General features: G+C 33.6%; 56 protein-coding genes and 1 tRNA gene (2 of these 57 only partly in view). 14 read left to right on the forward strand and 43 right to left on the reverse strand.

What is annotated here, in order from left to right; translation table 11 throughout:
• The 6 genes from OLM51_RS06500 to murB form a co-directional block, all read right to left on the reverse strand.
• A protein-coding gene (locus OLM51_RS06500; RefSeq protein ID WP_264553536.1) for a PH domain-containing protein crosses the window boundary here: on the reverse strand, nt 1–151 show its 5' portion. It extends 230 nt beyond the left edge of the window; 151 of the gene's 381 nt are visible here — the first part of the coding sequence; it begins with the start codon at nt 149–151; its stop codon lies off the left edge, out of view.
• Nucleotides 152–261: 110 nt separating this feature from the next.
• Complete coding sequence (locus OLM51_RS06505; RefSeq protein ID WP_264553537.1) at nt 262–1,089, reverse strand: energy transducer TonB; 828 nt, start codon at nt 1,087–1,089, stop codon at nt 262–264.
• A 156-nt stretch (nt 1,090–1,245) separates the two neighbouring features.
• Nucleotides 1,246–1,797, reverse strand: a complete 552-nt coding sequence (locus OLM51_RS06510) for an RNA polymerase sigma factor (protein ID WP_264553538.1) — start codon at nt 1,795–1,797, stop codon at nt 1,246–1,248.
• Nucleotides 1,788–2,894, reverse strand: a complete 1,107-nt coding sequence (locus OLM51_RS06515; RefSeq protein ID WP_264553539.1) for a glycosyltransferase — start codon at nt 2,892–2,894, stop codon at nt 1,788–1,790. The genes OLM51_RS06510 and OLM51_RS06515 overlap by 10 nt, the downstream gene beginning before the upstream one ends.
• Nucleotides 2,895–2,981: 87 nt before the next feature.
• Entirely contained in the window at nt 2,982–3,596 is a 615-nt protein-coding gene (locus OLM51_RS06520; RefSeq protein ID WP_264553540.1) for an FMN-binding negative transcriptional regulator, read from the reverse strand.
• A gap of 135 nt (nt 3,597–3,731) precedes the next feature.
• Nucleotides 3,732–4,745, reverse strand: a complete 1,014-nt coding sequence (gene murB / locus OLM51_RS06525; protein WP_264553541.1) for a UDP-N-acetylmuramate dehydrogenase — start codon at nt 4,743–4,745, stop codon at nt 3,732–3,734.
• A 246-nt stretch (nt 4,746–4,991) separates the two neighbouring features.
• On the opposite strand from murB, the gene OLM51_RS06530 reads away from it, so the two are divergent.
• Nucleotides 4,992–5,822 (forward strand): hypothetical protein, encoded by an 831-nt coding sequence (locus OLM51_RS06530; RefSeq protein ID WP_264553542.1) that lies wholly within the window; start codon nt 4,992–4,994, stop codon nt 5,820–5,822.
• 12 nt (nt 5,823–5,834) lie between these two features.
• On the opposite strand, the gene hisC is transcribed toward OLM51_RS06530, so the two are convergent.
• The 5 genes from hisC to recF all read right to left on the reverse strand — a co-directional run bounded on the left by hisC (nt 5,835) and on the right by recF (nt 10,988).
• Nucleotides 5,835–6,938, reverse strand: a complete 1,104-nt coding sequence (gene hisC / locus OLM51_RS06535) for a histidinol-phosphate transaminase (RefSeq protein WP_264553543.1) — start codon at nt 6,936–6,938, stop codon at nt 5,835–5,837.
• 139 nt (nt 6,939–7,077) lie between these two features.
• Entirely contained in the window at nt 7,078–8,139 is a 1,062-nt protein-coding gene (locus tag OLM51_RS06540) for a glycosyltransferase (RefSeq protein WP_264553544.1), read from the reverse strand.
• Between the two features lie 196 nt (nt 8,140–8,335).
• Nucleotides 8,336–9,013, reverse strand: coding sequence for a DUF2461 domain-containing protein (locus OLM51_RS06545; protein ID WP_264553545.1), 678 nt, complete (start codon nt 9,011–9,013; stop codon nt 8,336–8,338).
• 11 nt (nt 9,014–9,024) lie between these two features.
• Nucleotides 9,025–9,720, reverse strand: a complete 696-nt coding sequence (gene trxA, locus OLM51_RS06550) for a thioredoxin (RefSeq protein WP_264553546.1) — start codon at nt 9,718–9,720, stop codon at nt 9,025–9,027.
• Between the two features lie 188 nt (nt 9,721–9,908).
• Nucleotides 9,909–10,988: a DNA replication/repair protein RecF gene (gene recF / locus OLM51_RS06555; protein ID WP_264553547.1), complete on the reverse strand. Its 1,080-nt coding sequence runs from the start codon at nt 10,986–10,988 to the stop codon at nt 9,909–9,911.
• A gap of 240 nt (nt 10,989–11,228) precedes the next feature.
• Between recF and OLM51_RS06560 the strand changes: the two genes are divergently transcribed.
• The 7 genes from OLM51_RS06560 (at nt 11,229) to OLM51_RS06590 (ending at nt 18,298) form a co-directional block, all read left to right on the forward strand.
• Nucleotides 11,229–12,008, forward strand: a complete 780-nt coding sequence (locus OLM51_RS06560) for a tetratricopeptide repeat protein (RefSeq protein WP_264553548.1) — start codon at nt 11,229–11,231, stop codon at nt 12,006–12,008.
• A gap of 82 nt (nt 12,009–12,090) precedes the next feature.
• Nucleotides 12,091–12,663 carry a 6,7-dimethyl-8-ribityllumazine synthase gene (gene ribH / locus OLM51_RS06565; protein WP_264553549.1) on the forward strand — a complete coding sequence of 191 codons (573 nt, stop codon included), beginning with the start codon at nt 12,091–12,093 and terminating at the stop codon, nt 12,661–12,663.
• Nucleotides 12,664–12,798: 135 nt separating this feature from the next.
• Nucleotides 12,799–13,482: a DUF6624 domain-containing protein gene (locus tag OLM51_RS06570; RefSeq protein WP_264553550.1), complete on the forward strand. Its 684-nt coding sequence runs from the start codon at nt 12,799–12,801 to the stop codon at nt 13,480–13,482.
• Nucleotides 13,483–13,641: 159 nt separating this feature from the next.
• Nucleotides 13,642–15,579: a DNA mismatch repair endonuclease MutL gene (gene mutL, locus OLM51_RS06575; RefSeq protein ID WP_264553551.1), complete on the forward strand. Its 1,938-nt coding sequence runs from the start codon at nt 13,642–13,644 to the stop codon at nt 15,577–15,579.
• Nucleotides 15,576–16,325, forward strand: a complete 750-nt coding sequence (locus OLM51_RS06580; RefSeq protein ID WP_264553552.1) for a rhomboid family intramembrane serine protease — start codon at nt 15,576–15,578, stop codon at nt 16,323–16,325. The genes mutL and OLM51_RS06580 overlap by 4 nt, the downstream gene beginning before the upstream one ends.
• Nucleotides 16,326–16,370: 45 nt before the next feature.
• Nucleotides 16,371–17,234, forward strand: a complete 864-nt coding sequence (locus OLM51_RS06585; protein ID WP_264553553.1) for a rhomboid family protein — start codon at nt 16,371–16,373, stop codon at nt 17,232–17,234.
• 17 nt (nt 17,235–17,251) lie between these two features.
• Entirely contained in the window at nt 17,252–18,298 is a 1,047-nt protein-coding gene (locus tag OLM51_RS06590; RefSeq protein ID WP_264553554.1) for an endonuclease/exonuclease/phosphatase family protein, read from the forward strand.
• Between the two features lie 53 nt (nt 18,299–18,351).
• Here OLM51_RS06590 and OLM51_RS06595 read toward each other — a convergent pair whose 3' ends face one another.
• The 12 genes from OLM51_RS06595 to OLM51_RS06650 all read right to left on the reverse strand — a co-directional run bounded on the left by OLM51_RS06595 (nt 18,352) and on the right by OLM51_RS06650 (nt 28,655).
• Nucleotides 18,352–18,972, reverse strand: coding sequence for a WbqC family protein (locus tag OLM51_RS06595; protein WP_264553555.1), 621 nt, complete (start codon nt 18,970–18,972; stop codon nt 18,352–18,354).
• A 102-nt stretch (nt 18,973–19,074) separates the two neighbouring features.
• Nucleotides 19,075–20,649, reverse strand: coding sequence for a signal peptidase I (gene lepB, locus OLM51_RS06600; protein ID WP_264553556.1), 1,575 nt, complete (start codon nt 20,647–20,649; stop codon nt 19,075–19,077).
• A 57-nt stretch (nt 20,650–20,706) separates the two neighbouring features.
• Nucleotides 20,707–21,408, reverse strand: coding sequence for a 4-hydroxy-tetrahydrodipicolinate reductase (dapB, locus tag OLM51_RS06605; RefSeq protein ID WP_264553557.1), 702 nt, complete (start codon nt 21,406–21,408; stop codon nt 20,707–20,709).
• Between the two features lie 39 nt (nt 21,409–21,447).
• Entirely contained in the window at nt 21,448–22,017 is a 570-nt protein-coding gene (locus OLM51_RS06610) for a DUF5683 domain-containing protein (RefSeq protein ID WP_264553558.1), read from the reverse strand.
• Complete coding sequence (locus OLM51_RS06615) at nt 22,017–22,919, reverse strand: ParB/RepB/Spo0J family partition protein (RefSeq protein WP_264553559.1); 903 nt, start codon at nt 22,917–22,919, stop codon at nt 22,017–22,019. Before OLM51_RS06615 ends, OLM51_RS06610 begins: the two co-directional genes overlap by 1 nt.
• A gap of 5 nt (nt 22,920–22,924) precedes the next feature.
• Nucleotides 22,925–23,692, reverse strand: a complete 768-nt coding sequence (locus OLM51_RS06620) for a ParA family protein (protein WP_133525366.1) — start codon at nt 23,690–23,692, stop codon at nt 22,925–22,927.
• A 325-nt stretch (nt 23,693–24,017) separates the two neighbouring features.
• Nucleotides 24,018–24,413, reverse strand: coding sequence for a septal ring lytic transglycosylase RlpA family protein (locus tag OLM51_RS06625; protein WP_264553560.1), 396 nt, complete (start codon nt 24,411–24,413; stop codon nt 24,018–24,020).
• A gap of 455 nt (nt 24,414–24,868) precedes the next feature.
• A complete protein-coding gene (locus OLM51_RS06630) occupies nt 24,869–25,471 on the reverse strand; it encodes a DUF6705 family protein (protein WP_264553561.1) in 603 nt (200 codons plus the stop codon).
• Nucleotides 25,472–25,541: 70 nt separating this feature from the next.
• Nucleotides 25,542–26,147: a DUF6705 family protein gene (locus tag OLM51_RS06635; protein WP_264553562.1), complete on the reverse strand. Its 606-nt coding sequence runs from the start codon at nt 26,145–26,147 to the stop codon at nt 25,542–25,544.
• A gap of 69 nt (nt 26,148–26,216) precedes the next feature.
• Complete coding sequence (locus OLM51_RS06640) at nt 26,217–26,759, reverse strand: DUF6705 family protein (RefSeq protein ID WP_264553563.1); 543 nt, start codon at nt 26,757–26,759, stop codon at nt 26,217–26,219.
• A 71-nt stretch (nt 26,760–26,830) separates the two neighbouring features.
• Nucleotides 26,831–28,207 (reverse strand): hypothetical protein, encoded by a 1,377-nt coding sequence (locus OLM51_RS06645; RefSeq protein ID WP_264553564.1) that lies wholly within the window; start codon nt 28,205–28,207, stop codon nt 26,831–26,833.
• A 373-nt stretch (nt 28,208–28,580) separates the two neighbouring features.
• Nucleotides 28,581–28,655: transfer RNA gene (locus OLM51_RS06650), tRNA-Pro, on the reverse strand.
• A 178-nt stretch (nt 28,656–28,833) separates the two neighbouring features.
• On the opposite strand from OLM51_RS06650, the gene trxB reads away from it, so the two are divergent.
• Nucleotides 28,834–29,781, forward strand: a complete 948-nt coding sequence (gene trxB / locus OLM51_RS06655) for a thioredoxin-disulfide reductase (protein WP_264553565.1) — start codon at nt 28,834–28,836, stop codon at nt 29,779–29,781.
• Between the two features lie 169 nt (nt 29,782–29,950).
• Here the strand turns inward: trxB and OLM51_RS06660 are convergent, their stop codons facing one another.
• The 5 genes from OLM51_RS06660 to OLM51_RS06680 form a co-directional block, all read right to left on the reverse strand.
• Nucleotides 29,951–30,784, reverse strand: a complete 834-nt coding sequence (locus OLM51_RS06660) for a DUF2807 domain-containing protein (protein ID WP_264553566.1) — start codon at nt 30,782–30,784, stop codon at nt 29,951–29,953.
• An 86-nt stretch (nt 30,785–30,870) separates the two neighbouring features.
• The gene (locus OLM51_RS06665) at nt 30,871–31,605 is read right to left on the reverse strand and encodes a head GIN domain-containing protein (RefSeq protein ID WP_264553567.1); all 735 of its coding nucleotides are present in this window, start codon (nt 31,603–31,605) and stop codon (nt 30,871–30,873) included.
• Nucleotides 31,606–31,608: 3 nt separating this feature from the next.
• Nucleotides 31,609–33,342 carry a PspC domain-containing protein gene (locus OLM51_RS06670; RefSeq protein ID WP_264553568.1) on the reverse strand — a complete coding sequence of 578 codons (1,734 nt, stop codon included), beginning with the start codon at nt 33,340–33,342 and terminating at the stop codon, nt 31,609–31,611.
• A 3-nt stretch (nt 33,343–33,345) separates the two neighbouring features.
• The gene (locus OLM51_RS06675; protein ID WP_008464689.1) at nt 33,346–33,678 is read right to left on the reverse strand and encodes a PadR family transcriptional regulator; all 333 of its coding nucleotides are present in this window, start codon (nt 33,676–33,678) and stop codon (nt 33,346–33,348) included.
• Nucleotides 33,679–33,779: 101 nt separating this feature from the next.
• A complete protein-coding gene (locus OLM51_RS06680) occupies nt 33,780–34,259 on the reverse strand; it encodes a DUF4870 domain-containing protein (RefSeq protein WP_264553569.1) in 480 nt (159 codons plus the stop codon).
• 232 nt (nt 34,260–34,491) lie between these two features.
• Between OLM51_RS06680 and OLM51_RS06685 the strand changes: the two genes are divergently transcribed.
• Nucleotides 34,492–34,944, forward strand: coding sequence for a DUF4442 domain-containing protein (locus tag OLM51_RS06685; RefSeq protein WP_264553570.1), 453 nt, complete (start codon nt 34,492–34,494; stop codon nt 34,942–34,944).
• Between the two features lie 105 nt (nt 34,945–35,049).
• Here OLM51_RS06685 and OLM51_RS06690 read toward each other — a convergent pair.
• From OLM51_RS06690 to OLM51_RS06725, 8 genes are all read right to left on the reverse strand, one after another.
• A protein-coding gene (locus tag OLM51_RS06690; RefSeq protein ID WP_413614532.1) for an IS3 family transposase occupies nt 35,050–36,275 on the reverse strand; the annotation gives its coding sequence in 2 pieces (ribosomal slippage) (nt 35,050–35,936 and nt 35,936–36,275; 1,227 coding nt in all).
• Between the two features lie 98 nt (nt 36,276–36,373).
• Nucleotides 36,374–36,538 carry a hypothetical protein gene (locus OLM51_RS06695; RefSeq protein ID WP_213259016.1) on the reverse strand — a complete coding sequence of 55 codons (165 nt, stop codon included), beginning with the start codon at nt 36,536–36,538 and terminating at the stop codon, nt 36,374–36,376.
• Between the two features lie 214 nt (nt 36,539–36,752).
• Nucleotides 36,753–38,990 carry a multicopper oxidase domain-containing protein gene (locus OLM51_RS06700; RefSeq protein WP_264553571.1) on the reverse strand — a complete coding sequence of 746 codons (2,238 nt, stop codon included), beginning with the start codon at nt 38,988–38,990 and terminating at the stop codon, nt 36,753–36,755.
• A 9-nt stretch (nt 38,991–38,999) separates the two neighbouring features.
• On the reverse strand, nt 39,000–41,531 hold the full coding sequence (locus OLM51_RS06705; RefSeq protein ID WP_264553572.1) for a heavy metal translocating P-type ATPase: 2,532 nt from the start codon (nt 41,529–41,531) through the stop codon (nt 39,000–39,002).
• Nucleotides 41,532–41,813: 282 nt separating this feature from the next.
• Entirely contained in the window at nt 41,814–42,374 is a 561-nt protein-coding gene (locus OLM51_RS06710; RefSeq protein ID WP_264553573.1) for a helix-turn-helix domain-containing protein, read from the reverse strand.
• A gap of 2 nt (nt 42,375–42,376) precedes the next feature.
• Nucleotides 42,377–42,898 carry a DUF3347 domain-containing protein gene (locus OLM51_RS06715; RefSeq protein WP_264553574.1) on the reverse strand — a complete coding sequence of 174 codons (522 nt, stop codon included), beginning with the start codon at nt 42,896–42,898 and terminating at the stop codon, nt 42,377–42,379.
• A 108-nt stretch (nt 42,899–43,006) separates the two neighbouring features.
• Entirely contained in the window at nt 43,007–43,393 is a 387-nt protein-coding gene (locus OLM51_RS06720; protein ID WP_264553575.1) for a hypothetical protein, read from the reverse strand.
• Between the two features lie 69 nt (nt 43,394–43,462).
• On the reverse strand, nt 43,463–44,296 hold the full coding sequence (locus tag OLM51_RS06725) for an AraC family transcriptional regulator (RefSeq protein ID WP_264553576.1): 834 nt from the start codon (nt 44,294–44,296) through the stop codon (nt 43,463–43,465).
• Between the two features lie 104 nt (nt 44,297–44,400).
• Here OLM51_RS06725 and OLM51_RS06730 point away from each other — a divergent pair, with 104 nt between their 5' ends.
• The 4 genes from OLM51_RS06730 to OLM51_RS06745 all read left to right on the forward strand — a co-directional run bounded on the left by OLM51_RS06730 (nt 44,401) and on the right by OLM51_RS06745 (nt 52,755).
• The gene (locus tag OLM51_RS06730) at nt 44,401–45,567 is read left to right on the forward strand and encodes an MFS transporter (RefSeq protein WP_264553577.1); all 1,167 of its coding nucleotides are present in this window, start codon (nt 44,401–44,403) and stop codon (nt 45,565–45,567) included.
• Between the two features lie 534 nt (nt 45,568–46,101).
• The gene (locus tag OLM51_RS06735) at nt 46,102–49,308 is read left to right on the forward strand and encodes a SusC/RagA family TonB-linked outer membrane protein (RefSeq protein ID WP_264553578.1); all 3,207 of its coding nucleotides are present in this window, start codon (nt 46,102–46,104) and stop codon (nt 49,306–49,308) included.
• A 17-nt stretch (nt 49,309–49,325) separates the two neighbouring features.
• Complete coding sequence (locus tag OLM51_RS06740) at nt 49,326–51,149, forward strand: RagB/SusD family nutrient uptake outer membrane protein (RefSeq protein ID WP_264553579.1); 1,824 nt, start codon at nt 49,326–49,328, stop codon at nt 51,147–51,149.
• 37 nt (nt 51,150–51,186) lie between these two features.
• Nucleotides 51,187–52,755, forward strand: a complete 1,569-nt coding sequence (locus OLM51_RS06745) for a DUF5123 domain-containing protein (RefSeq protein WP_264553580.1) — start codon at nt 51,187–51,189, stop codon at nt 52,753–52,755.
• 112 nt (nt 52,756–52,867) lie between these two features.
• Here OLM51_RS06745 and OLM51_RS06750 read toward each other — a convergent pair whose 3' ends face one another.
• The 7 genes from OLM51_RS06750 to OLM51_RS06775 form a co-directional block, all read right to left on the reverse strand.
• Complete coding sequence (locus OLM51_RS06750) at nt 52,868–53,440, reverse strand: pentapeptide repeat-containing protein (protein ID WP_264553581.1); 573 nt, start codon at nt 53,438–53,440, stop codon at nt 52,868–52,870.
• Between the two features lie 34 nt (nt 53,441–53,474).
• Nucleotides 53,475–53,675 carry a hypothetical protein gene (locus tag OLM51_RS06755; protein ID WP_264553582.1) on the reverse strand — a complete coding sequence of 67 codons (201 nt, stop codon included), beginning with the start codon at nt 53,673–53,675 and terminating at the stop codon, nt 53,475–53,477.
• A 71-nt stretch (nt 53,676–53,746) separates the two neighbouring features.
• Entirely contained in the window at nt 53,747–54,667 is a 921-nt protein-coding gene (locus OLM51_RS06760) for an AraC family transcriptional regulator (protein WP_264553583.1), read from the reverse strand.
• A 2-nt stretch (nt 54,668–54,669) separates the two neighbouring features.
• Complete coding sequence (locus OLM51_RS06765; protein WP_264553584.1) at nt 54,670–55,233, reverse strand: DUF6642 family protein; 564 nt, start codon at nt 55,231–55,233, stop codon at nt 54,670–54,672.
• 124 nt (nt 55,234–55,357) lie between these two features.
• Nucleotides 55,358–55,624 carry an Lrp/AsnC ligand binding domain-containing protein gene (locus OLM51_RS20450; RefSeq protein WP_413614537.1) on the reverse strand — a complete coding sequence of 89 codons (267 nt, stop codon included), beginning with the start codon at nt 55,622–55,624 and terminating at the stop codon, nt 55,358–55,360.
• 290 nt (nt 55,625–55,914) lie between these two features.
• Nucleotides 55,915–56,754 carry a DUF4249 domain-containing protein gene (locus tag OLM51_RS06770; protein WP_264553585.1) on the reverse strand — a complete coding sequence of 280 codons (840 nt, stop codon included), beginning with the start codon at nt 56,752–56,754 and terminating at the stop codon, nt 55,915–55,917.
• Between the two features lie 4 nt (nt 56,755–56,758).
• Nucleotides 56,759–57,671, reverse strand: the final stretch of a protein-coding gene (locus OLM51_RS06775) for a TonB-dependent receptor (protein WP_264553586.1). Its footprint extends 1,706 nt past the window's final position; the window shows 913 of its 2,619 coding nt (coding positions 1,707–2,619); its start codon lies beyond the right edge, outside the window; it ends in the stop codon at nt 56,759–56,761.

Below are 57,671 nucleotides of genomic sequence, written 5' to 3' on the forward strand. Positions count from 1 at the left end.
ATCTTTTGTTGGTAAAAATAAAAGTATCACGGATTAGTTTAAAACCCATTTCAACTTGTTCGTTATCAGTTAAAAGCTGACCGTATTTTTTAAGTAAATCTTCTTGACTAACAGTGCCTGCATTGCCCATAAGAGCAGAAAATATTCCCATTTTTTTGTTTTTTAATTATAATACAATAGTTATTCTTTTAAGGAGTTGTAAAAGTAATTAAAATAAAAAAGCAGAACCTAAGTTCTGCTTTCTTTTAGTTATCGATTATTTTATTCGGCTTCTGTTTTTATTGTAATTGGAAGGTTGTATGCTGTTCTCACTGGTTTTCCGTTTAAGATACCCGGAGTCCATTTTGTTTTTAATGATTTTAAAACTCTAATTGCTTCTTTAGCCATTCCATATCCTGGATCCTTTTGTACTACAATATCGGTTATTGAACCGTCTCTTTCAATTACAAAAGAAACGTATACTTTTAAGGTTCTCTCAGCGTCTAGCTCAGGTCTTGTGAAATTGTTTCCTACATAGCTGTAAAATTTGCTCATTCCTCCTGGGAATTCCGGCATTTTGTCTAAAACTGCAGAATTCACAGGTTCATTAATGTTTACAGTAGGAGGAGCAACTTCTCCTGTACCACCGCCACTGCTTGGTATCGCATTAACAACATTTCCATTTCCTGTTGCATTTTCAACTACGGGAACATTTTCTTTGTTAATTGCAATTTCCTGAACAGCTTCGTCTGTATGGCTTACTACCGGATTTGTTAATTGACTTGAAGTTGTAACAACAGCTGGAGCACTTTCTTGTACAGGAAGTACTGGTTCTGCTTTTTGAGGTTCAACATACGGTTTTAAATCAACGGGTGTAATTACGTCGGGCAAAATATTGTCCGGAGCATTTTCTACAGGATCTACGGTCCTAAACTTATTAATCAGCATCGACACGCTTCCTAAGGCTGCCAACAGTAACAACCCCATAAATAGTGCGGTAATTGTTGTTTTAGAATTCTCCTGGCGTAATTGATACGCACCGTACTCTTTGTTTTTGTTTTCGAAAACAAGATTGGTCCACTTGCTTTCATAGATGCTTGATTTAGACATGATTTTTGGGTTTTAAGGTTAAGTAACTTTAAATCATACGCGATAAGGATTGGGTTTTTAGCAAACAACGTAGGAGTTGTTGTTTTAGTGTGTTAGATAATTAGTTTTTTAAGAAAAAATATGATAATATTTTAATCTATTCTTAAAGATAATAAATTATATGTTACGCTCAATGATTTCTGCTAATAATTTTTTAGCACGAAGTAATTTTACCTTTACGTTGCTTAAAGGCTCATTGATTTTTGTGGCAATTTCGTGATAAGACATCTCCTGAAAGTAACGCAGTTGAATGACTTCCTGATAATGTGGTTTTAATTCTTTAATGCACAAAAGCAAGCGGGATAGATTTTGATCTTTAATTAGTGCATCTTCAGCAGATGGAGTAGGGTCGGCAATGTTATATGCCTGTTGATCTTCACTATCGGTGATTTCAATAAAAAGACTGGTTTTCTTTTTTCGTAGTAAATCAATGTAGACGTTTTTTGCTATGCTGATTAACCAGGTGTTGAATTTAAATTCAGAGTTGTAAGTAGCAATTTTATCGAAAGCTTTAGAAAAAGTTTCTATAGTAATATCTTCTGCAATTGTTTCATTTTCAGTGCGTTTTAGCATGAAGCCATAAACTTCATTCCAGTAAAAATCTAATAAAAAAGTAAAGGCGATCTGATCGCCTTTTTTTGCTTTTTCTATTTTAGAATTTATTTCCAATGTACCGGTTTTGAAAAGATATTAGTTATAAAGATATTAATTTGTGTGAATATAAGCACTATCTCTACAACAGGAAACCAGATTTTAAGATCGTTTTCTTTTAATTTTCCTGCCGAAAAACCAATTACAGTCCATACGACAGTATATCTTGTTGCGAGTATTGCTAACACAGCAATCCATTGAAACTGGAATGCTAATAAAAGTATAACTAATAAAAAGAAGAATAATTGTGAGGTATAAAAAATACCCAATTGCAGTTTGTCAAAAAACTTATAATGTTCTGCAGTCGAAATATGTCTTCTTTTTTGAGAAAACCATTCTTTGTACGATTCTTTAGGTCTTGAATAAGTAAAACCTTCCGGAGCGTATGAAATTGTTGTATTTTCTTTGTTTGCTGCCTGATTTATAAACAAATCATCATCGCCAGAGCGAACCTGAATGTGGTCGATAAAACCGTTAACATTAAAGAATTCTTCTTTTTTATAGGCTAAATTTCGACCCACTCCCATATATGGAGCGCCAATTTTTGCCCATGAAAAATATTGTACAGCCGTTAAAAGAGTTTCAAAACGAATAATTTTATTCAATAAAGAACGCTCAATTTTTTCATATCCGCCATAACCCAGAACAATGGTTTTTTCTGAAGTAAACTGGGATGTCATTGTGGTAATCCATTCCTTTGAGGTTGGATAACAATCGGCATCTGTGAATAGTAAGTATTCTTTTTTTGAAGCTTTAATGCCTAAGGTTAAAGCGTATTTTTTATTGCCCCAGAAAGCTTCATTGTTTTGTACTTTTACCAAACGAATGTTTGAATATTGTTGTTCAAATTCTTCAAAAACTTCTAAAGTTTCATCGCTTGAAGCGTCATCAATCAAAACAATTTCAAAATCAGGATAATTTTGCTCCGCCAATAATGGGATAAATTTCTTGACATTTTCTTCTTCATTTTTTGCACATACGATAACAGAAACAGGAATGTTTTTTGGGTTAACGTCCTGAGGTTTAGCAAAAGCAAACTTTCCAAAAATACCTAAGTAGAAGAAAAGCTGAATAAAGGCAATAGCAATAAAAAAGTAAAATATTAATATAAGCATCTGGATTTTAGGTGTCGTTTAATTTTTTGAATTTTGCGAGAACAAAGGTAGCTATAGAATTTCTTATTTTCAATGTTTAAAACCGATTTACTTTCGGCATTTTGACATTTCTTTTGCAATAGCAATAGACTGAGGGTTTTCGGTTTTTTCTAATTCTGAAATTATGTTTTTATAATTATGATCGTCGCGGTTTTGTGAGAGTTTTTTGGTTGCCTGAATTTCTTCGATTTCAATTTCAAAGCCAAATATTCCTCTGGCTTCGCGCATTGTTTTGGTAGATAAATCTTCTACACGAACAGGATTTTCAGAATTGGCTTCATATTTATCAACCAGTTTTTTTAATTGTTCTACAGTAGTTTCATAATCCACAATCTTAATTTTGCCATAAACATGTACGGCTATATAATTCCATGTTGGTACATTTTCATGATCGTACCATGACGGAGAAATATAAGAATGCGGTCCTGTAAAAACAGCCAAAACCTGATCGTTTTCTTTAAAGCCTTCTGCTTGTGGATTTAGTTTGGAGATATGTCCCTGAAGAATTTCTTTCCCATCAGCATTTTTTTCTAATTCTATCGGAATATGTGTAGCGCATAATTTGCCGTTAGTCTGATTAATCAGAATTCCAAAACTATTCTCTTTTAGAAAAGTTCTGATAGATTCCGGATCTTCGTCTTTATATAAGTCAGGTGTGTACATTTTTTTTCTTTTTCAGTTGTCACATTGAGCGAAGTCGAAATGTTTTACGGTCGAAAAGGACTTCGACTTCGCTCAGTCTGACAGCTTCTGTTAAAATTAGTGAAAAATAAGTATAATTTGGGACTATTTTTTCTTCTAGATTACATTAACTTCCGCTTCTATTTGAATTCCAAAAGTTTCAAAAACTGTTTTTTGGACTTCTTTAGAAACGGCAAGAATTTCCTGTCCGGTAGCATTACCATAATTTACTAAAACCAAAGCCTGATTTTTATGCACTCCGGCATCACCAAAACGTTTTCCTTTAAAACCAGCCTGCTCAATAAGCCATCCTGCAGGAACTTTTACTTCTGTTTCAGAAACTTCGTAGTATTTCATTTCAGGAAATTTTTGGTGGATTTTTTCGAAATCAGATTTTAGTAGGATTGGGTTTTTAAAAAAACTTCCACTATTTCCTAATTCTTTAGGGTCAGGTAATTTACTTTGTCTGATTGCGATTACAGCATTACTTACATCTTTTAATGTAGGTTCTGTAATGTTATTTTTAGCTAATTCAGCCAAAATATCTCCATAAGAGGTATTGATTTTATGATTGTGTCTGGTAAGTTTAAAGATAACCGAGGTAATAATAAACTGGTCTTTTGCTTCATGTTTAAAAATACTTTCGCGGTAGCCAAAATTACATTCAGCATTTGTAAAAGTTTTCATTTCCTGAGTTGCAATATTCATTGCTTCACAAGAAACAAAAGTATCTTTAATCTCTGTTCCGTAAGCACCAATATTCTGAACGGGAGTTGTACCCACATTTCCAGGAATCAGAGACATGTTTTCTAAACCGCCAAAATTCTGATCAATTGTCCAAAGTACAAAATCATGCCAGGTTTCACCTGCCTGACTTTCGACCCAGACAAAATCTTCATCTTCTTTAATTGTTTTTTTTCCTTTTAAGTCAATATGAATGACCAAAGCGTCGATGTCTTTGGTTAAAAGCATATTGCTTCCGCCACCTAAAATGAATTTTTTTTCATTTTTGTTTTCTTCTAAAATTGTTTTTAATTCTGCAATTGAATGAACTGCGACAAATCGTTTTGCACTGGCTTCAATGCCAAAAGTATTGTGTTTTTTTAAAGAAAAATTGGATTGGATTTCCATAAATAAAAGGCTTTTTATATCCCCGAAATCTCGGGAAAATTCTGGAATCAAAAGTAAGAATTATAATTTAGTTGAGTTAGATTTTGGGAAAATATCGAGTTGAAATTTTAATTCCTTTTGTAACGCTTTTAGTAAGTTTTCTTAATAAAGAATTTTCAATTTCGTAATTCAATTTTTACATTGATCTCATAGTATTGCTATTTTCTTTTGTATGTTTGGCTCCCTTTTACTAACAAAACCAAATCGATGAAAGTAACCTTTAGAACATTATTTCTTTTAATTGTAATTTTTCAATTTCTCAGTTGTAATAAATCGAAAACAGAAACGGCAATAAAAAGCAGTGTAAGTAAAGACTCCATTAAGGAATCCAAACTTGCTGTCAACAATCCTGTAAAAGAAGATTTTTCTTTTCCGGTTGATAGTACTTTGCCAGTTAAAATTATTCAGTTGGAAACATTTCATAATGATGAAATTGAAGAAAATTATGATAAGAAAACCTGGTTTGGTCTTTTTAAAAACAAGAATGATTATTCACTTTCAGAAACCAAAGTGTTTTTTAAACGTGTAAATGACCCTGTAATTGATGATAATGAGGAAGATAAAACAGGTTGGGAAGTTAGTGCTTCTGTAAAAGATACTTGCGTAATTTTAATTGAGAAACTGCCTTATTTTATTGACGGAAATATATTAAGTGTCAAAATACCAGAGAATATTTATCCTGAAGAAAGCTTTAAATTTAATTTCAAAGGCATCGAATATACTTTGTTTGCAACAGGAAAAAAGAAAAAAGAATCACCAGATTCAGATTGGATTATAGTTTCGGATTATAAATTATATCTAAGAACTGTTGTTGACGGTAAGGAAACTAAAGAACTTTTGGTCGCCAAGAAAAATTTTGACGACCAAATGATAAGAATGATTTTTGGTGGAGATCTTGATGACGATAATAAATTAGATTTAATTATTGATACTGCTAGTCATTATAATGCTTCAAGCCCAACGCTGTACTTATCAAAACCTGCTGAAAAAGGAAAAGCAATTAAGCCTGTTGGAGTTTTTACTACCGTAGGCTGTTAAGTATTGTGGGCTTTATTTTATAGCGGCAATAAATTGTTGCATTTCTTTCAAAGTTCCTATGGTAATTCTGGTCCATTTTCCGTTTTCTTCATAAATTTTGGTTCCTTGAATATTATGATTTTCCAATTGCTTGAAGTAGTCTTTTTTATAATTATCTAAAGAGAAATAAACGAAATTGGAGTAAGACGGAATACACTTTAAATTTAGTTTTGTAAGTTGCTCAATAGTATATTTTTTTGCCTCTTCGATTAAAGAATGTACTTTTTGTATAAACGCTTCATCTTGTAGTGATGCCATTGCAGCTGAAGCTGATACAACACTAACAGATAAATTTGGAGATGATTTTAAAATAGAAAGTTCCTCGATTATTGATGCGTGTGCAACGGCATAGCCTACACGTGCACCAGCCAAACCGTACATTTTAGAAAAAGTTTTGGTAATAATTAAATTTTTGTTTTCGATAATCAAATCGCTTAGTGATTGTTCTTTTGTAAAATCGATATAAGCTTCGTCGACGAAAACAGTTGTTTTTTTAGTTGCCTCGTTTATAAAAGAGACTAATTTTTCTCTTTCGCAAATAGTACCTGTTGGGTTATTGGGATTACAGATGTAAATCATTTTTGTATCAGAATCGATAGCCTTTAACATTGCGGTTAAGTCATGTTTTTTATCGGAAGTGAGAGGAACTGTAATTTTTTTTATCCCTAATTTTTCAGAAGGAGCTGTCCAATAGTCAAAGGTTGTTTCTGCAGTTATGAAATTTCCCTTTTTTAAGGCAGTATATTGAAGAACCAAATCTAAAATCTCTGTTGATCCGGCTCCTAATAAAATATTAGCATCCGAAACATTGTTTTTTTTGGCAATAGCAGAAATTAGTTGCGGTAAAAAATCCCAGCCATAGCGATTGCTTAAATTGACACTTTTTGACATAGCAGTTATAGCTAGTGGAGAAGGACCGTAAGGATTTTCGTTTGATCTTAATAAGATAGGAGATTTGTCAAAATTGGGTAAAAAATATTCTTCTGTAGAAGGATTTGCAAATGTTTCAAATGGGATAATACCTAATCCTATTGTGCCTAAACTTATTTGTTTTAACCATTTTCTTCTATTATTCATATTACTTTAAGAATTAAATTAAACAATGTAACAAGTAATATGTCGATAAGATATAAAAAAAGTTACGTTTTGATTTTTCTTAAAAAAGTAAGTGATAAATAGCTGAATTATGAAGACAAAGAATTGTAAAACTTAGTGGTTAATTATTTCGTGTGTTCAGCAACTCATGATATTTATCTGAAATAGTTTTCATGTTAATAACATAATTAGCGTTCTCTTCTACAAATTTCCTGTTTCGAATAATGGCATTATTTCTGGATTCATCATTTTTAAATGACCAAATCAATTCTTCGGCTAACATTTCAATGTTATCAATTTTGATTAACTGACCATTTTCGCGATGTGTGATCCAGCTTTGGTTACCGGGAAGATCAGAAACGACAGGATAACAATTGCAAGCCATAGCTTCAAATAAAGAAGCTGAAACGCCTTCGGTAATTGGCATGCTGATATAAACATTTGATTGCTGCAGTAATTTTGGAAGTTCTGTATTGGGAATTCTTCCGGTAAAAATTACTTTGTTTTCAATTTGAAGTGCTGTGGCTAAATCTTTTAAATAGGACAGTCTTGTTCCGTCTCCTACAATTGTTAGCAAGAAATCAATTCCTTTTTGATGTAAAATTCCAAAAGCTTTTAAAATAGAATCGTGTCGGTATTCGGGCATTAACGAACGCGTTACGATTGCTTCAATTCTAGTCGAATTATTGGTTGAAGGTGTAAAAAGCGATAAATTGATTCCTTTCGGGAGAACTAAAACTTTATTCATGTCAACGCCGATTGCTTTCATGTGAATAGTCATTACAGGTCCCCAGGCATGAATTAAATGTGCTTTTTTGAAAGCGTATTTCTGAATGAATTTTTTAAAAGGGTATAAAGAGGAATCTTCCGGCCATAAATCGGTTCTGCCTTGTTGTGCAATGGCAATGGTTTTAGATCCTGATATTGCAGCAAGAAAACCGTAACTTGTGGTTCTTTCGGCAATAACCATATCCGGTTTTTCTTTTTTGATTATTTTTCGAATAGAAACCGGAGCAAAAAAATACTCTAAAATGCGTTTGAACCGATCAAATTTGGAGTTGCTTGGAGTTTGAAGTTCCCAGGTGATGATTTCAAAATCGCCAAATTCTTTCAGGCCTTTCATCCAGGTTATAGCGTCGGCACGGTAAGATTCTCCAAGAAAAAGTATTTTTCTTTTTTTCATTCGGCAAACTTAATTTTTTTTCGCCACGAATTCACGAATGAATTTCAAATAATTCGTGAATTCGTGGCGTTTTTTTTGAATTGTTTAGTTTTTTTGCCCCTCCCGATAGCTATCGGGATAAAAGATTTAAAATGATTTTTTAATCTGTGTTAATCTGTGTTAATCTGTGTTAATCTGTGAAATCTGTGGCGAAACTTTAAAATTCCTCAGTATCTAATGCACGATTTATGAATTCGTTTAATGGTTTTAAAGCGATTAGTTTTTGACTTATTTTTGAGACAAAATCTTTCTGAGTAACTTCAGAAATGTCATATTTTTGAGTAGCAGTGAAACTCTTTAGTTTTAAGAACTCAATTGCCGGATGGTCTTTTTCGTAACCTCTTGGTGGATTTTTAAGCGAATTACTTTCATTAAAATCTAAGTTTCCGAATTCTTTCTTGAAATTTTTATCGGCAATAATAGCTTCCAGGTCATCGTGGAAAAAAGCGATTTCTTTACGAACTTTTTTCAAATCATCTGATTCAGGCGAATAAAATCCTCCCGCGATAAAACTGGCTCCTTTTTCTATATGAACATAATACCCGGCACGATTTAGGCCTTTAATTCCGCTTGACATCCAAACGCCCAAATGTGCTTTGTAAGGTGATTTGTCTTTAGAAAAACGAATGTCACGATTAATTCTGAAGGTACAGTTTTTAACTTCTAATAATTCTAATGATGGATCAAGAGGTCTCATTGCGTCAAGAAAATCACTTACCAATTGATGGTAATCTTTTTTGAAGATTTCGTATCGTTTCTTATTATCCTGAAACCACTCGCGATTGTTGTTCTTTTTTAAATCGTCTAAAAATTGCAATGATTCTTTCGTTAGCATAATTATCTAATTTATTGCAGTTGTTTTTTTAAATTCTCTTCGCTCACAAAACCTATAGTTTTCGATTCTATGGTTTTGTTTTTGTATAATAGTAAAGTAGGAAGCTGATTAACTTTTAGCTGCTCTGCCAAAGCTTTGTTTTTATCAACATCAATTCTGATTATAGTTACTTTGTCTGCCATTTCTTTTTGCAATTTTAAAAGAAACGGTTCCATTTGTTTGCAAGGACCACACCATTCAGCATAAAAATCAATAAGTACCTTTTTATCTGTTTTTAATAAATCATTAAATTCACTCATTGTCATTCCGGTTTCTGCTGGCGATGCGCCAGACACTTCTCCGGTCCAGTTCATGATTCCTCCGTCTAATTCGTAAACGGTTGTAAAACCTAATTCTTTTAATTTTGCGGCAGCTTTTTTACTTCTCCCGCCGCTTAAACAATATACAAAAACAGGTTTCGATTTATCATAAGCTTCGGCTTTAGCAGTAAAATCTTCGCCATTCCAGTTTAAATTGACTGCATTTTTAAGATGTTCAGATTCAAATTCGTCAGGAGTTCTAACGTCTAAGATTTGCGGACTTTCAGTGGTTTTAATTTTCTCTGCAAATTCTTTCGGAGCAATAGACTCAAATGGTTTTGTTGTTTGATTGTTACAGGCAACTAAAAAGGTAAAAAGTAATAATGGTAAAATTTTAGAGAACTTCATGAGTCTGAATTTAAAAATAGTAGGGCTAAAATAAGGATTTTTCAATCTTGAATTTAGAAGTTAGCCCCGAATTAACACAAAATTTTGAGGAATTTGGTGTTGCTGGATTTTGGTAAAGTCTTTAGTCTTTCTAAATTTTCAATGAAAGTTACTCCAATCAATTGACGGAATTCCTGACAAAGAAAATTTTATAGATTGAATATTTTATAACTCTGGTGTGTTGATTTTACAATTGCTTCAGTACGTTCCGGATGTGTATCTGAAATAAAAAGCTGTCCAAAAGTTTCACTGTTTACCATTTCTACAATTTTGGCAACACGGGTTTCGTCCAGTTTGTCAAAAATATCATCAAATAATAAGATAGGTTTTACACCACTTTGTTTTTTTAAAAATTCAAACTGAGCCAGTTTTAAAGCGATCAAAAAAGATTTTTGCTGTCCTTGCGAACCAAATTTCTTAATAGGGTGAGAGTCAATTTCAAAAGAAAGATCGTCTTTATGAATTCCCGAACTTGTATAATGCAAGGCCCTGTCTTTATTAATGCTTTCCTGTAGAAGTGTTAAAAGATCTTTTTCGAACAGATGGCTTTCATAAACCAATTGTACTTTTTCTTCAGATCCCGTTATTGCATGGTGATGTGTATTGAATATCGGGATAAATTGTTGCAGAAAATCTTTTCGTTTTTCAAAGATCGATTTACCGTATTCATTCAGTTGCTCATTATATATAGATAAGGTATCATTGTCAAAAGTATGATTGAGTGCAAAGTACTTCAAAAGGGCATTTCGCTGTACAATCACTTTTTGATATTGTATAAGTTGATGCAGATAGGTTGAATCTAATTGTGAAATAACACTATCCATAAATTTCCGGCGTGTTTCACTTCCTTCAACAATTAAATCACGATCAGCCGGCGAAATAATTACAAGCGGAATAAAACCAATATGATCTGAAAATTTATCGTAGGCTTTGCCATTTCTTTTTAGAACTTTTTTTTGTCCTTTTTTTAAACTGCAAACAATCTGCTCTGTTCTTTCATTTTTTTCTAACTCAGCATCAATTACAAAAAACTCTTCTCCGTGCTTTATATTCTGAACGGCAAGCGGATTAAAATAGCTTTTTCCATACGCCAAATGATAAATGGCATCAAGTACATTGGTTTTTCCAATGCCATTTTTCCCCACAAAACAATTGATCTTGATATCGAAATCAAAATTGGCTTCGGCGAAATTTTTATAATTGAATAAAGAAATTTTGTTTAAATGCATTTTTTAAGAAACTCTAAGAGAAAATTACTGTTTTGAAACAGTAAAATTAAGAATGTAAAATTATCTAATTTTATCGATATAAAAGGGTTTTGGCGCGTTTCAAGTTGATTTATTTTGATGCTGATGTGAAAGGAGTTAGCATTCTTAAAAATATTTGTTTTAAAATAGTGATAAAATTGATTTTTTTTACCTCAGTTTCAATAAAAATTTTATTTTTGCCGTTCACTAAATTAATTTTAAATGGCTACTTACAATAAAAGAGGATATAAAGCACCGAAAGAGAAGGAAGTAAAAGAGGTAACTGAAGAACAACAGGTAATTATTGACGAAAAAGACAGCAGAACTGCTGAGGTTTTTTCGAAATTAGATGAAACTGCTTCAAGAACTGAGGATTGGGTTGCTAAAAATCAAAAAATCATTATTGGTTTAGTTGCTGGTATTGCAGTTGCTACTATTGGTTATTTGGCTTACCAAAAATTTATTGAAACTCCTAAACAAGATGAAGCTGCAAATGAAATGTTTGTTGCTCAGCAAAACTTTCAAAAAGCAGTTGATGGTGTAGCAAGTGATTCATTGTATAAATTGGCTTTGAATGGTTCTGAAGGGAAATTCGGATTCATAAAAATTGCTGACGAGTATTCTGGAACAGATGCTGGAAATTTAGCAAATTACTATGCTGGTATGGCATATTTGAATACAGGTAAATTTGATGATGCAATTAAATACCTGGGGAACTTCAAATCTGAGGATATGATTTTAAGTGCTTTGTCAAAAGGTGCAATTGGAGATGCTTACTCTCAAAAAAATCAACAAAAAGAAGCTTTAGAGTATTATGTAAAAGCAGCTGAGTCTAACAAAAATGACTTTACAACGCCACGTTTCTTATTGAAAGCTGGTAAAACGGCTCTTGCATTAGGTCAAAAAGAAGATGCTTTGAAGTATTTAACAGATATTAAAGATAACTTCGACGGAACTCCGGAAGCTGCTTCTGTTGATGCTTTGATTGGATTAGCTCAATAAAAATTTTAGACTTTAGATTTAAGATTGTAGATTTGTAGTTAAGAATTTAAATTCTAAAATCAAAAATCTAAAATAGTACAGAATGGCTACTGAAAATAAAAATTTATCAGAATACGATAAAAACACAATCCCAAATGCGAAAGACTTTCGATTTGGGATTGTTGTTTCTGAGTGGAACGAAACGATAACAGAAGGACTTTATAACGGAGCTTTTGATGCCTTAGTTGATTGTAATGTTCCTGCACAACAAATCATTCGCTGGAATGTTCCGGGGAGTTTTGAGTTGATTTATGGCGCAAAAAAAATGCTGCAAACGCAGAATGTTGATGCTGTTATTGTAATTGGCTGTGTTATTCAGGGAGAAACAAAACATTTTGATTTTGTTTGTGAAGGTGTAACGCAAGGAATTAAAGATTTGAATGTTCAAACAGATATTCCGGTTATCTTTTGTGTTTTAACAGATAATAACATGCAACAGTCTATTGATAGAAGTGGAGGAATTCACGGAAATAAAGGGACTGAGGCGGCAATTGCGGCAATTAAAATGGCATATATTCGCCAACAGGCTTCAATGTCACATCCGTTTAATCAGCCATTATTATCTTCCGGTGCGCTTCAAATCGAAGATACACCTCGAAAAATAGAAAACGAATAAAACTCAGTTTTAGAATACTAAAGCCTATGTCTTTAAAAAGATATAGGCTTTTTTTTATGCTTTTTTTGTGATTTTACTAAGAATGAGATGTTTAAGATTTGTATTACATTTGAGATGATTCAAAACGAAATTCTTATGAAAAAACTAGTACTATTTATTTTTCTTATTTCATGTTTTAGTATACTTAATGCTCAGTCTAAGATTAATCAAGGTCTAAAAGCAGCATTAGATTCGATTATGAAATCTGATCAGATTCTGAGAGAATATATAGATTCTGAAACAACTGAGGTTAGGAAAAAAGAAATCTTAAAAGAGATAGGACGTGAAAACGATGCCACTTTCAGAAATAGAATCTGGTTGACTATAAATACACAAGATTCTATTAATTTAATAAAAGTAGAAAAGATAATTGCGAGTTATGGTTATCCGGGAAAAAGTTTAGTAGGAGAACCTACAAATATAGCTGCGTGGTATGTTATTCAGCATACTTCTAAAATTGCTAAATATTTGCCTTTGATTGAAAAGGAAGCTAAAAGAGGTGAAATACCTTTTACTAATTTTGCTATGATGCAGGATCGTTGTCTGACCCAGCAGGGAAAAGAACAAATTTATGGAACGCAGGGACAGGGAAAATATGTGTTGAATAAAGAAACCGGTAAGAATGAATTTTTTAGTTATGTTTCTCCTATAAAAAATCCCGAAAAAGTTAATGAACTTAGAAAGAAAGCCGGTTTTACTACGACTGTAGAAGAAAATGCAGAGCGAATGGGTATAAAATATAAGATTTATTCACTAGATGAAATTGCAAAAATGAAGTAATTTGTCTTGAGGTAATGTGCAATCTTTCTGTTTTTTAGACTATTGTAGTTTTTGTTTTTTTTATGATATTCCATATCTCAAAAGCCAAGCAAAATTCACTAAATTTGTGCTTCTTGGTTTTTATTCTAAACCGTAAACTTTAAAACTATTTTTACTTAAATGTCGAGTATTATTCAATTACTTCCTGATCACGTTGCTAACCAGATTGCTGCTGGAGAAGTGGTTCAAAGGCCCGCTTCAGTCGTAAAAGAACTGTTAGAAAATGCTGTTGATGCAAAGGCAACTGATATCAAGTTAATTATAAAAGATGCCGGCAAATCTTTGGTTCAGGTTATTGATAATGGTCAGGGAATGACGGTTACTGATGCTCGTTTATGTTTTGAGCGTCACGCTACTTCAAAAATTCGCCAGGCAGAGGATTTGTTTTCACTTCATACTAAAGGGTTTCGTGGTGAAGCTTTGGCTTCTATTGCTGCGATTGCGCATATGGAAATGAAAACAAAACAAGATCAGGATGAACTGGGAACACATATTGTTATTGAGGGAAGTAAATTTATCTCGCAGGAAGTGGCGGTTTTGCCAAAAGGAACCTCATTTGCTGTTAAAAACTTATTTTTTAATATTCCGGCACGTCGTAATTTCTTAAAGTCAGATACGGTTGAATTTCGTCATGTAATGGATGAATTTCAGCGTGTAGCTCTGGCACATCCAAACATTCATTTTAGTTTTTACCATAACGGAAGCGAATTGTATAATTTGCCTGCCGCAGGATATCGCCAGCGAATTGTTGGGATTATGTCTGGTAAAACCAATGAAAAGTTAGTTCCGGTTACAGAAGATACAGAAATTATAAATGTTCAGGGTTTTGTTTGTAAACCTGAATTTGCGAAGAAAAACAGGGGAGAACAGTTCTTTTTTGTAAACGATCGTTTTATCAAAAGCGGGTATTTGCATCATGCAGTCATGGCGGCTTATGACGGACTTTTGAAAGATGGTTCGCAGCCTAGTTATTTTTTATTTTTGCAGGTTCCGCCTAATACAATTGATATCAATATTCATCCAACAAAAACAGAAATTAAGTTTGATGATGAGCAAGCATTATATGCTATTTTAAGAGCCTCAATAAAGCATAGTTTAGGGCAATTTAATGTGGCTCCGGTTTTGGATTTTGACAGAGATGCAAATTTAGACACGCCATATCATTATAAAGATTTAGAGGCTGAAACGCCAACCATTCAGGTTGATGGAAGTTTTAATCCGTTTACAGACGATAAAACAAATCAGCATTATACAAAATCGGGTTCGGGATATAGCTCAGGATCAGGGTCAACATATAGTTCAGGATCAGGATCATCATCATCTGGGTCGTCTTATTCAGGTTATTCTAAGCGAGTAGAGCCTACTGCAAGCTGGGAAAGTTTGTATGTTGGTCTGGATGTAGAAAGTACTGAGAGTATTGAGAGTTCGCCATTTACATTTGAAAATGAAGAAGTAACTTCTTCTTTGTTTAATGATGATGAGGTAGAGCAGGCAAGTCAGAAAACATATCAGATTCATAAAAAATACATCGTTTCGCCTATTAAATCCGGAATGGTGATTGTAGATCAGCAACGTGCGCATCAGCGTATTTTGTATGAACAGTTCCTTTTAAATATGACGGTAAATCAAGCCTCTAGTCAACAGTTGCTTTTTCCATTGGATTTATTTTATTCGGCATCAGAAATGGAATTGATTGAGGAATTAAAACCTTCATTGGAAACTACCGGATTTGTTTTTGATGAGGCAAAAACAGATCATGTTGTAATTTCGGGAATTCCTGTAAATATTACAGAGAGTGAGGTTTCTATGGTAATTGAGCAATTATTAAGCGACCTCCAGGACGGAATTCCAGCCAATAGTTATAGTCAGAATGATACGATAGCCAAATCGATGGCAAAAAGTTTGGCGGTTAAAACCGGATCTTATTTGACCGAAAAAGAACAAGATAATTTAGTAAACGGTTTGTTTGGTTGTAAAGATCCCAATATATCACCTTTTCAGAAACCTACTTTTATCACGATGCGTGTTGAAGATATAGATAAAAAGTTTGCCTTATGATGAATATAACTCCTGTTGTAAAACAACTGCTTGTAATTAATATTATATTTTTTATTGGTGCTCAGTTAGTGCCTGTTTCTTATGAATATTTAGCGCTTTTTTTTCCTGAAAATCCCGGGTTTAAGATTTGGCAGCCAATAACTCATATGTTTATGCATGGAGGATTTGCTCATATTGCATTTAATATGTTTGCATTATATTCTTTTGGCTCGACCTTAGAGCATTTTTGGGGAGGGAAGAAATTTTTGTTTTTCTATATTTCTTGTGGACTTGGTGCGGCATTGGTAAATTTTGCTGTGAATTATTATTTCTATCAGGATAGTTTAAACATTTTACTCGCAAATGGTTTTCATAAACCTGATATTTTGAGTTTGTTAAACGAAGGTAAAATCGATACAAGATGGCAACAAATCCTAACAGTTTCAGAGTTTAAGCACTTTACAGAGGCTTATTTAGGAACAGTTGTAGGAGCATCTGGAGCTATTTATGGATTGCTTATTGCATTTACTTTTATGTTTCCAAATGCAGAACTTGGAATTATGTTTATACCAATTCCGATAAAAGCGAAGTATTTTGTGCCAGTATACATGCTTTTATTTGATGGTTTTTTTGGAATATTTGGAAACTCTTTAATGGGAATAGATTCTGGAATTGCACATTACGCTCATATTGGTGGTGCGTTTTTTGGCTTTATGATTATGTGGTACTGGAAAAAAAATCAGTTTAATAACAATCGTTGGAATTAATTTTTAACTTTAATTAATTAACTTTAAAGACCAAAAGAAGACTTTATGAATATTCTTGACGATTTAAAATTGCAATATAGATTGGGAGGTATAGCAATGCGTGTTATTTATTGGAATGTCGCTTGTTTCTTGATTTCTTTAGTTTTTTTCTATCAATATTCTGGTGGCGGTTTTGCTTATCCGAGTTGGCTGGCATTGTCCTCAGATCCTCAGGTTTTTTTATTTAAGCCATGGACGTTTTTAACTTATGCTTTCTTTCATTTTGATTTTTGGCATCTGTTGTTTAATATGATGGTACTAAATTTTGCAAGCAATTTGTTTCTGACTTTTTTTACTCAAAAGCAGTATTTAGGACTATATATTCTGGGAGCTGTTTTTTCCGGAATTGCATTTGCTTTGAGTTTTTATATTTTAAATATATCAGCTCCAATAGTTGGAGCATCAGCCGCAATTATGGCAATTTTAGTTGCTGTAACCACTTACCAGCCGCTTATGGGTGTGCGCCTTATGTTTTTTGGTAATGTAAAATTGTGGCATATAACAGCTGTAATTTTAATTTTAGATTTAATGCAGTTTCGTTTAGGTAATATGGGAGGTCATATCTCGCATTTAGCCGGAGCAGTTTTTGGCTTTATATTTATAAAATTGCTTCAAAATGGTACAGATTTGAGTATCATTGTTTCAAAAGTATTAGACTTTTTTACTAATCTTTTTAGAAAATCCCCAACGACCCCATTTACAAAAGTTCATAAAAATTACAAAAAACCTACAGAAAAAGTAACATCAAGAATTGTAACAAAAGACAAAACGCAACAACAAATTGATGAAATTTTAGATAAGATTAGCCAGTCTGGTTATGATTGTCTCACAAAAGAAGAAAAAGAGTTTTTATTTAAAGCTGGGAAATAATCCTTTTAGCAAATAATATGAAAAACCTTTCGTGGTTTAATAAAATAATGTTTTTTCTAAACATAGTGCTAACTGTGCTTACATTTAGTGTCTATGTTTTACCTTTTTTAGCACCTAAGAGCTTTCCGCTTTTATCGGTGCTTACGTTGTTTATGCCGGCCTTTTTTGTGTTAAACGGGTTCTTCTTTGTTTACTGGGCAATTCAGTTTAAAAAAAGACTTATTTTGTCTGGTTTGGTTTTGCTGACAGGTATTACATTTATTAGTAAATTTTATAAGTTTTCGGCAAAAGACTATGTAAAAGACGAAAAAGATTTCTCTGTAATGAGTTATAATGTTCGTCTTTTTAATGTTTTTAAATGGCTGGATCGCGATGATATTCCGGAGATGATTAAGGCGTTTATAGACGAGAAAGATCCTGATATTTTATGTATTCAGGAATATTCAAATTCAGCACATCTGGATTTAAAAGTGTATCCGCATCGTTATATTTTTATCGATGGAAACAAAATCAAAACCGGGCAGGCTATTTTTTCTAAGTTTCCTATTTTATACGAAGGGAATATAATCTTTCCTAATTCTGATAACAATGTTATTTATGCTGATATAAAGCGTGGTAAAGATATTATACGTGTTTATAATATGCACCTGCAGTCTATAAAGATCTCGCCGGATGTAAATGAGATTTCGAATGATATTGATAATGTAAATAAGAAAAAATCACAGCTTATTTATTCCAGAATTAGTAAAGGGTTTAGGCAGCAGCAGGAACAGGCTGAGATATTCAGAGATAATATCAAGCAATGTAAAAATCCAATTATTATTTGTGGAGACATGAATAATAGTCCCTTTTCGTATGTTTACCGAAATATAAAAGGAAAACTTAAGGATGCTTTTGAAGAAGCCGGAGAAGGATTCGGTGCTACTTATAAGTTTAAATATTATCCGGCGCGAATAGATTATATCTTTACTGACAATACAATGAAAGTAAAGCAATTTGAAAGCTTTCCTGATTTTGAAAACTCAGATCATTACCCAATAATGACAAGACTTTCAATGGAATAAAGTTGTAGAAAAAGCAATTTTTAGAAATCCAAATTCTAAAAATTTTAATAAAATTAAAGTCCTGTTAATTTCTGTGTTTTCAAATAATCTACTGCAAATTTACCTTCATTAAACATTAGGTCAAGAACGCTTAAATTGTTGATGAAGCCATGTTTGTCATCAAAAACCTGTGTATATTTTTCAAAAGTATTTGGATCTTTTTTTCCGTTTGCTAAATATCTAAAGTCAGAAATATTTTCCAGTTCGTGAAAATACTCAGTAGTTTTTCCGAACTCTAATTTCATTCGAAGACATTTTGATACAAGATCAAAAACTTCCAGATTTAAATCCATTAAATACGTGTGTTTTTTTTCGAAAACAGGAGCAATGTCATCTTCAAAAAATTCAAAGAAAGGAGAGCTTCTGTAAGCGGCTTCAAGGGATTTGAAATGTTGTTTTTGCCAGTCAAAATCGTTTTCTATTAAAACGTCTTTCGTTTTTTGATGCACCGATTTTGAATGCTTTATTGGAATGTTTAATAGCTGAATTCCATTAGGGCTATAAATATAAGTACGGTTCCTGTTGGTCTGCTTCTGAAAATTATCTTCCATCTCAAAAGTAATAGTCTCAGATTGAGCCATTACAGCAAAGTGACTGATTGAAGGGAAATAAGTAGGAAGTAGTATAGAATTCATTTTGTTTTCTTGTTTCAAGTTAAAAAGTTTCAGGTTTCAGGTTTCACGTTTATTACGTTAACTTGAAACCTGAAACCTGAAACAAAAATAACGTATTATTTTTTATGCTTTATTTTCTTTTCTTTTTCTCCAGAAAAAATCTCCGACAAAATATAGAGCCAGAACAATTAAGAAATATTTAAAGTAGGATTGCGGCTGACCTTCACCATCTACTGTGGTAAAGACTCTGCTCCATCTGATTTTATTAATTCCTTTACCATTAGTATCCCAACTCATCCAGATGAAAACAGGTTTTCCAACAATGTGATCTTCCGGAGTATAACCAAAGTAACGGGCGTCAAGAGAATTATGACGGTTGTCTCCCATCATCCAGTAGTAATTTTGTTTGAATGTATAAGTTGTAGCAGGTTTTCCGTTAATTAAAATTTCAGAACCTTTTACTTCTAATTTATTTCCTTCATAATTGGAGATGATTTCTTTGTATAACGGTAATACTTTAGTGTTTAAAGCAACTGTTTTTCCAGCCTGAGGAATGTATATTGGTCCCATATTGTCACAACTCCAATTGTTTGTTGTAGATGGTTTTCCGTCCTGATAATCCGGGAAAATACCATCTTCCGGACCTTTTACAATTTCTCTTTTTACGCCAGTAATTCCTGGTATGTTTTTTATTCTGTCAACACTCGCCTGGGTTAAGGCTCTAAAGTAAAGAGTGTCCCTGTTTTTGCCAGTAAAACCAGCACCGTCTGTGATGTCTAATTCTTTTAATAGTGCTTCAAAATCGATAGGCGTTTTACCATCGTATCCAACAGAATAAGAGTATTGAGGTTTAGCTCTTTCCGGTAATATTAGTTCTTTTCCGTTTATAAAAACAATACCATTTTTAATTTGTAATGAATCACCCGGAATACCAACGCAACGTTTTACGTAATTGGTTTTTTTGTCAATCGGTTTGTAGTAAAATTTATCGGCAGGAATATACATATTATATGCTGTATCTCTTGGCCAGTTGAATACTACAATATCATTGTTTTTTATTTTTTCAAAAGAAGGAAGTCTAAGGTAAGGTAATTGAGGCCAGCTCAAATACGATTTTACTTTTGCAAATGGAATAGTGTCATGAACCATTGGCAGAGCAACAGTGGTCATAGGAACTCTTGGTCCATAGTTTAGTTTGCTTACAAAAAGGAAATCTCCTATTAGCAATGATTTTTCTAATGACGAAGATGGAATTGTATAAGGCTGAACAACATAAGTATGTACTAAAGTTGCTACTATAACAGCAAAAAGAAGGGAGCTTATGGTGTCTGCCGTTTTGTTTTCCGGAGTAAGTGTTCTATTGGCGTTGTATTCTAATTTCTGAGTATAGTTTACATAGTAGATGTAAAATCCAAAAGTAAAAATTCCCAGAATAGTGTCTAAGGTTGTTTTTTTACCAAACGTTCTTAATGTTTCTACCCAAATTACCGGAAACATAATTAAGTTAATGATTGGTATAAAAAGGAGTAAAGTCCACCAGGTTGGTCTGCTGATGATTTTCATTAAAACGATAGCGTTATACACCGGAATTGCAGCTTCCCAACTTTTTCTTCCTGCTGCCTGATATAGTTTCCAGGTTCCTACAAAATGAATAATCTGTACGGCTAAGAAAAATACGAACCAAAGATATAGTGTCATAATATTTTGTTTATAGTTTTAGGTTTAAGATTTTAATTGATCTTAGACTTTATCAGTTTATTTTAAATTTAGAACATCTTTCATGCTGAAAATTCCTGTTTTTCCAACAATCCATTCAGCGGCAATAACGGCTCCCAAAGCAAAACCTTCGCGGTTGTGAGCGGTGTGTTTTAATTCGATGCTGTCAACAACTGAGTCATAAGTCACGGTATGAGTTCCCGGAACATCACCAATTCTTTTTGCTTCAATGTGAATTTCATTTTTTGCCGCCTCTTCTAAGGTCCAATTGTTGTAATTGCTGTTTTCGATAACACCTTTTGCTAATGAAATTGCTGTTCCGCTTGGCGCATCAAGTTTCTGAGTATGATGAATTTCTTCCATCGTTACTTTATAAGAATCAAATTGTGCCATTATTTTAGCCAGATACTCATTCAGTTCGAAGAAAATATTTACGCCTAAGCTAAAATTAGAGCTCGAAATAAATGCACCTTGTTTTTCATTACAAAGTTTTACCATTTCATCATAATGCTCTAACCATCCTGTGGTTCCTGAAACAACGGGAACATTTGCATTAAAACTATTTGATATGTTGGCAACGGCTGCAGTTGGAATACTGAAGTCGATTGCGACATCTGCGGTTGAAAGTCCGTCGTATGTGTTGAATTCGTCTTTCTTTAAAACAATTTCATGACCTCTTTCCAAAGCAATTCTTTCGATTACTTTACCCATTTTTCCGTATCCTAAAAGCGCAATTTTCATTTTGTAAGTGTTTGTTAATTTTAAATAGAAGGAAACTATTTAAAAACGATAATTAAAAGTTAGTCCAACGTTTGGTTTAAAAGTTACATCAGCAGGATAAATTTCCGGACGTAATGATAACCTTTCGTTTACGTTGAATTGAATCAGTGCTGCATCTACATTGGCATCGATGATATTTAAGACATAAAAACCGACAACAAACAAAGCAGATAAATCTCTGTTTCGCTGATAAAATTTTTGTCCTGCAACAAGTCTGTCATTGTCTAGATAGTCGTAGTTTCCGCCAGTTCCGGGACCATAACCTTCAAGCCTTCGTTTGTATTCGTCGCGATAATCGTGGTATTTTTTATTGTTGTCTATGTAAAAATATAAACTGGTACCAATGGCACCGTATACAATTGGAATTTTCCAGTATTTCTTGTTGTATGCCTGACCTAATCCTGGTAGAATTGCAGAGTAAAATGCTGCTTTTGCTGGTGTCAGTGGGTCTATTTCTTCTAACTTGGTAGTGTCTTTAGCGACCAAAACCGTTTCTTCTTTTGTCTGGGCAAAAAGAGAAACGGTTCCTATTAGAAAGAACAATAAACTTATGGGGACAATCTTATTCACTATCCGTTTATTAATTTTATAATTCTGTTAAAGTCGGCTTCAGAACTAAAAGGAATTGTAATTTTTCCTTTTCCGTTACCGGCGACTTTTATATCAACTTTTGAACCAAAATAATCGTTAAAAGTATTCTTTTGTGTTTCTCTGACAGTAAAAGAAGAATCTGCTTTAGGTTTTCCTTCCGCTTTTGGCTGCTGTCCTTCGTGGTAATTTTTAACTAAAGCTTCAGTTTCTCTAACAGAAAGGTTTTGACTTACAATCTTTTGGTAAATATCTGTCTGTACATCCAGATCTTCGATATTAATGATTGCTCTTCCGTGGCCCATACTGATAAAACCGTCACGAATACCTGTTTGAATAATCGGGTCAAGTTTTAATAAACGTAAGTAGTTAGCAATTGTAGAACGTTTTTTTCCAACGCGCTCACTCATTTGCTCTTGTGTTAATTGGATTTCATCAATTAAACGCTGGTAAGAAAGTGCAATCTCGATTGGGTCTAAGTCATGACGCTGAATATTTTCAACCAAAGCCATTACTAAAGACTCATTGTCATTAGCAATACGTATATATGCAGGAACGTGAGTTAGGCCAACTAAAGTTGAAGCTCGTAAACGACGCTCTCCAGAGATTAACTGATATTTGTTGAAGTCTAATTTTCGAACAGTGATAGGCTGAATCACACCAAGTTCTTTAATAGAAGTGGCTAATTCGCGTAATGACTCTTCGTTAAAATTGCTTCTTGGCTGAAATGGATTTATTTCGATAGCACTTATTTCAAGCTCAATAATATTTCCAACAACTTTATCAGCATTTTTGTCTTCTACTGATGTAATGTCGTTTTCCGGATCTTTTAGTAATGCTGATAATCCTCTTCCTAAGGCTTGTTTTTTAATTGCTTTTGTCATAAAAACTATTTGCTGTTTTTCTTTATAATTTCCTGAGCTAAATTAATGTAATTAACCGCTCCTTTGCTTGTAGCGTCATAGTTAATGATGCTTTCCCCAAAACTAGGTGCTTCACTTAATTTTACATTACGCTGAATAACGGTTTCAAAAACCATATCATTAAAGTGTTTTTGAACCTCTTCTACAACCTGATTTGATAAACGTAATCTTGAATCATACATGGTAAGTAATAATCCTTCGATATCAAGATCGGGGTTATGGATTTTTTGAATACTTTTTATAGTGTTCAGTAATTTTCCTAATCCTTCAAGTGCAAAATACTCACATTGAATAGGGATAACTACTGAATCTGCAGCCGTCAAAGCATTTAAGGTTAATAAACCTAAAGAAGGGGCACAGTCGATAATGATAAAATCATATTCTTCTTTTGCTTCTTCTAATGCTTTTTTAAGCATATACTCACGGTTTTCTTTGTCAACCAATTCAATTTCGATCGCAACAAGGTCAATGTGAGCAGGGATCACGTCAACATTTGGAGCTGTACATTTTAGAATGGCTTCTTTTGGTGTTACAGTATGTTCAAGAATTTGATAAGTTCCAACTTCAACTGATTCTACGTCAATTCCAAGACCAGATGTAGCATTGGCCTGAGGATCAGCGTCGATCAATAATACTTTTTTCTCTAAAACACCTAATGAGGCAGCAAGGTTTACTGATGTAGTAGTCTTTCCAACGCCTCCTTTTTGATTAGCAATAGCAATGATTTTGCCCATTTATTTTCTAAATTTTGAACCGTAAAAATACAATTATTTATGGTTTTTGAAAATCTATTTTGTTAACATTTAAGAAACTTCGGTTAATCGAGGTACGGTAAGTGTTTCAAAGAATTTAATTTGTGATATATGTTAAAATGATGACGGAATTTTATTCTGTTTTATCTTTTATTTTGGTAGAATAAGGATGGATATGTAATTTAAGTTTTAAGAAGTGCCTATAAAAAGATTTAATTCATTGTATTTAAATTTCTTTATTAACTTTCCTGATTGACATAAATAGGAGTGCAATTATGAATAAGTCCTCCTGATAGAAAGCTCTTTTTTAATTCGTTAAAACTTCAATTTTAACTTTAAGTGAGCCGCTTCCTTTGTTTGAAGCAATTTTTATAAAAGCTTTTTTTGTAAGATCAATTTCTCTCCTCTTACTATAAGGTCCTCTGTCGATAACTTCTACAATGACTGATTTGTTATTTTTTTCATTTGTGATTTTTAGTTTTGTTCCAAAGGGAAACTTTTTATGTGCTGCGGTAAATTTACTGTTATTGAATTTTCTGCCGCTCGCCGTTCTTTTTCCGTTGAATTTATCGTTGTAGTAAGATGCGTGTGCATGAGTTTTGTATAGCGTTAATTTTTCCGTTTTTTCGTTAGGGGCTGATTTTTTCTGTGCAAAAGAGAATGCAGAAAGAATTAAAATAATAAAGAGGGCTATTTTTTTCATTTAATAATTTTCTATTGATTTACAAAAAACGCCTATTTAAAAAATATAACCAAATGGATTAAGTTGTATTTATTCTAATGTAGTTAGTAATTACGGATAATAAATAGAATAGGAAAGAGTTACATAAATGTTTAAAATTAGATATTCTACTGGGTTTTCAATGGTTTTAGTAATTGGAGCGCGACAAATTGCCAGAATACCGCTTACCATGATTCGTTTCTCGAGGTTGAAATCCTGGGTTATGGTCAGGATCAGTAGGTTTTGTGCTTGATTTCATTCCTCCAAGCCTTCTGAACAACGTAATCATGGGGTACGTAATCCTGAATGCTTTTAGAATTGTATAGCTTTTTTATGAGAAGACTTCGGAGAGCGGAGATGATGTTTTTTAATAGAATAAATCCAATTAAAAAACGACAACAGTTCCATCTTTTGTTGTCGTTTTATAAGGAAGATTATTATTGTTTGATCAGGATATAAGTGCCAGGGGCAATGAAAGGTTGTTTTAGAACTTCTCCTTCTTTACGGGCAACAGGACCTATCCAGTATAAACTTAGTGCAATAGCAGCTTTGCCATTTACAGTCACTCTCCTGAGTTGTATATCTGCTGCGCTATGAGAATTATAATCTTTTAATCCTCCTTTTAGTCTTTTCTCATTCAGGGAACAATCCGAACAGCCCATTTCTTTTCCGGTAAGAATGTGATTTGAATTGATACTATGATCCCTTTGATCTTCATAGTACGTGTTTAATTTGTTTAGTGTATTGACCTTTTCTACACCATTTTCTATATACTGGTATTCGCCAATTAACAGGTCTTCAAAATAGATGCGATTATAGGATTCTTTCTTTTTTTGCAGTACGATTTTCCATACCTTAGTTCCGTTGGTGTACACATAGGTGCCTTCATAGGCTTCGAGTTGTTTTTTGGTGTCTTTACGATAAGAATTTGGTGTCTTTTTTATAATATTATCAAGATCTTCTAAATCGTATATAGGCAATTGTGCTCTGCAATTTGTAAGCAGGACAAAAAAGAATAATAGGGTGATATATTGTTTCATTGAGCAAATCTGATTTTTAAAAAAAAACGACAACAGTTCCATCTTTTGTTGTCGTTTTATAAGGACATTATTATTGCTTAATTAGGGTATAAGTGCCAGGAGCAATAAAAGGTTGTTTTAGAACTTCTCCCTCTTTACGGGCAACAGGACCCATCCAGTATAAACTTAGAGCGATAGCAGCTTTGCCGTTTACAGTCACTCTCCTAATTTGTATATCGGCAAAAGTGCTATCATAATTCGGATCTATTAATCCTCCTTTTAGTCTTTTCTCATTCAGGGAACAATCTGAACAGCCCATTTCTTTTCCGGTAAGAATGTGATTTGAATTGATACTATGATCCCTTTGATCTTCATAGTACGTATTCAATTTGTTTAGTGTATTGACCTTTTCTACACCATTTTCTATATACTGGTATTCGCCAATTAACAGGTCTTCAAAATAGATGCGATTATAGGATTCTTTCTTTTTTTGCAGTACAATTTTCCATACTGTAGTTCCGTTGGTGTACACATAAGTGCCCTCATAGGCTTCGAGTTGTTTTTTGGTGTCTTTACGATAAGAATTAGGAATCTCTTTTATAATATTATCAAGATCTTCTAAATCGTATATTGGCAATTGTGCTCTGCAAATTGTAAGCACAGTAAAAAAGCATAATAGGGTGATATATTGTTTCATTGAGCAAATCTGATTTAAAAAAAAACGACAACAATTTCATCTTGTGTTGTCGTTTTATAAGGAAGATTATTATTGTTTGATCAGGGTATAAGTGCCAGGAGCAATAAAAGGCTGTTTTAGAACTTCTCCTTCTTTACGGGCAACAGGACCTATCCAGTATAAACTTAGGGCAATAGCGGCTTTTCCATTTACAGTCACTCTCCTGAGTTGTATATCGGCTGCGCTATGCGAATTATAATCTTTTAATCCTCCTTTTAATCTTTTTTCATTTAAGGAACAATCGGAACAGCCCATCTCTTTTCCGGTAAGAATGTGATTTGAAGAGATACTATGATCGCTTTGATCTTCATAGTATGTATTCAATTTATTTAATGTATTGACTATTTCTACGCCATTTTCTATATACTGGTATTCGCCAATTAACAGGTCTTCAAAATAGATGCGATTATAGGATTCTTTCTTTTTTTGCAGTACAATTTTCAACACTGTAGTTCCATTGGTGTATACATAGGTGCCCTCATAGGCTTCGAGTTGTTTTTTGGTGTCTTTATGATAAGAATTAGGTATTTCTTTTAAAACGTTAGTAAGGTCTTCTATGTCGAATATTGGCATTTGTGCTCTGCAATTTGTAAGCACGGCAAAAAAGATTAATAGGGTGATATATTTTTTCATAAGTTTTAGTTTTAGTTGCAAGGGATACTGTTTACAGCAGTTTTGTTAGTATTTAGTTCTAGTTTATTCCATTTTGTTTCTATGGTGGTTTGGCTCATTTTATAAAGTTCTATCCCGTAATCATTAAATTGTTCTAAAAAGCTTTTTTCTAAATATCCTTTATTGTTGCTATATACTTTAGCTTGTTTTTTATGGATTAAATCATATTTTTCTTCTTCTGTTTTTCCAGAATAGATAGAGGCGTTAAAAACTCTATCCACTTTGTCTTGTAAGGCAGCAGCATCTCGTACTTTGATTACATAAATATTTACACTGCCATTGTCATTGGTTACAATACCATGAAAAACGGCTTCTTTTCTAATTTCACTTGCATTAGAATAAGCAAGTGCCAAAAAACGAACATCGGCAAATGAAAACATGGGAACACCATTTTTAGGATGTGAATGCCAGCCGCCAATATTAGTTCCTCCAGTTGTAAGCGCTACATTAAATTCAAATGGAGATTCTATAGGGGTGTAGAGATTGGTGTAGGTTTCGTCGGGATTCATTCTCATTTTTACTTCTACTCCAAATTCTTTATCATTTTGGGCAGCATTAACTTTTGTTTTTAACCATTCTATACTAGGCATCATATTGTTTGTATTAACCGGATCAACTGCTTTTTTTAACTGATCACATGGGTAACTGTCAAAAAAACCTGAAGTAGTATATCCGTAATTTAAACCACCACCACCACCATAATTCCAAGTATTGCGATACAATTGGGTATAGATATTATTGTAATAATAAGAGCCCATTTGAAAGATAGTAATAAAGCTTACGTAGTAATTTGGTGCATGGTAATTATTCTGTATTACTACCTCCTTAAGATCTATTGCTCCAGAGCTTTTATTTGTTAAAGCAGTCGAGAAAAATTGAGAAATATTTTCTCCGTTTTTTACTCTGTAACCATTAATAAATTCACCATCTAATGTACGGATCATAATTGTACCTGAAAAATTTGCTGTATTCATAGTTGTTTCTGGATACATACTATATACAACGGTTTTTAGTTCATTTTGAATTTTTACCATAAGTACTCTGCTATGTTCTTGTGTATTATTGGTAAGCAATGGTATTACGGTAAGTAATTGAGTGCTATTTGTAATTTCTTCTTGTGTAGCATGATTATAATCATAATCAAGAGTGGTTACTTGGGCTGATTTAGAGGTTAGAGAACTACTTTTTTGCTGTTTCAAAAATTGAATAGCATCATCTATGGGTACTGTTTGTAATAAACTCGTTGGTTTGTCTATTTTTTCATATTCTTCATTTTGACAATTGTTAAAAAATAAAGTTACTAAAAAAAGTAAGAATAATCTAAGCGTTGTGCGGTTGAATTTTTTCATAGGTTTTGATTTAGAATCTAAAATTAATAAAAAAACAGCTACAAAATTATGTTTTTAAAATATTTCTTACATTTTAAGAAAGAATATGAAATAGGATGTGTATTAGAAAGTAAATCTTTAATTTATTTTTTTAGAAAAATAGATATAAAAAAAGAGACACGATAGCTGTTCAGTTATATTTGAGTTTATTGCAAAAAAAAAGTCTTTTCAAAAAAATGAAAAGCCTTTTGTCGGGGTGGCAGTCCCGAAAGCTTTCGGGAGAACCTGTGGTCTTCCCGATCTTAATCGGAACGCGATAACCGTTCAGTATTATTTTAGTTTTTCTGTTTATTACAAAAAAAAAAGTCTTTTCAAAAAGATGAAAAGACTTTTGTCGGGGTGGCAGGATTCGAACCTGCGGCCTCCTGCTCCCAAAGCAGGCGCGATAACCGGGCTACGCTACACCCCGAAGATGTATTTTGTTGTAGTGCCCGAAAGCGGATGCAAAGATAGAAATAAATTTCATTTAGAAAAGAAAAAAATGAAAATAAATAAAACTTATTTTAAGATAGTTATTTCGGATTTATTTTGGGCGTTATTTTTTATAATAAAGTTTACATTTGCATCACAAAAAAACTATACACATTATGTCAGATACAATCGAAAAAATTAAATGCCTTATTATAGGTTCTGGTCCGGCAGGTTATACTGCGGCTATTTATGCAGCCAGAGCTAACATGAATCCGGTTTTATATCAGGGGATGCAGCCCGGAGGTCAATTGACTACTACTAATGAAGTAGAAAATTTCCCAGGTTATGTTGATGGTGTTACAGGACCAGAAATGATGATTCAGTTACAGGAACAAGCAAAACGTTTTGGTGCTGATATTCGTGATGGCTGGGCTACTAAAGTTGATTTTTCAGGAGATATTCATAAAGTTTGGATTAATGATACAATTGAATTGCACTGTGAAACTGTAATTATTTCTACAGGAGCAACTGCAAAATATTTGGGATTACCATCAGAGCAACATTACCTAAATATGGGTGGTGGAGTTTCAGCTTGTGCAGTTTGTGATGGATTTTTCTACAGAAATCAGGAAGTTGTGATTGTGGGGGCTGGAGATTCTGCTTGTGAGGAAGCACACTATTTATCTAAACTTTGTAAAAAAGTAACCATGTTGGTAAGAAGTGAGAAATTCAGAGCTTCTAAAATTATGGAAGAACGTGTTCGTAAAACAGAGAATATCGAGATTTTAATGAATCATGATACTGTTGAAGTAGTAGGAGATAACCAGGTGGTGCATGCAATTAAAGCACTAAATAAAACTACTGGAGAAGTTATCGAAATTCCTGCAACTGGTTTCTTCGTAGCAATTGGTCACAAACCAAATACAGATATCTTTAAGGATTATATTACATTAGATGAAACAGGATATATTGTAAATACTCCGGGAACTTCTAACACAAATGTGGCTGGTGTTTTTGTAGCCGGTGATGCTGCAGACCACGTATACCGTCAGGCAATTACTGCTGCGGGTACAGGTTGTATGGCTGCTCTGGATGCTGAAAGATATTTAGCTTCTAAAGACTAATTTTAGTTTTACGTTTTATTTGTTTCAGGTTTCAAGTTGTTGAAACGTTTAAAACTTTATCATAAAAAAATCCCCGTCTAAAACTTTAGACGGGGATTTTCTTTTTATGACGTTTCTAATTTTAAACCTGAAACCTGAAACCTGAAACTTGAAACCTGAAACAAAAAGCTTATTTTATCTTCTTCATTAATTTAGCTTCTTCAGAAAAACGAGTTAGTTGTATCGCAGGATTCCCAAAAAGAGAAAGTTCTGCTTTGTCTCCAACAGCAAGTGAAAGTGTGGTTTCGGCTAAAATTGTACCCACAGCATAATTCTCCGCCGTTACGTTAGCATCTTTTAAAGTGAATTTTGTTCCGGTAAAAATGGAATTATTATCTAAACGAATAGTTGCTTTTTCAGCAATACCTTCAATTGTAGCTGTTGTTTTTTGATATAAGTCGCATTTGAATTTTATTGCTGATACTAATGATTTTATTGCAGCATTTTTGCTTAATTGAATACTGGCATCTTCTGCTTTTAGATTTATTTCAGATCTGGATTTGTCATCTGCAATTAAACCGAATTTTTTTGCATTGACATTTAAATATAGTTTTGAATAATCAACACTATTAAAGGTAATGTCGTCTAATTTTAGTTCCTGAATAGCGTAAATTACAGCTTCGTTTTTTGCAATAACTTTGTTTAAAGTACCAGTGTAAATAACATGAACCGTTAATTTTTTAAAAATGGTACTTTCTTTTGATGTATATAAACGTAACGTTTTATCTCGTAAATCCATACCAACAATATCGTGTAGATTATCATCAGCTTCAATTTTGATTTCGTTTTTCTCACCGCGTTCTAAGTAAACTTCTAAATTGTCATCTACTTCGAGTCCGTCAAAACTTTCCACTTCTTTTATAGATGTGGTTACGATTTTAGTTCCTTTTACTTTTTCTCTTTTTTGAGCAAAGGTTAATGTGGTAATGCATAATAATAGGAGCAGGGCAGTACTTTTTTTCATTAATTCTAGATTTGATTTTGACAAATATAAAAAAATCATCCACTTTGGGTGAATGATTTCTTTTATATTTAACACTTAAATAAGGTTTATCCTTTATTAATGTTTCCTCCTGAGCTTTGACTTTTCTCGATAGTTTTAGGTGTAGTATCGTAACTTATGTTTCCTCCGCTGCTTGCCTGAGCTTTAAGACTTACAATTGGATGAATACTTACTGTTCCTCCGCTTGATGCATCTGCATCTATGTCATTTGCCAGCAATTTTGTAGCATCAATAGATCCTCCGCTAGATACTGAAGTTTTTACTTTTAAGGCTTTTCCTGTTATGTTTATAGAGCTTCCGCTATCAGAATCTAAAGCAATATTATCAGACTCTACATTAACATCCATAGATGCTGCACTTGAACTTTCTAATTGAATATTCTCACCGGTAAGAACATTTTTGCTTTGAACAGATGAAGCGCTTGATGCTTCAATTTTATCAATTTTTGGCATTTTTACCGTTACCTTTTTCAAAGTCACGTTGCGGAATGAACTGAATTTACATGAAATTACTAATGTTCCGTTTTCAACTTTTGTAATAATTTCTTTTTGTAAATTATCGTCTGCTTCAACTTTAATTTCAGTTTTATCCGATTGCTCGATTACCAGATCAATTGCATTGCTTACTGATATGTTTTTAAATTCACCCTGAACAGTTCTGTTTTCGGTGGTTACATTCCCACTTCCTTCGATTGCATTCATGTTAAAGTTACATGAAGCAAACAGTAATGCAGTAATAGTGGCAATTATAAATTTCGTAATATGAATGATTATTTTTATCATGGCTTAGTTAATTTTAATTATGACTCCGTTTTTATCAGTGGTTAGCTTTCCGTTTGTTTTTTTTCCGTTTAAAACTTCTTTTCCATTAATTTTAATCGAAACTTCTTTTACAGTATCGTTGTCGATAGTGTTCTCGTCATTGTAATCATTGTCATTATCATTGTATTCGTTTTCATCTGCCGGGCAGTTTAAACATTTTATTTTAGAACCTTCTACTTTGTAGTTATAGTTACCACTAAAGTGCAGGTCGAAAAAATCATTTTCAGAATCATCGTAGTCCTGAATAGATGCATCTGGCTTAAATAATTGCCCTTCTGGCAAGTACAAATATACATCTACTTCTTGTCCTCTAAACTTGTTTTTTATATCTGTCAGAAAATAATTATCTAAAATTAAGTGATTTCCGTTAATCTGAAGATTGTAATTAATTTTTTCTGCTCTTTGTTTTGCGCTTGTTAACGAATTTCCTCTTGCGGTTTTTTCAATTTGCATATAAGGAGAAGCTTCATCTGTACGTAAAACGTGTAAGCGAACATCATTTGAATAAATTAAATTATTGTTTGCCGAATCCTGAACAAATGCAAACTCTCTGTGATGATCCAGATCCTTTGCGAAATAATCATTATATCTGAATTTTACAAACAGCGTATCTGTAGGTTTAATATTGATCGTTTTTTTCTCAACCGTTTTATTATCATAAGATATTTCGGTTGCCTGTTTGATTCCAATACTAATTACAATTGCAACTGCAATGATCCAAATGGCTAATAAGGTATATTTTGTAATATTTCCAATAGATTTTAAGTTTGGAGATAACAATTTAAAGCCTAATAATGTTAGAAAGAAAAACGGGATTCCAACAGCAAAGAGCATCAATAAACCAAAAGACCAAAGCGGATATTCTGTAAAGTTTCCTGCTTCAACAAAGTTTTGCCAAGGGAAATCAATAAATACATTTGATCCCAAAGTAAACACCCCAACCAATAATCCAAGCAAAACACTAATTCCGGACACGATTAATATGACACCTAAAAATTTAGCGAATATTTTAAAAACCGTCATGACAAAGTCTCCAAATGAACTACTTATTCTCTCAGCTCCCGACTTTACCTGGTTTCCCATTTTATCATAATCTGCGTTTTTGAATTTATCAGATAATGAATCTATTTCTTCACGAACTTTTTTTTCGATGTTCGAAATCGTAACTGGTTCTCCTGTCATTTCCAATTTTTCTGAAGTTGTAATTGCTTCAGGAGTTACAATCCAAAGTACAAAGTATGCTAAAATTCCGGTTCCAAAACCTGCAAAAACAAATACTAAGAATATGATTTTAATCCATACGGCATCAATTCCAAAGTAATGTCCTAATCCGGTTGCAACACCACCAATCATACCTTTTTCTTTATCACGATATAATTTTTTGTGTTTTCTTGCACCGTAATTGTTAAACGATTGATTTTGATTGTCTTCGTCCTCGATTCTGTAATCTTCCGGTTGTCCCATCACTGTAATCACTTCGTCAACATCTTTCAAGCCAACAACATGTTTTTCACTTTTTTGTTTTTCTGTTAATAATTCAGAAACACGCATTTCGATGTCTTTAATAATTTCATCTTGTCCAGACGAGTTATTTAGTGATCGTTTTATAGCGTCAAAATAGCGTGTCAATTTTAAATATGCATCTTCATCGATGTGAAAAAACATACCGCCTAAGTTAATATTTACTGTTTTGTTCATGACTTATTGATTTTGATTGGTGATTAGATTTACGGCGTCAGATAATTCTGTCCAGGTGCCGCTAAGTTCGTTTAAAAATGTTTGTCCTATCTCGGTTAATCCATAATATTTTCGTGGAGGGCCTGAGGTCGATTCTTCCCATCGATAATTAAGCAAACCGTCATTTTTCAATCTGGTTAAGAGCGGATAAACGGTGCCCTCAACAACTAATAATTTTGCGTTTTTTAAGGTGTCTAATATTTCAGATGTATATGCGTCTTTTTCTTTAAGTACTGATAAGATGCAAAACTCAAGAACACCTTTGCGCATCTGTGCTTTTGTGTTTTCAATGTTCATAATTTCATTTTGTTTTTTTTAGATTGAACAATTCGTTTTTTGATTGATGATGATGATTGATGATTGATTGTTTTTGCTATAACCTTTTAATTTTTATGCGATTACTTTATAAAAGGAATCGATAACGGATATTTGTATAATTCTCCGTTTGAAGCTTTTATCGAAGCATAAATCACTAAAAAGAATTCAACAAATTTTAAAACTCCAAAAAGTAAAACGGCTGTCGCACCAATACTTAATAAACCAATGTTTCCTTGTAAATTGAAGTTTCTGATTTCAAAATTATCGTCGTTAAAAAAGACTTCCATTGGAATATTCTGTAACACGACGGTTAAGAAAATCGGAATTGCGATTAAGGCTAAAATCAAAGTGTAAAGCAGTAAACTCAATTGAAAATTCAAAGTCTGTTTTCCGTGATGATTTACAAATTCTGATTTGTCTTTGTAGCTCGACCAGATTATAATTGGGAAAATATAATTCCCAAACGGAATGACATATTGACTTAATGTGCTTAAATGCGTAAACGCAGCTGTGTTTTTTTCTGATGTTGTTTCCATGATGAGTGGCGTTGTTGTTTCCATGATTAAAAGTATATAGTAATTTCTTATGCAAATATATATCTAAAAGACAGTATCTTGTTTTGCATAGTACCAAATATTAACAAAATATTAACAATTTTAAAATTTATATTTGAATAGTAATTCATTGAAAATCATTCGGAATAGCTGATTTTATTGGGAGTTTTGGAAAGTATTACAAATTTATTGTGCGTGCATAGTTTTTTTGTATTTTTACATAAAAAAATAAAACCACATGGCAGTTTCAGTTTCCAAACTCAATAAATTTGTATTATTCAAATTACCATCGGCATACATTTGCGGTGTACGTGTAAAAGCAATCGACAAAGAAAGTTGTGTTGTAAGTGTTAAGCACAGATGGATTAATCAAAACCCTTTTAACTCTATGTACTTTGCGGTTCAGGCAATGGCAGCAGAGTTGACAACCGGGGCTTTAGTGATTTCTCAAATTCAGGAAAGCGGAAGAAAAATTTCTATGTTAGTGGCTAACAATAAAGGGAACTTCACAAAAAAAGCAACCGGAAGAATTACATTTGCCTGCAATGACGGACATTTAATTGCCGATGCTATCAAAAAAACTATAGAAACGGGAGAAGGACAAACATTCTGGATGAAATCTATTGGGACAAATGAAGAAGGCGTTCAGGTTTCTGAAATGGATTTTGAATGGAGCGTTAGATTAAAGTAATTTTTTAGTCAATCCCGATAGTTATTGGAATAAAAGGATTAACACTGATTTTAAAAGCAATGAGTCGTCCTAAAATAGGTTGACAGTTTACAATAAAAATTTATATTAACCAGTCAGGTTTTCTTGGCTGGTTTTTTCATGTATAAAGTTAGGAGTTTTCATCATCAAACTTAGATGTGGTCTTTTTGTATTATATATAATTATTGACTCCTTTACAAGCTTTTCCAATGTGGCTCCATCCTTGCATTTATAAATTAAAAACTCGTTTTTTAAGATTCCATTAATTCTTTCCGCTAATGCATTTTGATAGCAGTCATATCCATCTGTCATTGATGGTTTAATATTGTGTTTAGCTAATACATTTTGATAAACCTTTGAACAATATTGCAAACCCCTATCAGAATGATGTATTAGCGGCAGTATCGATTTTCTACTCTTCACTGCCATTTTTAAAGCCTGAACTACACTTTCTGCGTTCATATCATCACTAAGTTTATAACCAACTATTTTTCTACTGTAAGCATCAGTGACCAAGGAGAGATAATGAGTTTTTTGCTGTGATTTTATATAAGTGATATCACTTACGTATACTTGTTCAGGACGTTCAATTTTACATTCTTTCAAAAGATTATCATATTTGTGCAGCCAATGTTTTGAAAAAGTAGTTTTTGTATAACTCTTTATTGGTTTTACAAGTAATTTTTCTCTTCTTAAATAATCAAAAAATGCATCTCGACCTATCTTAATCCCCTTTTGTGAAAATTGATCACAAAGAATATGATATAATTTACGAGTGCCAATACGAGGCATTTCCATTCTTATGCCGATAACCAAATCTCTAACTTTGAGTAGTTCAGATTCTCTTAAGGTAATTCTGTTCTGCCCTTGATAGAAAGCTTGCCTGCTGATCCCAAACAATCGGCAACTTTTACATAAACTTATTCCTGCTTCTTGCCTGAGGCGGAAGATGGTTTGGGAGAAAACTTTTTTCGAATCTGAGTACCGTACTGACTATCAGAGATGTCAATCATGGTATTAAGTATCTTATTCTTTAGCTGTTCATCTGCTAATTCTTTTTCAAGCCTTTTAATGGTTTGTGCCGGAGTTTCTTTAGATTTAGACATAAATAACAAGTTTGGTTTGCTCCAGTCTAAGTTACCAAATTTTCTGAGCCACACCAAAACTGTACTTCTTCCTTGTATTCCATAGTTTTTTTGAGCTTGTCTATAGGTCATTTCTCCTTTTTCAACTTGGGAAATTACAGCTAATTTAAAAGCCATGTTATAATCCCGCTGGGAACGCCTGCCCCCTTTGTTTTCTTTGTCTTTCATTATAAGTCGATTTAGTGTCAACTTATTTTAGGACGAGACACAAACATAAAAAAAGGCCTCAACTATTTGAGGCCTTTTGCATTTAATATATGTTGCAATTATTTTTTAACGCAACAAGATTTTTTATCTTTTTTATCTGTTGATGTTTTCTTGCAGCAAGATTCTTTTTTATCTTTTTCTTTTTTAGGAGCAGGTTTTGTTTCCTGAGCCGTTACACCAATTGAAAATAAAGCAGCAGTCAAAATTGTAATTACTTTTGTCATTTTGTTTTAATTGTTTTTTTGTTAGAAGCATTGTATTTGGTAAATCAAATATAATAACAATCTGCAGAGATGATTCTTACAAAAAAGTTAATGTTTTGATAATAATATGTGATTGAAAGTTAAACGATCCAGGCATCTAGTATCAGGTCAATAATTCATTTAAAGGGCATTTTTTAATATGAACTTAAATCACTTATATGGTTTAAAAACACAATCAATAATTCAAATTCAGTCCAAAACCAACTCCCATATCACTGTCATAATGTGTTGTGATTCCCAGGTTTCTGGTGGCTACATATTTTAAACCCGCCATATATTCTTTATCAGTATTCCACATTAAATTCATTCGCAAGCGTCTCGCAAGCGGAATATCTTTTCGTTCAAATTGTACTCTCACGTTTCCATCAGTATAAACCTCAACCTGTGCTTTTACGAGCATTGGTAAAGTATATTCGACTCCGGCACTAAAAACCGAACGATTATCTTTGGTGTTTTTTTGTCCAAAAAGGTTTTGTTCCTGTTCGTCCATTCCCATTTTTCTATAGCGCCAGTCAAAACCAATAAAAGGCATTAACCATTGATTTTTCCCGATGTAACGACCAATATGGGTTTCGGTTTCGTAACCATGTTTGTCATTGTAGCCCAGTCTCCATTCGGTTCCAATACTCCAGCGTGTATTACTGAACATCGCTTCACCATCATTTCCATTAGTGGCAAAATCATTTTCGGCCATGAAATGAAACATTCGGTCGTCCATTTTTAGCATTTTATAAGCCATTTTTGGATCATGAATCAAAGGATTTGGTGCTGAATTTTCATAAGTAAAAATGCGTCCCATTCCCGCCATCATATGATAAAGAATATGACAGTGAAAGAACCAGTCTCCATCTGCATTTGCCTGGAATTCTATTGTATCGGTTTCCATTGGCATAATATCAATGACATTTTTAAGGGGAGAATACTCGCCATGCTCATTCAGAATCCTGAAATCGTGTCCGTGTAAATGCATTGGATGACGCATCATAGATCCGTTGTACAATACAATTCTAACGTTTTCTCCTTTTTTAATTAAGATTTTATCTGTTTCAGAAATTACTTTATTGTCCATACTCCATACATAGCGATTCATATTTCCGGATAAAGAAAACCGTAGTTCTTTTACCGGAGCATCTTTTGGCAGCGTTGTTATGGTAGGTGATTTTAGCATTCCATAATTCAAAGTGACAATTTCAGTGGTTTCAGTACTGTCAGTTGTTATTTTCATGTTCTCCATAGTATGATTAGAATGATCTATTGGTTTTGAATTTTCATCTTCACCCGAAATCTCAGGATACATTACGGCATTCATGTCCATTTTATTAAGAGACATTTTCATTCCCATATCGTTCATTTCCCCATTCATTTTCATCATATCATTCATCATTTTCATTCCTTCAAAATATTTTAATTTTGGAAGATGTTTTACAGGCTGTTTTATTCCTTCACCTAAAAATAAAGTGGCTGATCCTGTTCTGTCTTCGGCTGTAGCCAGAAAAGCAAATGCTTTATTGTCCTCGGGAACGGTTACCACAACATCATAAGTTTCAGAAACCGCAATGATCAAACGATCAACTTCTACTGGTTCAACATCATTTCCATCGCTGGCAACAACGGTGATTTTTCCACCGCCATACGTTAGCCAGAAATAACTTGAAGCACCTCCATTGGCAATTCGTAAACGAACTTTAGAGCCTGGTTTAAGATCTGAAAACTGTTGTTCATTTTTACCATTGATTAAAAACTTTTCATAATAAACATCACTAACATCCATGGCGTTCATGCGTTTCCACTCGTTAGTGACCTTTGTAGAAAATTGCCCTTGTTTAATGGCCTCGGCGTAACTTTGCGTTGTTCCTTTTTTAATAGCAAACCAGTCATTTGCATTATGCAGCATTCGCTGTACATTCTCAGGTTTCAGATCGGTCCATTCGCTTAAAATAACCGGAATGGTAGGCAAATCGTCAATTCCTTTTCTAATGGTCGGATCATTTTCTTTTTTATTAATAATGAAAAGTCCGTACAAACCTATTTGTTCCTGCAATCCTGAATGGCTATGATACCAGTAGGTTCCGTTTTGAATGATCGGAAAACTGTATTTATGGGTTGTGCCGGGTTTAATAGGCATTTGTGTTAAATACGGAACTCCATCTTCTTTGTTTGGTAAAAATAATCCGTGCCAGTGTAGTGCAGTGTCTTCGTTTTTAAGTTCATTATGCACATAAATTTCGGCTGTATCACCTTCAGTAAAAGTAAGCGTTGGCATCGGAATTTGTCCGTTTACCGTTAGGGCGCGTTTTTCTTTTCCTGAAAAATTTACGATTGTGTCCCGAACATATAAGTCGTAGCGTACCACTTTTTGCGCCTGAGTAGTTATGGTGATCAAAAAGAGAATTATAATAGTATGTAGTTTCATATTGATTTTTTAAAGGTTTAGATTTCGTAATCGTAAGGCATTTACAATTACTGAAACCGAACTTAAACTCATTGCCAGTGCAGCTAACATCGGCGAAAGCAAAATTCCAAATACCGGATATAAAATTCCTGCAGCGATTGGAACTCCTAAGACATTGTATATAAAAGCAAAAAACAGATTTTGTTTGATGTTTTTCATCACCGAAAAACTTAGTTTTTTAGCTTTTACAATTCCGTTTAGGTCACCTTTTACCAGTGTAATTTTGGCGCTTTCGATGGCAACATCAGTTCCGGTTCCCATTGCGATTCCAATATTTGCCTGTGCTAAAGCCGGAGCATCGTTGATTCCGTCACCAGCCATGGCTACAATTTTGCCTTCAGCCTGTAAGCGCTGAATTTCTTTTAGTTTATCTTCTGGAAGGCAATCGGCTTTAAAATCACTTAAATGTAACTGGTCGGCTACTGCTTTTGCAGTATTGGCATTGTCACCAGTTAACATAATAACTTCAACTCCCTGATCGATTAAATCTTTGATGGCTTTTGCGCTATTTTCTTTTATCGCATCAGTAATCGTTACATAACCTAAAACGGCTTTGTCTATCGCGATATAAGAAACGGTTTTGCCAAGATTTTGCTCTGCAATAATTTTGTTTTCTATATCCACAGGAATGGATGCACCAACCTGATTCATTAGCTTTTTGTTTCCTAAAGCTACTTTTAAGTTGTTTATGGTTCCTAAAACTCCTTTTCCGGCTATGGCTTCAAAGTCCGGAACTTCAAACATAACTTGATTTTTAGCTTTAGCAAAATTTACTACAGCCTGCGCCAGAGGATGTTCACTATGTTGATTTAATGAGGCAATATTTTGAAGTAAAATGTCTTCATTATTATTTACCGAATAGATTTTTTCGACAGAAGGCTTTCCTTCTGTAATAGTTCCGGTTTTATCAGTAATTAAAACATCGATTTTATCCATGTTTTCCAGTGCTTCGGCATTTTTTATCAAAATACCGTGTTGTGCCCCTTTCCCAACTCCAACCATAACAGACATTGGAGTTGCCAAACCTAAAGCACAAGGACAAGCGATAATTAAAACGGCGATGGCATTAATTAATCCGTAAATGTAAGCGGGTTCGGGACCAAATTTTGCCCAGACAAAAAAGGTCAAAATTGAAATAATGACCACAGTTGGGACAAAATATTTAGCCACGCGATCTGCCAGTTTTTGAATTGGTGCTCTTGAACGGCTGGCATCGTTTACCATCTGTATAATTTGCGACAGTAAAGTTTCTGAACCTACTTTCTCGGCAATCATAACAAAAGATTTGGTTCCGTTTATGGTTCCGGCAATCACATTGTCGCCTGTTTTTTTATCTACCGGAATAGGTTCTCCGGTAATCATAGCTTCATCAATGCTGCTTTCGCCAGTTGTAATTTTTCCGTCAACCGGAATTTTTTCTCCCGGTTTTACTCTCAATAAATCTCCTTTTTTAATATGGTGAATAGAAATCACTTTATCATTTCCGTTTTCGACCAAAGTTGCTTCCGTCGGAGCGAGTTTCAATAATGCTTTTATTGCACCATTAGTTTGTCCGTGGGCTCTGGCCTCCAATAATTGCCCTAGTAAAACTAAGGTTAGAATTACGGTTGCAGCTTCAAAATACAAATGAATGGTTCCATGATGCGATTTGAATTCGTCCGGAAAAACATCTGGAAATAATAAGCCTGCAATACTAAATAAGAATGCGACACTTGTTCCGATTCCTATTAAGGTAAACATGTTTAAATTCCAGGTGATAATAGATTTCCAGGCGCGAACAAAAAACATCCAACCTGCATAAAAGAGTACAGGAAGTGAAAATAAAAACTGGACCCAATTCCATTTTTCAATTGACATTATAGTGTAAAGCGGATTATTCGGTATCATTTCTGACATTGAAATGATGAAAATTGGAAGCGTAAACAGGATCGCTAATTTCATTTTTTTTAATAAATCAGAATATGTTTTGTTTTCTTCCTTATCAGAAGCCTGCATCGGAACTAAATCCATTCCGCAAATTGGACAATCTCCCGGTTCATCTGAAATAACTTCGGGATGCATTGGGCAAGTGTATTTTGCAGCGCTGATTACAACCTGAGGGACTAAGTCCATTCCGCAAACTGGGCAGTCTCCGGGTTTATCGTACGTTTTGTCACCTTCGCAATGCATCGGACAATAATAGACACCATTGGTTTGCTGATGTGTATGGAGTTCTTTTTTAGGCTGGTGTGTGTGATTCTCTTTTTTATGGGCTGAACAACAAGATTTAACAGCTGTATCAGTGTGGTTTTTGGGAGAATCCATCTCAATAGTATATTTTCCTGCTGCTGCCAGAACTTCCTGAAATTTTTCTGTTGCAACATGTTTTTCCATTGTTATGGTAGCCAATGGCGGATTTAGTGTCACTTCGGCCTGAATTCCTTCAATTGTATTTAAAGTTTTCTCGACTTTCTTGCGACAACCATCACACGACATTCCTGAAATTATATATTGATGAGTCATTGTTATATGTTTTTAAAGTATTACAATGCAAATTTCCGAAGTATTAGCCACTTCGGTTTGTATAATTTTGTGAATGATTTGTAAGATTTACGAAAGGCGTTTTTTAACCGCAAAGTGGGCTAAGGTTTTACCTAATCTTATAATAATCTCGCAAAGACGCAGAGTCGCGAAGTTTTATGTTTATTAAGATAATAAAAAATAATTTCACGCAGTCCCGATAGCTATCGGGACTGCGCGAGACTTAAAACTTTGCGCTTTTGCGCCTTTGCGAGAAATTAATCTTTACAAATTTTCTATTTGAATACGTTTTTTATCTTTCAATTGCTTGAAATAAGTTGGGGTAAAACCTGTGATTTTCTTGAACTGATTGCTTAGATGTGCTACATTGCTATAGTTTAATAAATCGGCAATTTCGCTTAACGAAAGTTCATTGTAAATCAACAACTCTTTTACCTTTTCTATTTTTTGACTGATAAAGTATTTTTCGATAGTAGTGTTTTCAATTTCGGAGAAAAGATTGCTCAAAGTACTGTAATCCTGGTTGAGGTTTTCGACCAGATAATCGGATAAATTGATTTTGAGCTCACTGTTTTTATGATGAACCAGATCGACAATAAGGTTCTTTATTTTCTCGATGGTTTTACTTTTTTTATCATCGATTAAATCAAAACCTAAAGATTGCAGATTCTTAAGCAGGATTTTTTTCTGATCTTCGGTAATAGTTTCCTGAAGTTCTACTTCGCCCAGTTCAACAGAAATAGTATGAAGTCCGAGTTTTTCAAACTCAGACTTCACAACCATTTTGCATCGACTACACACCATGTTTTTGATGTAGAGCTTCATATTTATTTGATGGTTTCTACCACGTTTCCGCAAGTTAACATTGAAGATCCGTAGTAGGGATTCTTAACCGCTTTTTCTTTGCTTAACCAGTCAGCATCTGCCATTGGGCAATATTGTTTATAAATTGGCTGCTCTGGGCTAGACACTTTTATAAGATCGTAAGTACTTTTAGACAACGATTTGAAACTGTCACGTTGTTTTTTAAGATCTGTAGTTGACGAAATACTTTTGGCATCGGCAGTAAGTTTTTTCATTACTTTCATCCAAACTGTATGTTCATTACTTTTCAGTTTATCCATTTTTACAGCCGTAATTGCGGTAAGTAAATCTTTGGCTTTTGCCGAAGTTAATTTGCTGTCACTTTTAATAAGTGCATCTTTTACATTAAAATAAGCATCGTAAACCGCTTGTAGTTCATTTGAATTTAAAACCTCGATTTCGTTTTTTTCTGTGTTTGCCTGAATCGTATTTGTGGTAAAAACGAATGCGATTAATGCTGCTATAATTGTTATTGATTTTTTCATTTTATATGTATTTAGAAGGAATGTAGTTTTCCTTAATTATGTTTAATTCTTAAAGTGTTGCAGATTCTGCGGAGCGTTTGGACCCAGTTATGGCTGTCACAAATAGAATTATTTTATTTTTGGAGGTGCCCAAATAGAGGTAAAGCCATCAGAAATACTGTTGTTTTCATAGTATGTGATGGGAGTTTTGAAAGAGAAATTCAATAATTCGATACTGAATTCAAAATCATTTTCTGCAATTAAACTAAACTGCAAACCCGAAGTTGTACAGCCTGAGTGATCACATTTTCTGTTGCATCCATGCTGATCCTTTTTAGAATCATTGCTTTTTTTGCAGCAATCTTTTTCACACGAATCGGATTCTGTATTAGATGAACTTGCTTTTTTCTCGCAAGAACTTTTTTCAGCAGATTTTCCACAAGCATAACCCGTAGTTGACATCAAAGAGAGGCCAAAGAGTAAAACGAGTAATAATATGTTTGTTTTTTTTGTCAAGGAAAATAGATTGCTGATACAAATTTATACAAAAATTCTTAGCTCCGGTCTCTTTTAAGATTTCAATAACTAAAGCTTTTTAAAATCTGTTGGTTTCATGTTTTTTCGTTTTTTAAAATAATTCGATAAATGACTTTCATCTGTAAAACCAAATTCATAAGCAATTTGCTTAATTGGTAATTGATTATTGTGAAATCGTTTTTCGATTAAAGTTGTTCTTAAATTATTAATATAATCCCGGTAACTAATCGAGAAAGTCCTTTTAAAATAAGCGCTAAAGTAGGATGGAGCAATATTAAAATGTTCTGCTATAATCTTAATCTGAACCAATTTTGGCTGATAAACATTCTGATGAATATAATTGGCAATTTGTTCATTATCAATATGTGTCGATTTCATTTGAAGATTCATGCCACGGATGGTTTCTTTAATCAAACCAAAAAGCGAAAGAATTTGATAAAAAACGATTGGAGATGTGGTAACATCGATATAACGATCGTAAGTTATAATGTTTTCTACTGTATTTTTTAAAATGGTTTTGCAGGGTTCATCAAATTTTAATACAGTTTCTTTGAGGATTTTATCCCGCATAAAACTTTCAGGAGTGTTTACAAGAAATTCATCACAGGTAAGATTTTGTTTGGAATTAAAATAATTGTCTGTGAATTTAATATAAACAAAGCGAGTGTTTTTTTTGATGTCAAAATAATGCTCGTCTTCCGGAGAAATAACAAATAAATCACCGGCTTTATAAGGAAGAAGGTTTTTGTTTAGATGATGAATACCAGCCCCCTTTTTGATATAAATGATTTCGTAATACGTATGAGTATGTGGCGGAAGGTGAAATTTCTCATCCTCAAATTCATGAATAACGAGAGTTTCAAACTGATTTAATTTAGGCATGACTTAAATTTACAAGTTTATGTTGTAAATGTACAACTATTTTTGCGCTTAACGGTGTTAAATTTGTGCCATAGAAAATATATTCCTTTCTTATTATAAAACAAATGAAAAAAAGTCTTATTGCCTTGTCTTTAGGAGGCTTAACTATTGGAATAACCGAATTTGTAATGATGGGTTTATTGCCAGATATTGCTTCGGATATGAAAGTTTCTATTCCCGTTGCGGGATATTTAATTTCAGCTTACGCTTTGGGCGTTGTTATTGGTGCACCTTTATTAGTTATTATTGGAAGAAACTTTCCACCAAAAAAAATGCTTTTGATTTTGGCATTAATGTTAACTGTTTTTAATGCACTTTCTATTATTGCACCAAATTATAATTTCTTGTTTGCTTCAAGATTCCTTTCCGGATTACCGCACGGAGCCTTTTTTGGTGTAGGAGCTGTAGTCGCAAGCCGTTTGGCTGATAAAGGAAAAGAAGCACAGGCCATTGCCATTATGTTTTCGGGTCTAACGTTGGCTAATTTAATTGGAGTGCCAATTGGTACTTATATTGGGCACCATTTTATCTGGCGTTATACTTTTATATTAATTGCAATAGTTGGAATGCTGACCTTTTTATTTATTTCGCTATGGATGCCGAATTTAGAAAAAAGCGGAGATGTAAACATGAAGACACAATTGCTGTTCTTCAAAAAAACAGAGGCCTGGTTGATTATCGGAATCACGGCAATTGGTTTTGGGGGATTGTTTGCCTGGATTAGTTACATCGCGCCTCTGTTAATTAATGTATCAAGATTTTCTCCTGAAGATGTTTCCTATATTTTGATTTTGGCAGGACTTGGAATGGTTGTAGGGAATTTTGCGGGAGGTAAACTGGCAGATAAATATTCGCCTGCTCCAACTGTATTGGCTTTATTGTTTGTCATGGTGCTGGATTTATTAATGGTGTACTTTTTCTCCTTCAATCAATATATTTCATTATTTCTGACATTCTTAACCGGAGCAATTTCATTTTCGGTAATTGCGCCAATTCAGATGTTGATGATTCGTACGGCTAAAGATGCAGAAATGATTGCTTCGGCAGCACTTCAGGGAAGTTTTAATATTGGAAATGCATTAGGTGCTTTTTTAGGTGGAATACCATTGGCTGCCGGTTATAATTTTGCATCTCCAAATCTTATAGGTGTTGGAATGGCTGTAACAGGAATGATTATAACTTTTGTTCTGATGCAAAAGCATAAAGCAAATTTGCAGTTGCAAAGAGCTTAAGAGGATACTTTAGAAATTAATAAACCTTAAACTTAATTGTTTAAGGTTTTTTTGTGTCTAATCGTAACTGAATTTTGATGTAGGGGTAAATTAATATAAGAATTGATAGCTTTTTTTAGTTCAGGTGAAAATATAATCCGCTTTTATAATTGATATTGTTTTTTCATGTAATCGATTATTTTTTTAATAATAGCGAAATAATTTTTCATTAGGCAATAATAAAATTGGCATTTATTCATAATGTAAATTACACATGTCATATAAAAAACAGTCTTTATTTTTCATTTATAATTTTTTTTAGCAAATTTTTATGAAAATTAATTTTTTAATTAAAAAAAATATCTATGTTTGTGTAATCGATTACATCTTTTGTTTTGAATAAATTAAAGGTTATTTTTTTAAAGCGAAATCGATTGAAAAACCTTGTGATTGTTGAGTCTTAAAAGATTTTGCAATAATAGTAACGAGAGATTTTATGATGTCAAAACTACAGAAAAACTATTTAACCAATTAATAATTATTAAACAATAAACCATGAACTTTAAAGATTTATTAAACAAAGGAGCAAACTTTTGCTCTGCTCTTGTTTTTTTATTGTGCTTGCTTATGAGTAGTCAGGTAAATGCGCAGACTCCAACAATAGAGGGAACTGTCAGAGATGCAGCCGGTCTGTCTCTTCCCGGAGTTAATGTACTGGAAAAAGGCACAAAAAACGGTGTCTCTACAGATTTTGACGGGCGTTATAAGATCAAACTAACTAACCCAAAAGCAATCCTGACTTTTTCGTTCATCGGATTTAAATCAACTGAGGTTTCTGCTTCCGGAAAAAATAAAGTTGATGCTGTTTTACAGGAAGATTCTAATAATCTGAATGAAGTTGTTGTAATTGGTTATGGAACAGCAAAGAAAGGAGATTTAACCGGAGCAATTTCGACTTTATCAGGTAATGAAGTTAGAAAAACGCCAATTGCAAATGTGGCAGAAGCTTTAACTGGCCGTATTGCGGGTGTACAAGTGATATCTTCAGAGGGCTCACCAGACTCTGAAATCAAAATTAGAATTCGTGGTGGTGGATCGCTGACTCAGGATAGTTCGCCATTAATCATTGTTGACGGATTTCCTGTAAATAGTTTAAATGATATATCGCCTTCAGATATTGAAACATATACCACTTTAAAAGATGCTTCGTCTACTGCTATTTATGGTTCAAGAGGAGCAAACGGAGTTATTTTAGTAACAACAAAATCAGGTAAAGACGGGAAAATTGCTGTAAACTTTAATATGTTTTACGGTATGAAAAAGATGGCTGAAGAGATTGATGTTCTTGAGCCGGAAGATTTTGTTAAATGGCAGTATGAATATGCTTTGCTGGCTAAAAAACAAGATTCGTATGAAAAATATTTTGGCAACTGGCAGGATTATGATATGTACAAAGGAGTAAAAGGAGATAATTGGCAGAAACAAATCTACGGTCGCACCGGAGAAGTACAAAGCCGTGATTTAGGAATTAGAGGTGGTACAGAGAAAGCTAATTTTAACTTTAACTACGCACATTACGATGAAAAGGCGATTATGCTGGGGTCTGATTTTAAGAGAGACAACTTATCTCTTGCTTTAAAAAGTAAAGCCAGTGACAAGATTGATCTTGCTTTCACAATGCGTTATTCTAATACAGAAATTAACGGAGGAGGAGCGAATGAACAAAATGAGTTTTCATCAAATGACTCCCGCTTAAGACATGCTGTTGGATATTCGCCAATTCCAATGCCGGGATTGACTACCGATGATACTGACGAGGCAGTTTCGGGTTATCTTATAAATCCGTTCGTATCTGTAGCAGATAATGATCGTCAGCAGCTTAGAAAAAACTTTAATATGCTTGGAAGTTTTTCATGGAAACTAACAGATAAACTGGTTTTTAAAACAGACTTGGGTTTAAATAATTACAGTAATTTAGATTACCGTTTTTACGGACGTACTACTTATTATGTGGCAAATAAACCTTCAGGAGCTTTGCAGGGAATGCCGGCTATTATTATTACGGACAGAAAAGATGTAACATTTAGAAATGCCAATACCCTGAATTATGATTTCAAAAAGACATTAGGAGACAATCATAATTTAAAAGTACTTGTTGGAGAAGAAATGATCGATACAGAACGAAATGAAGCAACTTCTGTAGTGCAGGGATTACCTAAGTTTTTTGATTTTTCTCAGGCTCAAAAGCTTACCTCACAAGGAACACCAATTGTGTTTGATAATTTCTATTTTCCGGATGATAAATTGTTGTCATTCTTTGGTCGTGTAAATTATGACTTTAAAGATCGTTATATATTTTCAGCAACCTACCGTGCCGATGGTTCCAGTAAGTTTTTAGGAGACAATAAATGGGGATTCTTCCCGGCTGCTGCTGCTGCGTGGAAAATTTCAGAAGAAAGCTTTTTGAAAAATGTAGATTGGTTAAGCTCACTGAAAATACGATTTAGTTATGGTGAGGCAGGAAATAATAATATCCCGACAGGTCAGACTGTTCAGAATTTTCAATCAGGTCAGTCTGCATGGATTAATGGGGTAAGTAATTATTGGGCTACATCGCCGGTAATGGCTAATCCTGATTTGAAATGGGAAACAACTGTAACTCAAAACCTTGGTTTAGATTTTGATTTTTTCAAAAACCGTATCAATGGTTCATTCGAATTCTATAAAAATAAAACAAAAGATCTTCTGATTAATTTTCCTGTAGCGGGTTCCGGATATGAGACACAATACAGAAACATGGGAGAAACGCAAAACACAGGATTTGAGGCAACTTTGAATGTTACAGCAATACAGAAAAAAGACTATGGTTTAAACTTCTCATTTAATGTCGGAATAAATAAAAACCGAATCAACTCACTTGGAGTAATGAATGATTTTACAGTTTCAAGTTCTTGGAACAGTGATATTGTTGGAGATTATTTAGTAGCAGTAGGGCAGTCTATCGGTACCATGTACGGATACAAAAGCGACGGACGCTATGAGGTTTCTGATTTTGATTATGATGGTTCAAAATACACCTTAAAATCTGGTTTGGTAAACAGTTCAGGTGTAGTAGGAAGTGTACAGCCAGGTTATATGAAATTGAAAGATTTGAATGGCGATAATGTAGTAGACTCAAAAGATCTTACCATAATTGGTAATTCAAATCCAAAATACAATGGTGGTTTTATTATTAATGGTAATGTTTACGGTTTTGATCTTTCGGCTTCATTTAACTACAGTGTAGGAAATGATATTTATAATGCTAATAAAGTAGAGTTTACATCTTCTACTCCAAGAGGTCAGTATAGAAATCTAAGTTCAGAAATGGCAGATGGTCAGAGATGGACAAATTTAAATCCAACAAGCGGTCAATTAGTTACAGATCCTGCAGAGTTAACAGCCTTAAATGCTAATACAACAATGTGGTCACCATACATGAGTCGTTTTGTAACATCAGACTGGGCAATTGAGGATGGCTCTTTTTTAAGACTTAATACACTTACTTTAGGTTATACCACTCCGGAATCATTTACTTCTGCAGCTGGTATTGCTAAATTGAGGTTTTACCTGACAGCAACAAATGTTTTTCTTATTACCAACTACTCAGGGCCAGATCCTGAAGTTTCAACAAGAAGAAAAACGCCGCTTACACCGGGTGTAGATTATTCAGCTTATCCGCGCAGCAGACAGTTGGTTTTTGGTTTAAACCTTAATTTTTAATTTAAAACTTATCAGCAATGAAACATAAAATAATTATAGCAGGACTAATTATTGCGGGCCTTTTTAGCTCTTGCCAGGAAGACTATCTTGATGCTCCCGCAAAATCAACACTAGATGAAGCATTGATTTTTTCTGACCCCGGAATGGCCAAAAGTGCAGTTGATGGAATTAAAATACCATTTGGAGATCAGAATGGACATCGTGGAAGATTCCTTTCGTATTACGGATTCAATACAGATGTAGAGTGGTTCAATTCTTCAGAATCAACTTCTGATGATAAACCGGCATTGAGTGTTTATGATGCGAAATCTACTAATAGTCAAATGGATTTTGATGCACCGCCTACGGGAGGTGGTAATCCATGGACTTCTATGTATTCAGGAATTGAGCGTGCTAATATTTGTATTAGAGGTTTGCGTCAGTATGGAGATCCAAGGCCGGGAACAGAGTTGGGATATCTTTTGGGAGAAGCCTTAACACTACGCGCCATTTATTATGCCGATTTAACAAAAGCTCATGGAGATGTTCCAGCACGCTTTGAACCAGTAACTTCTGCGACTATTTATTTGCCAAAATCAAATCGTGATGTAATCTACAAACAGATTATTAGTGATTTGGGCGAGGCTGCTACATTGGTTCCGTGGCCAAATGAAACTACTGCAACAAGTAGTGTAGAAAGAGTAAATAAAGCGTTTGTAAAAGGATTACGTGCTCGTTTGGCATTGGTAGCATCGGGATTTCAGCAATATCCTGATGGAGTTAGAAGAAGTAGTGACCCTGAATTATCAGTTGCCAATATGTATGCACTGGCATTGGCAGAAACGCGTTCTGTTATTGCAAGTGGAACGGCTCATTTAGAAACTACATTTGAAACATTGTGGAAAAAGTACAATCAGGAAAATATACAAGCAGGTGGAGAATCTTTATGGGAAATTCCTTTTGGAGATGGTAGAGGAAGAATGTTATTCAGCTTTGCAGTTAAACATGCAGCGAATGATCAGTTTCATGCCAACGGAAATAATCGTGGTGGTACTGCCGGACCTTTGCCTTTTATTTTCTATGATTATGATCAACAAGATACACGTAGAGATGTTACATGTGTACCTTATACTTATGGAACCCCTGTAAATGGAATTGCGAAACAAGAATTGGCAGTAATAAATAAATGGTGTTTTGGTAAATACCGTTATGAGTGGATGACCCGCAGAGTTACTTCAGACAATGATGACGGAGTTAATAAAATTTATATGCGTTATGCTGAGGTTCTTTTAATAGCTGCCGAAACGGCAAACGAATTAGAAGGTCCTGGTGCTGCTGCTCCATATCTTAAAGAAATAAGAAGAAGAGCATTTCCGGCAGCATCTCATGGAGAAAAAGTAGACAATTATGTAGGTCAGTTGACTAGTAAAGAAGCAATGTTTAATGCGATTGTCAATGAAAATAAATATGAGTTTACAGGAGAAATGGAGCGTAAACAAGCCCTTATTCGTTGGAATTTATTGAAAATAAAACTAGACGAAGCAAAACAAAAAATGTTTGATTTACAGTCCCGTTCAGGAGATTATGCAACTGTACCGGTTAATTTATATTATAAATATAAAGAAGATAACCAAACGCTAATTATCTATGGTTTAAACAGAGGAGAAAATACAAATCCGGGTGTAGATTATACTTTTTATGTAGACAGCAAAGGTGCAGGTGCATGGAACGTTCTTACAGAAAGTAAAATAAACTCACTGTATAAGTTAGGTGTAGATCCTAATACGAGACAATTTTGGCCAATCTGGCAAAAAGTAATCAATGCAAGTAACGGACAGTTAGTTAACGATTACGGTTATTAAACTGAAATAATTAGTAGTAATTTATAAGATATTTATTATGAAAGCAAAATATATATTTAAAGGTTTAATAGCGGCCTTATTAATAGCCTTTACAATTTCTGGTTGTGAAAGTTTTAATGAAGAGTTATTGACTGATATTGGAGCAGACAGAGCATTTTCTCCAATTGGCCTTACGACAAAAGTTAGAAATCAAACGACGGTTGAATTAAACTGGACCGTAAATGAAGAGGCTGATCATTATGTAGTTGAATTTAGTGCAGATGATAAGGAATTTAAAACGATTTATAAAACTATAAATGTAGCGCCTAAAGAACTGCCGGTATCAGTACAATTAGAAGGAGAAACGACTTATTCAATCAGAGTAAAAGCGGTGAGCGCAACAGGTTTAGACGACTCTAAATGGACAGTTACTACCGCAACGACATTGACAGAGCAGATTTTCTTCCCGGTTCAGGATGCAGATATTGAGGCAAAGCAAGTTACTTTAAGATGGACACCAAATAGCAACGTAACACAAATTACTGTAGCTCCGGGTGATATTACTCATGTTATTACAGCTGCCGAAAAAACTGCCGGAGTTGCTGTTGTTACGGGACTTACGGGAGAAACAAATTATACAGCGACTTTATTGAATGGTACAAAGAAAAGAGGTGTCGTTACTTTTAAAACCGGAATTGATATCGGAACCGGGATTTTGGTTAAACCGGAAGACGATTTAAATGCAAAAATAGCAGAGTCACCAGCCAATTCTGTTTTGGTTTTAATGCCGGGAGATTATAAAGCATTTACTGGTGAAATAGTTTTAAACAAACCAATTACCATACGCGGATTACGTCCTGGAGATAAACCAAAATTACATGTGAGATTTACGGCAAATGTTGGAATGACAAGTCTTTCATTAATTGATTTGGAATCAGAAGGATCAGGAGTTGGAGACACAAACTTTATTACTATTTCAGGAGCAAGTACTACTTATAATGATATATTAATTAGCGGTTGTTATATTCATGATTACTTACGAGCCTTAGTTTACGGAAATGCAAGTGCAGCAAAATTAGCATCATTTACAGTAGACAATAGTATCGTTAAAAATGTAAATACAAATGCTCAGGCAGATTTTATAGATTTCAGAAATACGTATGTTGCAAATATAACAGTGAAGAACAGCACATTTGATTCTTGTTCTGTTGGACGTGATTTTGTCAGAGCAGATGCTGTAGCTCCTGCCAATGGTTTCTCAGGAACTGGTTTAACCACTACAGTATTAATTGACAGTTGTACTTTGTATAAGGTATCAAACACCGCAGCGCCAAAAAGAATTTTATACGTTCGTTTTGCAACAAATGCATCGACAGTAAGAAATACGCTTATTACAAATACAACGGCAATTTATACCAATCAGCCAACTACAGTTATGCCTGTATTTAGTAAAAATTACTATTTCGCGGCGCCAAGTTTTATCGATTCGGCAATTACAAATAATAAAATCGATTCTTCGGCTACGACAGCAGATCCGCAGTTTGTAAATGCGGCCGAAGGAAACTTTACCGTTAAAAACCAAACCATGATCGACAATAAAATTGGAGATCCGCGTTGGATAAAATAATTTTTATAGTTAGTTTTAAAAGGGATGCAGCAATTATACTGCATCCCTTTTTTATTTACAGAAATAAAAAAATGAAAATCTTTAAAATCTGCAAATTCGGTTTTTTAAAATATTATTCAATTTCCAAATCAAACTTCTCCAGTAAGCCTGCTAAAGCGGTATGAGAGACTTTTGTTTTTTTAATTTTGTTTTCTGAAGGATCAAAAGTATAATTGCGCGAAGTTCTAAAATCTGTTTTTTCCAGATTGCATTCCACGAAAGTGGCATTAGACAAGTCGCAGTTTTTAAAAAGTGACAAAGACAAATCTGTATTCGAGAAATCAACATCTTTTAAAGAACAATCTATAAAACTCGTTTTCTTTAGTTTCTTATAAATGAAAGTGGAATAATCTAACAGACAATCCTCAAAATTCATTGAAAACAAAAAACTGTTGCTGGCACTAAAGTCTAAACCCATTAATTTACAGCCAATAAACTGAATGTTTTTTAATCCGGTATTGGTGAGAATTGCCAGTGAAATATTGCAGTTTTTAAAAGTAGAATCTAAGAAATCATTATAACTTAAATCGCTTTTAGAGAAGTTACAATTGATAAATTCACAATTGACAAATTCGGTGTGCGATAAGCTTTGATCCGAATAATCAATGGTATCAAAAGTTCTGTTTTGATAGAGTTTTATTTCCATGTTGTAAAAAGAAAGAGGATAATGAAATTGGGTTTTATTCTAATTCGATACAGTCAAAAAAACCGTTGTTTAGTACTAAATCGGTTATTTCGGTTTCGCTGTCGATTCTTAAAATATTATCACAATCTTCAAGGTCAAAATTCCACTTAGAATTTGGGATTAATTGATAAAGTAAAGTTGAAGCCGATTCTAATTTAGAGTGATTATCAACGGAAGTTTTAAAAACATAAATCATAATTTGCACTTTTTGAAGCGACAAATTTCTGAAAAATGTATTCCTTTTTATTAGGATACTATAATCAATAATTAGGATTTATCAATCATTTTTCGATATTGTACAGGAGAAGTACCTTCATGTTTTTTGAAAAAACGACTAAAGTAAGATTGATCCTCCATGCCAACCTCAGCAGCAATTTCGCCTACAGAAAGAGTGGTCTGATACAATAAATATTTGGCTTCTAGTAATATGGTCTCATCAATCCATGTTGCTGCAGATTTTCCTGTTGTACGCTTTACAGATTTGTTTAAATGATTTGGAGTTACATTCAACAATGAAGCATAATAACTTACCTGATGCTGTGTTTTAACAGTCTGATAGATTAACTCCTTAAATCTATTCGTAATCGTTTCCGCAGCTGTTGAGTTTTTGGACGGTTTTACCTTATTTTTATTCATTTCATAGAATAATGCGATCAGGTAAGCCTGTACAATATTCAGATTGGCAACTGTCGTTTCTGTATATTCTTTTTGTAATCGTTTTAAAATAGAAGTTACCAAAGAAACATCTTCGGTAGGAATGGTTGTTTTAGGATATCCGGAAACTTTTAAGAAATCAAAATCATTAAGCATTTCCCTATTGCCATATTTGCCAATTAAAACCTCAGGATGAAATTGACAAATGTAGCCGTTATGTGTATTGTTTATGTTCTCTAATGAAAAAACCTGTTCGGCTGCCACCACCATAATTTCATTTGCAACAGTCTCATATTCTTCGTGTCCCACTTTCATTTTATGAGATCCTGACTCAACAAATATTAAAGTATGGCAACTGTGTTTTGATGGCGGAACCGGATGACGCAACTTCATTATCTCTTCTGTTTTTAAACAAAAGAAATGGTCTGAATTGGACTTGAAAAGCAAATGCATCGGATTATCTTCTCCCAGAAATTTCTCGCGGAATCCTTTTGCTTCATACGTTTTTATTTTTTCGGCAATCTTTGTCTTCATGCTTAATAATACAATCTAAAATCAAGTAATTTGCAAAGGGCATAGTGCTTTTGGTATAATTCTTCGACTACTTCGGTCAAGTCATCATTTTCCTGATATAAACTAAAAAAAGCTTTATCAATAGTACTGCAGCTGGCTATTTTATTATAAGAAGATCCATAGCCGGAAATGGCGCGTGCACCGGTAATATCAAGAAAATATTGCGCTTCATCATCGTTGAGGTCTAATCGTTTTTTGTTGGCAAAATGAATAATTTTACCTTTCATTTTCCCTTCAAAAAGTTCGGCAATTTCTTCAAGACTATAATAATAATCATGAAGGCAAATATTGTTTTCCTGCCCGGGCATTACCAGATAAATAATTTCATAATCTTTAAAATTATGATCTTCATAAAGTAACACAGTCAGACTTTCTTCGAGGCCCTCAATGGTATCACAAGTTTTATGAATACTGGCGATTCCCTGATCAATTGCAATTTCTTCCAGATTTTTAACCACATCAGTATTCGTAATTTTATCTACATCCTGAACGCCTTCGAGACAGAAAATAAATTTTTCATTATCCATACAAATATCTTTTTGATTTCTTCTGTTTGTGGTAGAAATTTGGTTTTAGACAAAAGTATTTTTTTATAAGGTAAAACTGTTGTTTTATTGGGATTTTAACTTGTTTTTAGGGATTGACTAAAGTTTAAAAATGCAAAGATGCAGACTGTTTGGTATAGCTCATAATAGAAGAGCTCTGAACTTTGCTAATATTTGGGTTATCAGGTAGTTTTAGAATTAAATCATTAAAAGCTTCCGGGTTTTTTACTACAACTTTTAAAACATAATCAAAAAATCCAACTGTTATAGTACCTTCAACAATTTTTTGCAGAGCAGCAACTTGTGTTGAGGATTTTTCCGCAAGTTTTAAACGTTGACTATTTAATGAACAATTCGGTTTCGGTTTCTCAATTCATACACGATGGAATTGTTAATATTTATGAAAGAATGTCAAGCAAAGAAAACTCTAAGCTTGATTAGGATAATTCTATTCGCAAATCTTATTTGGAGGTCCATATTTGAATTAAGAAGTAAAGGGAAATAGTTAAAAATGAGTTCTGAAATTCGCAAGGTGATTGGAGATGTATTAACTTTTCAGAGTTTGCCGGAAAAAAAATCGGAACAAAATCTCTTTTGTTCCGATTCAATCAATTTTATATTGCTAATCCAGTCAGTCTTTTTGTGAAAACTTACTATATGTTTTTACTTTACTAAATAAGAAACGGTATCTGCTTCGCATAGTCTAAAATAACCAAAGGCAAAATTATTGGCATCAGAAGTATTTATAATATTGCCTCTAATGTTTCCTGGCGGAACAAGGAATGGATTTGCGCTCGAAGCTTCTAAAATTAATTTCCAGTAATTGAAGAAGTTTTTAGAAACGCCTCTATGGGTAATTTTTACAGTATTTCCAGCTTTCATATCCTGATCAGAAAATCTTGTACTGATTTCGTTTCCGTTATAAAATTCATCATTAGTAATCTCATATTGTGGATAAATCAGAAAGTCACTTTGATAATCTGTAACATAAAAATTAACCTGATCTGCTGGATCATTGTAATAAAAAGTTAGTTCTATAACATCTTTTCCTCCAAAATCGGGAACGATATTTTGTTCAATTTTATTAATCGGAGTTGCCGAAGTTAACTTTTCTATTGCAGTAAAACTTTGCCCTTCTGTAGTAATAAACAACTTGTAATCCATATCAATGACAGGAACAAAATTGGTGCATTTATAAACTCCTGCTTCGGTTTCATTAAAGGTAAAAACATCTCCGCTGGTATTTTCAACTCTTACTTGTGCACCCGAAACTTTTGGTGTAGAACCGCTGTAATATGGAGCCGTTTTACTGATTTTTATAGTTTGTTCATTTCCTGTCGTTCCTTTTTTCCAGAGGATTTCGGCATCGACAACCAATTTGGTTTCGCCAGTTTCCAGATCCAGATTGACCACATCTTCGCAAGAAGCAAAAGAAAAAACAAAAAGAAGACTTATTAATGCCAGTGCTCTGTTTATTATCGTGTATTTTTTCAATTTATTCATAGCATTAAAATTTAAAATTATAAGAAACCCCAGGTACAATTCCGAAAATAGAAAGCCTTCTGGTTTCATTTGCTCCTGTATCTTCATTGGTTGTAAAACTCATAGAAGCTGCATTTTTTCTGTTGTATATATTGTAAAGGCTAAATACCCAATAGCTTTGCCATCCTTTCTTTTTGTCTGGTTTTGGTGTGTATGTAGCCGCAACATCTAAGTGATGAAAAAGCGGTAATCTGTTTTCGTTTCTCAAAGAATAATTCGGAATATGAATGCCTCCCATTTCATAATATCCATTTGCATACGTTACCGGCTGTCCAGACTGTAAAGTGAAATTTCCATTAAAAGACCATTTCGGATTCAGTTCGTAACTTCCAACAATGCTCAGATTGTGCAGTTTGTCATATCCTGATAAATACCAGTTGCCATTTGCAATTCCTGGTTCTTCAGGAGTTCTTCCAGGCGTTTTTTGTTCAGCTCTAGATAAAGTATAGGAAATCCATCCGGTAAAAACGCCAGTATTTTTTCTGAATAACAATTCCATTCCATACGATCTGGCTTTTCCGTTTAAAATAACCTGCTCAATATTGTTGTTAGCCAAAACATCAGCGCCATCAATATAATCAATACGATTTTGTACATTTTTATAAAATAACTCGGTTTCTAAAGAGTAATCGCCGTCTTTGAAGTTTCTAAAATACCCCATCGCATACTGATCCAAAAGCTGAGGTCTGGTAAAAGGTCCGCTTGGAGTCCAGATGCTCATTGGCAGCGGAGACTGTGTGTTTGATAAAATATGAATGTATTGCGCCATTCTGTTGTAACTCGCTTTTATAGAATTTTCATCGTTAAAGGCATAAGACAAAGCTGCTCGAGGCTCAAAATTATTAAACTTGCTGATGGTTTTTCCTTTTCCGTATGAA

The organism is Flavobacterium sp. N2038 (assembly GCF_025947185.1).
Taxonomy (GTDB): domain Bacteria; phylum Bacteroidota; class Bacteroidia; order Flavobacteriales; family Flavobacteriaceae; genus Flavobacterium.

Bases quoted from the DNA above. Each gene is read 5' to 3' on its own strand.
- OLM51_RS06515 (WP_264553539.1), bottom strand. From the start codon at position 2,894: ATGCTTATATTAATATTTTACTTTTTTATTGCTATTGCCTTTATTCAG.
- OLM51_RS06560 (WP_264553548.1), top strand. From the start codon at position 11,229: ATGGCTACTTACAATAAAAGAGGATATAAAGCACCGAAAGAGAAGGAA.
- OLM51_RS06770 (WP_264553585.1), bottom strand. From the start codon at position 56,754: ATGAATAAATTGAAAAAATACACGATAATAAACAGAGCACTGGCATTA.
- OLM51_RS06545 (WP_264553545.1), bottom strand. From the start codon at position 9,013: ATGCTAACGAAAGAATCATTGCAATTTTTAGACGATTTAAAAAAGAAC.
- OLM51_RS06665 (WP_264553567.1), bottom strand. From the start codon at position 31,605: ATGATAAAAATAATCATTCATATTACGAAATTTATAATTGCCACTATT.
- OLM51_RS06540 (WP_264553544.1), bottom strand. From the start codon at position 8,139: ATGAAAAAAAGAAAAATACTTTTTCTTGGAGAATCTTACCGTGCCGAC.
- OLM51_RS06735 (WP_264553578.1), top strand. From the start codon at position 46,102: ATGAACTTTAAAGATTTATTAAACAAAGGAGCAAACTTTTGCTCTGCT.
- ribH (WP_264553549.1), top strand. From the start codon at position 12,091: ATGGCTACTGAAAATAAAAATTTATCAGAATACGATAAAAACACAATC.
- OLM51_RS06645 (WP_264553564.1), bottom strand. From the start codon at position 28,207: ATGAAAAAATTCAACCGCACAACGCTTAGATTATTCTTACTTTTTTTA.
- OLM51_RS06630 (WP_264553561.1), bottom strand. From the start codon at position 25,471: ATGAAACAATATATCACCCTATTATTCTTTTTTGTCCTGCTTACAAAT.
- OLM51_RS06530 (WP_264553542.1), top strand. From the start codon at position 4,992: ATGAAAGTAACCTTTAGAACATTATTTCTTTTAATTGTAATTTTTCAA.
- OLM51_RS06670 (WP_264553568.1), bottom strand. From the start codon at position 33,342: ATGAACAAAACAGTAAATATTAACTTAGGCGGTATGTTTTTTCACATC.
- OLM51_RS06680 (WP_264553569.1), bottom strand. From the start codon at position 34,259: ATGGAAACAACAACGCCACTCATCATGGAAACAACATCAGAAAAAAAC.
- OLM51_RS06635 (WP_264553562.1), bottom strand. From the start codon at position 26,147: ATGAAACAATATATCACCCTATTATGCTTTTTTACTGTGCTTACAATT.
- murB (WP_264553541.1), bottom strand. From the start codon at position 4,745: ATGGAAATCCAATCCAATTTTTCTTTAAAAAAACACAATACTTTTGGC.
- OLM51_RS06750 (WP_264553581.1), bottom strand. From the start codon at position 53,440: ATGGAAATAAAACTCTATCAAAACAGAACTTTTGATACCATTGATTAT.
- OLM51_RS06615 (WP_264553559.1), bottom strand. From the start codon at position 22,919: ATGACAAAAGCAATTAAAAAACAAGCCTTAGGAAGAGGATTATCAGCA.
- mutL (WP_264553551.1), top strand. From the start codon at position 13,642: ATGTCGAGTATTATTCAATTACTTCCTGATCACGTTGCTAACCAGATT.
- OLM51_RS06740 (WP_264553579.1), top strand. From the start codon at position 49,326: ATGAAACATAAAATAATTATAGCAGGACTAATTATTGCGGGCCTTTTT.
- OLM51_RS06695 (WP_213259016.1), bottom strand. From the start codon at position 36,538: ATGACAAAAGTAATTACAATTTTGACTGCTGCTTTATTTTCAATTGGT.
- OLM51_RS06755 (WP_264553582.1), bottom strand. From the start codon at position 53,675: ATGATTTATGTTTTTAAAACTTCCGTTGATAATCACTCTAAATTAGAA.
- trxA (WP_264553546.1), bottom strand. From the start codon at position 9,720: ATGAAGTTCTCTAAAATTTTACCATTATTACTTTTTACCTTTTTAGTT.
- OLM51_RS06660 (WP_264553566.1), bottom strand. From the start codon at position 30,784: ATGAAAAAAAGTACTGCCCTGCTCCTATTATTATGCATTACCACATTA.
- OLM51_RS06765 (WP_264553584.1), bottom strand. From the start codon at position 55,233: ATGGATAATGAAAAATTTATTTTCTGTCTCGAAGGCGTTCAGGATGTA.
- OLM51_RS06590 (WP_264553554.1), top strand. From the start codon at position 17,252: ATGAAAAACCTTTCGTGGTTTAATAAAATAATGTTTTTTCTAAACATA.
- dapB (WP_264553557.1), bottom strand. From the start codon at position 21,408: ATGAAAATTGCGCTTTTAGGATACGGAAAAATGGGTAAAGTAATCGAA.
- OLM51_RS06760 (WP_264553583.1), bottom strand. From the start codon at position 54,667: ATGAAGACAAAGATTGCCGAAAAAATAAAAACGTATGAAGCAAAAGGA.
- OLM51_RS06585 (WP_264553553.1), top strand. From the start codon at position 16,371: ATGAATATTCTTGACGATTTAAAATTGCAATATAGATTGGGAGGTATA.
- OLM51_RS06520 (WP_264553540.1), bottom strand. From the start codon at position 3,596: ATGTACACACCTGACTTATATAAAGACGAAGATCCGGAATCTATCAGA.
- OLM51_RS06710 (WP_264553573.1), bottom strand. From the start codon at position 42,374: ATGAAGCTCTACATCAAAAACATGGTGTGTAGTCGATGCAAAATGGTT.
- lepB (WP_264553556.1), bottom strand. From the start codon at position 20,649: ATGACACTATATCTTTGGTTCGTATTTTTCTTAGCCGTACAGATTATT.
- recF (WP_264553547.1), bottom strand. From the start codon at position 10,988: ATGCATTTAAACAAAATTTCTTTATTCAATTATAAAAATTTCGCCGAA.
- OLM51_RS06625 (WP_264553560.1), bottom strand. From the start codon at position 24,413: ATGAAAAAAATAGCCCTCTTTATTATTTTAATTCTTTCTGCATTCTCT.
- OLM51_RS06700 (WP_264553571.1), bottom strand. From the start codon at position 38,990: ATGAAACTACATACTATTATAATTCTCTTTTTGATCACCATAACTACT.
- OLM51_RS06745 (WP_264553580.1), top strand. From the start codon at position 51,187: ATGAAAGCAAAATATATATTTAAAGGTTTAATAGCGGCCTTATTAATA.
- trxB (WP_264553565.1), top strand. From the start codon at position 28,834: ATGTCAGATACAATCGAAAAAATTAAATGCCTTATTATAGGTTCTGGT.
- OLM51_RS06505 (WP_264553537.1), bottom strand. From the start codon at position 1,089: ATGTCTAAATCAAGCATCTATGAAAGCAAGTGGACCAATCTTGTTTTC.
- OLM51_RS06685 (WP_264553570.1), top strand. From the start codon at position 34,492: ATGGCAGTTTCAGTTTCCAAACTCAATAAATTTGTATTATTCAAATTA.
- OLM51_RS06620 (WP_133525366.1), bottom strand. From the start codon at position 23,692: ATGGGCAAAATCATTGCTATTGCTAATCAAAAAGGAGGCGTTGGAAAG.
- OLM51_RS06730 (WP_264553577.1), top strand. From the start codon at position 44,401: ATGAAAAAAAGTCTTATTGCCTTGTCTTTAGGAGGCTTAACTATTGGA.
- OLM51_RS06580 (WP_264553552.1), top strand. From the start codon at position 15,576: ATGATGAATATAACTCCTGTTGTAAAACAACTGCTTGTAATTAATATT.
- OLM51_RS06725 (WP_264553576.1), bottom strand. From the start codon at position 44,296: ATGCCTAAATTAAATCAGTTTGAAACTCTCGTTATTCATGAATTTGAG.
- OLM51_RS06675 (WP_008464689.1), bottom strand. From the start codon at position 33,678: ATGAACATTGAAAACACAAAAGCACAGATGCGCAAAGGTGTTCTTGAG.
- OLM51_RS06570 (WP_264553550.1), top strand. From the start codon at position 12,799: ATGAAAAAACTAGTACTATTTATTTTTCTTATTTCATGTTTTAGTATA.
- OLM51_RS06595 (WP_264553555.1), bottom strand. From the start codon at position 18,972: ATGAATTCTATACTACTTCCTACTTATTTCCCTTCAATCAGTCACTTT.
- OLM51_RS06640 (WP_264553563.1), bottom strand. From the start codon at position 26,759: ATGCCAATATTCGACATAGAAGACCTTACTAACGTTTTAAAAGAAATA.
- OLM51_RS06715 (WP_264553574.1), bottom strand. From the start codon at position 42,898: ATGAAAAAATCAATAACAATTATAGCAGCATTAATCGCATTCGTTTTT.
- hisC (WP_264553543.1), bottom strand. From the start codon at position 6,938: ATGAATAATAGAAGAAAATGGTTAAAACAAATAAGTTTAGGCACAATA.
- OLM51_RS06705 (WP_264553572.1), bottom strand. From the start codon at position 41,531: ATGACTCATCAATATATAATTTCAGGAATGTCGTGTGATGGTTGTCGC.